The organism is Flavobacterium sp. LK-23, from assembly GCF_058135255.1.
In genome coordinates this window covers 1-57671 of the sequence record NZ_JBYUVT010000015.1, presented here as the reverse complement: position 1 = coordinate 57671, position 57671 = coordinate 1, and the positions used below count along the sequence as shown (strand labels likewise).

Below are 57671 nucleotides of genomic sequence, written 5' to 3'. Positions count from 1 at the left end.
TAGAGTAGAAAAATTTGAAATCTTTGCTGGCGAAGAAGGATCATATACCACTTACGACACCAATGGACAACCTATTACTGATCCTACCACCCAAAGCGCGCCAATTGATCCTATTTCGGGAAATCCTAGACCTGGAAGCTCGCAAGGTTTTCCTGGCTACAGTCCTGCGAATGAAGTAAATGAAAGCCGTACCAACTTCTCTTTATATGCTGATGGCGAATTGGATATCACTAAAGATTTAATGGTAAATGCAGCCGTTCGTTTTGAGAATTACAGTGATTTTGGAAGTACTGTAAACGGAAAATTGGCCTCTAGATTAAAACTCGGCGAACACTTTAATTTAAGAGGTTCTGCAAGTACCGGTTTCCGTGCACCATCATTAGCACAGATTTATTATAATTTACGTTTCACCAACTTTAATGCAAGCGGTGCAACCGAAGTTTTATTAGCGCCAAATGACAGCGAAATTACAAGAGCTTTTGGAATTGGTAAATTAAATGAAGAAAAAGCAGTAAATGCATCTTTAGGTTTTACAGCATCTTTTGGCGATTTCACTGCAACAATTGACGGTTACTATATTCAGGTAAAAGATCGTATTGTACTTACTGGATATTTTGATGCAAGCGCTTTAAACCTTGGTGTTTCTGAAGCACAGTTTTTTGCCAATGGTGTAGACACGAGCACACATGGTCTTGATGTAGTTTTCTCTTGGAAAAAAGGATACGATTTTGGTCAGCTTAGCGCCACTTTGGTTGGAAACATCAACGATATGAAAATTGACAAAGTCAAAAACGGCACTCTTGATGAAGCAACTTTCTTCGGAAAACGCGAAAAAGCCTTTTTATTAGCTTCTGCTCCTGACAACAAATTCAGTTTAAACCTAAATTATGCTAAAAACAAATTTGACGCCGGACTAGCTTTTACTCGTTTCAGCAAAGTTGTTTTGGTTGATTATGCAGACGAAGATGATGTTTACAACCCGAGAGTGGTAACCGATTTAACAGTTGGATATCAGTTCACTAAAAGTTTAAAACTAACTATCGGAAGCAACAACTTATTTAACGTATATCCGTCCAAACAAGATGAGCAAGGAAACACAGAAGCTGGAGGATATTGGGATGCTGTACAAATGGGATTCAGTGGTGCTTATTACTATGCAAGACTTGGATTTACTTTTTAATAATTAACAAGTGGCTTCGACTCCGCTCAGCCTGACAATTGAATGAGTTCTTTTTTTGTCTTCCTGAGCGAAGTCGAAGGACACGCAAGAAACTCTACAAAGTACATCTCAAGTTATATTGGGCTTCGACTTCGCTCAGCCTGACAAACTTTATAAAACAAAAAATCCTGAGCATAACGCTCAGGATTTTTCTTTTCTATTTATTTAATTACAATTTAAACTCTAATGATGCAATAATAGCTTTTTCTTGCTCTGTTGCTGTAAATCCCGAAATATCCCAATAATTGGTCAGGATTTTGTTTTTCTTGTTAAAAAGCGATTTTTCTTTAAAAACATCACTTTCATTATACGTGAAATTTTGTTTGTTGAAACCTGTTGTCACAAAACTATTTCTTACTTGAACATTTTTTGTTTTATCTTTTACAACAACATTATATCCAATTTCTTCATTTGAACTCAATAAATAATAATCCGTGCCGTCCCATCTGTAATTTACTTTGACAAACGATTTTGTAATATTCTTTTCGCCTTCTTTTGTCTTTTCTTCCACTTTATCCAGTGTTGCTGGCGTAACTGAAATTGTAAATTCTACTATAATTTTTTTCTCAGGATCGTAAATAATTTCAAAATTATCAATTGCCTCTTTTGCTTTATCCAGCGGAACAACTGACATTATATAATAATCTTTATTTTTTGAATGTCCTTTTGTTGTAAAATCATATTCCTTTTTCGCTTTGGGATCCAACAGCGGATCCAAATACTTAAAGTTAGAGTAATTTTCCATGATATCATTCAAGTCATATCCTTTCAAATCAGCACTAACATCTGTGTCTATCAACCCATAAGAACGATTTTGTTCTACTAATAACGTAGTTGTATTGTTTTTATTGAATTGAAAGTTAACTAATCCATCATTATAATAAGAATATTGATTGTCAAGCATGAAAAATTCACGAACATATACTTTTAATCGATGTGCAACGCTTATTTTTTGTTTCGAATTTGAAACTACTTTCTGAAGCATTTTTTGAGGATTTTCTTTTGAGACTACAACTTCGTCTAAGTTTTCTTTTTTATTTTTAAGATAAACTACAAATCCACTTTCTTTTAAAGCGGCCCAACGAACAGTCAGATTTTCATAATTCATTTCTGAAACCTGTATGTTTGATCCTCCGCTCAAAACAAAAGTTATTTTACCATCTGCATTAGTCATTAAAACCTGTTTCGTTTTTAAGACCATTACAGTAGCATTCTCAATAGGCTGTAGGGTTTCAATGTCTTTTACATAAATAGAATATTCATCATTTTGTGCAAAAACATTCAACTGAAATAATACGACAAATAAAAGTAGCAGTTGCTTCATAGGCGTTGTTATATTTTCAACTAAATTATTGTTTTTTTAACAATAAAGCAACCCCAGAAAAAATAAAACATTAATTACCAACAAACTAACTTTTAAAAATACCTGATATCAGGGGGCAAAAAAAATCCTGAGTTTTGCAACTCAGGATCCTATTTTATTTAGATATTCAGAAATAATTATTCGTTATGCAAAAACGCTTGTCTTTCTAATAAAGTTTCTTCGTCTTCAACATGATTATCATCTGGTACACAACAGTCAACAGGACAAACAGCAGCACACTGCGGCTCATCATGGAAACCTTTACATTCTGTACATTTTCCTGGTACTATATAGTAAATTTCGTCAGAAATTGGAGTTTGAGCGTCATCAGCGTCAACTTCAGTTCCGTCAGGTAATACAATTTTTCCAGAAAGACTTGTTCCGTCTTTATATCTCCAATCATCTGCTCCTTCATATATTGCTGTATTAGGGCACTCTGGTTCGCAAGCCCCACAATTGATGCATTCGTCAGTTATAATAATTGCCATCGTTTATTAGTCTTAAGGTTAAAAGTCTTAAAGTTCTAAAGTCAAAATAAAGACAAGCATAGCTTTTGACTTTATGACTTTTGACTTTCGACTTAATTATGCTTATTTTTGTGCAAAATTACAATCAAAACAATTCATAAACAAACATTATGACATTAGAAACAAAAAAAAGTGTTTTTGTTGAATTAGGAAAATTTTTAAGTCAGTTTTCTGAAGGTGCTACTGCGCAAAAATCCGATGTCTTATATAATGATATCTTTTTTGATGATTTCAACAACCTGATTCATTTATCGCAATCTCATAATGGATGGTATACTCCTGAACAGGTTTATTTTTCTATACAATCGTGGGCTGAAGCTTTAACAACTGAAAATATTGACAAATGGCTTTCGGCTTACAAAATAGATCAGAAAGGCGATGCAAAAACTGTTGCTTTGATTTTAGCTGGAAATATTCCGTTAGTAGGTTTTCATGATTTTTTATCTGTTTTAATTACAGGCAACAAAGCTTTAATTAAAACTTCGTCAAACGATCAGCATTTATTGCCGTTTTTAGCTAAATATTTAATTGCTGTTGATGAAAATCTGAAAGACAGCATCACTTTCGTGGAAGGAAAACTTGAAAACTTTGATGCGGTAATTGCCACAGGAAGCAATAATACTGCTCGTTATTTTGAATATTATTTTAAAGACAAACCATCGATTATTCGTAAAAACAGAAATTCGGCCGCTATTTTAACCGGAAAAGAAACCACTGAAGAATTGGAAGCGCTTGGAGAAGATATTTTTAGATATTTTGGTTTAGGATGCCGAAATGTTTCAAAGCTTTTTATTCCGAAAGACTATTCTTTTGACACTTTTTTCCAAGCAATGTTCAAATACCAAGACGTTATTCATTACGAAAAATACGCTAATAATTATGACTATAATAAAGCGGTATTTTTAATGAGTAATTTCAAATTATTAGACAACGGATTTTTGACTTTAAAAGAAGACTCAAGTTATGCCTCTCCTATTTCGAGTGTATTTTATGAATATTATGAAAGCTTAGAAGAACTTAAAAAACGCCTTCAGGACGACACAGACCAAATTCAATGCATTGTTAGCCACAATGTAACTGCAGATAGTGTAGCATTTGGAGAAACCCAAAAACCGCAATTGTGGGATTACGCAGATAATGTCGATACTATAACGTTTTTGTTAACAACAAAGTAATAAATTGTTTAATTATTTCGAATATTTTAACGCTTTTTCGGCTCTTATTACCGAAATTTGCGTCTTTAAAATTTTCGACTATTAACAACAACCATGAAAAAACACAACTACAGCGCAGGACCAAGTATTTTACCTCAGGAAGTTTTTGAGAAGGCATCAAAAGCAATTTTAAATTTTAATGATTCAGGGTTATCGATCCTTGAAATCTCGCACCGAAGCAAAGATTTCGTTGCAGTTATGGAGGAAGCTCGTTCCCTTGCTTTAGAATTATTAGGACTTCAAGGAAAAGGTTATCAGGCTTTATTTTTACAAGGTGGTGCAAGTACAGCATTCTTAATGGCACCCTATAACTTAATGAAAGAAAACGGAAAAGCTGCTTATTTAGATTCTGGAACGTGGGCAACCGCAGCGATCAAAGAAGCTAAACTTTTCGGTGAGACTGTTGTCGTAGCTTCTTCAAAAGAAGACAATTATACTTATGTTCCTAAAGGTTACGAAATTCCAGCTGATGCTGATTATTTCCACTGCACAAGTAACAATACCATCTTTGGAACTCAAATGAAAGAATTCCCAGCAACAAATGTTCCTGTTGTTTGCGATATGAGTTCTGATATTTTTTCACGTGAATTAGATTTCTCTAAATTTGATTTAATCTACGCTGGTGCTCAAAAAAATATGGGTCCTGCAGGAACTACTTTAGTAGTGATTAAAGAAGAAATCTTAGGCAAAAACGGAAAAACTATTCCAAGTATGCTAGATTATGCTAAACACATTAAAGGAGAAAGTATGTACAATACTCCACCTGTATTTGCTGTTTACGTTTCTCTTTTAACATTACAATGGATCAAAGAAAAAGGCGGAATTGCTGCTGTTGAAAAATTAAACAACGCAAAGGCAGAATTACTTTATGCTGAAATCGACAGAAACCCATTGTTTAAAGGTGCTGCTGCAGTAGAAGATCGTTCTAACATGAACGTAACTTTCTTATTGAACAATCCTGAACACACTGAAACTTTTGATGCTTTATGGAAAGCGGCAAATATTTCTGGATTGCCAGGACACCGTTCTGTTGGTGGTTACAGAGCTTCTATTTACAACGCTATGCCAATCGAAAGCGTTCAGGTTTTAGTGGATGTAATGAAAGCATTGGAATCTAAAGTTTAGTTTTCAGTCACAGTCACAGTTTACAAAAAAGAAAAATCAAATAGCTGGTTTATCGATTAAACAATTAAACGATTAACCAAATAAACAATAAATACAATGAAAGTATTAGCAAATGACGGAATTTCTAAAAGCGGAATTCTAGCCTTAGAAAAAGGTGGTTTTGAAGTTATCACAACAAAAGTAGCTCAAGAACAAGTAGCTAACTATATAAATGACAATAACATTGACGTAATTTTAGTTCGTAGTGCAACTAAAGTTCGTAAAGATATTATCGATGCTTGCCCTGGTATCAAAATCATCGGACGTGGTGGTGTTGGTATGGACAATATCGATGTGGATTATGCAAAAAGCAAAGGAATCCATGTAATTAATACTCCTGCTTCATCTTCAGAATCTGTTGCTGAATTAGTATTTGGACACTTATTTTCTGGTGTACGTTTTTTACATGATTCTAACAGAAATATGCCTCTTGAAGGAGATTCAAACTTTGATGGTTTGAAAAAAGCTTACGCTAACGGAACTGAATTAAGAGGAAAAACTTTAGGTATTGTTGGTATTGGTCGTATCGGACAAGCTACAGCAAAAATGGCTCTTGGTTTAGGAATGAAAGTTATCGCTGCCGACAGTTTTATCCCAGAAGTAGATGTAAAAGTTGAGTTTTTTGACGGACAGTCTATCACAACTAAAATTGTTTCTCAATCTTTAGAATCTTTATTTAAAGAAGCAGATTTCATTACACTACACGTTCCTGCACAAGATGGATACATCATTGGAGAGAAAGAATTTGAAATCTTGAAAGATGGTGTTGGAATTGTAAACTGTGCTCGTGGTGGTGTTATTGATGAAGTAGCGCTAGTAAAAGCTTTAGATTCAGGAAAAGTTGCTTTTGCTGGTTTAGACGTTTTTGAAAGCGAGCCAAAACCAGAAATGGCAATCTTAATGCACTCTAAAATCTCTTTGACTCCACACATCGGAGCTGCTACTGGAGAAGCGCAAGATAGAATTGGTACTGAATTGGCATCACAAATTATTACTTTGTTGACCTAGTAAAAATAGATTAAGTTCGATTAAAGGGATTTACTACTTATCTGTAGTAAATCCCTTTCTTTTTTATACTTTCGCGGACACTTAAAGCATAACTATGAATATACATAAAAAAAGCTCTAAACGTAAATGGATCATTCGACTGATTCTAATGGCAATTGCAATTGCTTTGTTCTGCACTTCTATCTTTGGCAATATATTTTCGCTTGTTATTGAAAAAGAATATTTTATACCTGAGCAATCTTCCATTTTTACTTTTAATGAAACTATCGGCAATGAAGGCTCAAGCGATGTGTGGAGATATGGAGAAGATTACAGCAACTATTACTTCAATCTGAGCACATTTGATAATGATGTGTTATTTTTTTCTAAAAAGAACATTAATAGCTGTCCTGGATTTAATCCTAAAGATGTTACAACCTGGTGCAAAGTAAAAGATACAAATACTAAGTTTTAACAATGGCTTTAATTTAAGTCAATATAAATAAGGTTTTAGCGAATTTCTTGAATTTGCCGAACCAAGTAATTAAAAAATAAAGTATCTTTAAATGGATTATTACTACATTTGTAGTAAATATCTTTCTTTTTTTATTAATTTTGGCGTGTAATTTTAAACCTTAAATATCATGTTTGAACAATTAACCCAATTAGTACAGCAATACGGAGGCGACGCTGTGGTAAACAATAACGCTGTCCCAAACGAACATAATGAAGCCGTAATAAACGAAACAAGCAGTTCTATTTTTGAAGGATTAAAAAAGATTGTTTCTGAAGGAAATACAGATCAGATTGCCGGATTATTTAACGGAAATACACCCATTGACAGCTCAAACCCTGTTGTACAGCAAATTCAACAGCAATTAAGCGGAAGTCTTGGTCAAAAATTCGGATTAAGCAGTGCCGATTCAAGCGGAGTTGCTTCCAATTTGATTCCACAGATTTTAGGCTCTTTAGTAAATAAAGCAAAAGATCCAAACGATAGCAGTTTTCAAATTTCTGATATTATAAATTCTATTTCAGGAAACAGCGGACAAGCATCTGGAATAATGGATACTATTTCTAAATACGGAATGCAATTTGGCCTTGACCAAAACAATGACGGAAAAGTTGATGTTGCAGATGTATTAGTAGTTACCAAAAGCAAAGGAGGAATCGCAGGATTTATTGGAAAGTTGTTTGGAAGCAAGTAGATCTTTAGGCATAAAGCCAAATAGGTTCAGAGCAACAAAGGCTTTTTAGAAATACTCTAAAAAAGGATTACAAAATTGTAATCCTTTTTTATTTTTATTAGCAAGAAGTTAAACCTTTGTTACTTTGATACTTTACCCCTCTGAACCTAAAAAAATATTCGTAAATTTAGGCTATGAAAAAATGCATTTCCATATTAATTGTTCTACTTACCATTGTTGCATGTTCTACAACTTCGCAGAATATTGCCAGCACTGATACTGTATCTGCATCAAATAAAAAAGTAAACGATACCATTAGAATTGCAAACGATTCATTAGAATACGAAGTCATTATAATCGATAACGGATTCTCAACCTGGCTTGCCTCTAGAGCCTATCCACGAAACTATTACTCCTTACAATACCTTGAAAACAAAAACTATTTGTATGTAACAGAATGGAATAATCGTGTTCTACAGCCGCAACGTTATAGCCCAAGCTTATACGAAATGTCTATTGATTATCGCCCAGATATTCATTATGGCTACGAAGTAAATTACTTAATTTACAATTACATGATTTATTTTCAAAATACTTACAAACAAAAGCTTTGGGGCTATGTTCCGTCAAGATAATATACTATATTTGTAATCATTACAAATAGCAATGAACAGATTAAAAAAACGCTGGGGAATTACCTCAAATTTACAAGCCATAATTATATTTATCGTTTTTGCCATCACAGGATCGGCATCTGCGTGGCTTTCTAAACCTTTCTGCGTTTGGCTGGGTATTACTAAAGAAGATTTTGGAGGTTGGTTTACACTCATTCGTCTTATTATTATCTTCCCTATCTATCAAGTTTTACTAGTTGCTATTGGAACTATTTTTGGACAGTTTAAATTCTTTTGGAACTTCGAAAAGAAAATGCTTAAAAATATGGGGCTAGGATTTTTATTCAAAGAATAACTCCGTTTTTACTAATTTAATAAAAAACCGTTCTGGTTAAGATCGTCTCTTAAGCTAAAATTTTATTTAAAATCATTTTTCAGATCGTTTACTATTTTTGAAACTGCAGTTTAATCAATCCCTGCATTTATCAAACATTACATATTTAAAAATTTGGCATAAAAAAAATATATAACATTTTTTTTATGCCAATTTTTTATTTAATCACTATACAGAACAGGATGGTGCAGGATAGTTATATTTTAAGTAATAACAAACTTTACAATAGTTAGAAGCATTAATTAAACTTGATAATCAAACAATTAATATTTCTAACAAAAATTATTACTTACTAACCAAACCACAATTTGACATGCTGAAAAATTACTTTAAATTCTCCGTTATCGTGGCGATGATTTGTCTCATTGCGCCCGTAAACAAGATTTTTGCTCAAAATCCGATTGTAAAAATCGACTTTGATCAATCAGGAAGACCGAAAGCCGAAGTAAACGATCCCGATTACACCGCTTGGGTAATCGCTTCTGGAAACACTAGTTCTTATACCGAAAACGGAGTTACTTTTACAATTAGTCGCACCGGAACTAATGGAGACAACTTAGGAACCAATTGGTACAAAGCAGGAATTCAAGCCCCTTATTACGCAAGATTGGTCTGTGACGGACTTACAGTAAAAGGTACAACAGCAAATCTTGGCGCTCAAATCGAACTCAAAATAAGCGGTTTAACCACAGGAGAACATACGTTATTAGCTTTCTTCAACAACGTGGACAGCCCAACCACAAATACATTTAGTCCAATTGATATTTCTGTCGATGGAAATGTAGTGGTCAATAATTTAATTCCAACTGTAAGAGCAACTAAAACAGCTGATGCAGCGTCTTCTTATTTAAGATTTCAAGCTACAGCAGGAACCGATGTCGTAATTTTAATTGCTGCAGAAACTTCGGGAACAGAAAATATTAAAAACTTCATTTTTAATGGTTTTGAATTAAATACACCCAATATTTCTCATCAAGCTATAAACCCAGATCCAAAACAAAACAACGAACATGTAGAATTAACATCTGGCGGAAAATTGCTGCAATGGACTGCTGGGTCAGGAGCTGTTTCGCACAATGTCTATTTTGGAACAGATCCACTAGCGGTTGACAACGCAACGACAGCTTCACCAGAATATAAAGGAAATCAAGCTTTAGCCAACAATTCTTATCAAGCAAACGGATTGTATACGGGAGCAACTTATTACTGGCGTATTGATGAAGTTTTATCAAATGGAATTGAAAAAGGAAACGTTTGGCGTTTTCGCCCCGCACAGCTTGCTTTTCCTGACGCTGAAGGATACGGCCGTTTTGCACGTGGAGGACGTGGCGGAAAAGTTGTTGCCGTTACTAATCTAAACGACAGCGGACCAGGAAGTTTTCGTGAAGCCGTTACAAACGATATTGGCCCGAGAACAATTATTTTTAATACTTCCGGTGTAATTCAATTGCAATCGCGTCTGGTTTTAAGCCAGCCTTACGTAACAGTTGCTGGACAAACCGCTCCAGGAAAAGGAATCTGCATTCGTTCTGCTCCTTTTGGCGTAACAGGAAATGATGCTGTTGTACAAAATCTGCGTGTTAGAGTTGGTGCAGGACCTACTTTTGACGGAATGGGATTAACAGGTGCAGATAATAGCATTATTGACCACTGTTCAATCAGCTGGACTATAGATGAATCTTTTAGTTCTAGATCTGGAAAAAACATCACCCTTCAGAGAACACTTATTTCTGAGGCTTTAAATGCAGCAAATCACCAAAATTATCCAACAGGAACAGAACATGGATATGCTGCTACAATTGGCGGAGATATCGGGAGTTTCCATCACAATCTATTAGCCCATTGTTATGGCAGAAATTGGAGTCTTGGCGGCGGATTGGACGGAAACGGTGCTTATGCAGGAAAAATGGATATTACGAACAATGTCGTTTATAACTGGGGAGGAAGAACTACAGACGGAGGAACCAAAGAAGTTAATTTTGTAAACAACTATTACAAACCTGGCGCTGGTTCAAAAATATTTGTTGCTTTTAATCAGCAAAATGAAGGTGTTGGAACTGGAATGCAGCAATGTTATTTTAACGGAAATGTAATGCCTGGCTATTTCGACGAAACCAACCAAACTGCTGGAAGAAAAGCATCAGGAAATACTGTACCGTATAACAACTTTGTAAATACCCCTTTTTTCCCTTCTTATGTAACGACGCAATCAGCTAAAAATGCTTATAAAATTGTTCTTTCTGATGTTGGATGTACCCAGCCAGAATTTGACGAACATGACCAAAGAATCATTTCAGAGACATTAAACGGAACGTATTCTGCAGTTGGAAGTGTAACAGGCAAACCTGGATTTCCAGATAATGAAGCAGATGTTGGTGGTTTCGAAAACTATCCGACTGTAGTAAGAGATGCCAATTGGGATAGCGATCAAGATGGATTGCCAAACTGGTGGGAAAACATCATAGGAACCAATGTAAACTCTGCAATTGGGGATTTTTCAGATGCAAATGCCGATCCTAATTTAGATGGTTACACTCATTTAGACGAATATTTACAATGGATGTCACTGCCACATTACGAATCTCCAGAAGGAACAAAAATTGACATTAATATTCAAAAATTATCAAGAGGATTTACAAGTGGCGTTTCTTATGCCATTTCGAATGTAGTAAACGGAAATGCAACTCTCAATTCAGATGTGGTTGCATTTACACCAACTTCAAATGGATTATGCTCTTTTGAATTTACCGTAACAGATTCTGAACAAGGTACAATGAAAAGAAAAGTGAATGTCATAAGCGGGCAAAGCTTGACATTAGGAACAGACGATAGTATTAAAGAAATTAAAAACAATGCTTTTAATGTTTGGCCAATTCCAAGCAACGGATCTTTCTCTGTTTTTATTGATAATGAAGAAGCAGAAATTTTAGATCTTAAAATCTACGATATTTCCGGAAAAGAATTAGTAAAACAAAAAATTAAAGGAGGCACACAAGAAACAATACAATTGCATTCAAAAGGCATTTTCTTGATTAAAGTCGTAAATCCGCAGACTAAGAAAACACAATATGTAAAAAAAATAATCATTCAATAGTTAAAACTAAAGCAATTAAAAAAGACGGCCTAAAACCGTCTTTTTTTTATTTTTTCTGAAAGAAATAAGTATAAATCCAAGTCAAGGTAAAAGACGGAATCACATCTGTAAAAGGCAATATTTCTTCAAGAAAAGTCAAAACACCAGCAACCTTCCCTACTCTTCCTTTATACATTCTTGCCATAATTATGGCAGCGATGGGAGCCCAAACCACATCTGAAAACTCACCCAGAAACGGAATCGAAAAAGAAATCATACCAATTCCATCCAAAACCAGCCCTATAAGTAGTTTTGACATTCTGCTATCTTCTGCAACTTCTAAATCTTGCATAACACATTCATTTTTAAGTTAATCGAAATTAAATATAATTCATGAAATTCTATTATCTCTTTTCTCAATTTAATTTCCATTATTCCCATATCAATTTACGTACCGATTTTAGATTTTAAATTTTAGATTTTCTAAAAGTCGCTTCGCTCCTTTTGGAATTTGGAATTTCACATATTGAAATTTGATTTTGATCATATTCTTCGTTTCTTTGTAAAAACAGTTTCACTACATGATACACGCAAAAAACATACATAAATTTTACGACAAACTTGAAGTTTTAAAAGGAGTTGATTTACATATTAAAAAAGGCGAAATTGTTTCTATCGTTGGTGCTTCGGGCGCTGGTAAAACTACATTACTGCAAATTTTAGGAACACTAGACAAACCAGATCATAATCCCGATTCATCTTTAACCATTAATGGAAAAAATGTACTCGAGTTACAAAACATTAAAAACAATAACTCAAATCAAGAAAAGGCATTCAAAATCATCACTTGGTTAGGTTCTTTTTATATTATTCTGCTTGCGGTATTTTTAGTGCTTTTTAGAAATAAAATAGAGAATGATATTTTGGGTTATATCAATTGGGGAATATTACTTATGCCCATTATTTTACTATTAGGGTATTACAATCGTTATTTCAAAAAGAAAAGCAGACAAGACAAAATTTTATCCGATTTTAGAAACTTAAATCTTGGTTTCATTTTTCAATTTCATCAGCTTTTACCCGAGTTTACAGCGCTAGAAAACGTATGTATTCCAGCTCATATTGCAGGCAAAAAGACCGCTGAAACCGAAGAAGAAGCAAAAAAATTGTTGAACTATCTTGGTCTTTCGCACAGAATTAACCACAAACCTAACGAGCTTTCGGGCGGAGAACAACAGCGTGTAGCAGTTGCAAGAGCCTTAATCAATAAACCAGATGTCATTTTTGCCGATGAACCTTCTGGAAATCTGGACACCCATTCTGCCGAAAACCTGCACCAATTATTTTTTCAGCTTCGAGACGAGTTCGGACAGACTTTTGTCATTGTAACCCACAACGAAGAATTGGCCAATATGGCTGATAGAAAATTAGTAATGGTCGACGGACAAATTAGCAATTAAGTTAATTAGGAGCTATTTCCTGCTGTCCTTCCAATCTTTTATGCCGAACCCCGGCATAAAAGGATTTTCCCTCCCATCAGGGCTAGGGCACTCGAACACAAAAGAATATTTCATTTAAAATGAACCAAAAAGAACTCAAAGAATTTCTAGACGAAAAAGTCATTCAATATAACAATCAGGATTTTATAGAAAGTGATCCTGTACAGATTCCGCATCTCTTTACTCAAAAAGAAGATATCGAAATTGCGGGTTTTCTTAGCGCTTCTATTGCTTGGGGAAACCGTAAAATGATTATCAAGAATTCGCATAAAATGATGGAATTAATGGGCAACACGCCTTACGATTTCGTTATGTCACATTCTGACGAAGACTTGGCAAGACTAGAAACTTTTGTGCACAGAACTTTCAACGGACATGATTTTGCTGGCTTCATAAAAGGTTTAAATAACATCTACAAAAACCACAACGGACTTGAAGCTGTTTTTGCCAAAAATCAGGAAAAAGATAGTTTACAGAAAAGTATCAGTGAATTCAAAAAGATATTTTTCGAAACAGATCATTTAGCGCGAACTCAAAAACACATCTCAGATCCGTTAAATAATTCGGCAGCGAAGAGAATCAACATGTACTTGCGCTGGATGGTGCGCCAAGACGCAAAAGGAGTCGATTTAGGAATCTGGAAAAGCATTTCTCCAGCCGTTTTATCTTGTCCGCTTGATGTCCATTCTGGAAACGTTGCCCGAAAACTTGGTCTTTTAGAACGAAAACAAAACGATGCAAAAGCATTGGCAGAATTAGACAAAAAACTTCGCGAAATGGATGCTCAAGATCCTGTAAAATATGATTTTGCTTTGTTTGGATTGGGAGTTTTTGAAGGGTTTTAAATTGTTTAAAATCTAAAAATATACAATTGTCAGGCTGAGCGAAGTCGAAGCCCAAGTTTCCAATTGGCACGTCCCTTCGACTTCGCTCAGGGTGACAAAAGACATCAAAAATTACAAATTCAACAAAAAACCATGAATTTAACGTACATTTGCACAAAATTTAAAGCAAATGAGCACTTTCGAAAAATTCAATCTTCCAAAATCATTACAAAAAGCAGTTGACGAATTGGGATTTGTTACGCCTACTCCTATTCAAGAAAAATCTTTTTCTGTAATCATGTCTGGACGTGATATGATGGGAATTGCACAAACTGGAACCGGTAAAACATTTGCTTATTTACTGCCTCTTTTAAAGCTTTATAAATTCACTCATACCAATACGCCAAAGATTGTAATTCTAGTTCCAACTCGTGAATTAGTTGTTCAGGTGGTTGAAGAAGTAGAAAAACTGACTACATATATGTCGGTTAAAACTTTAGGTATTTACGGAGGTGTAAACATCAATACACAGAAAAAAGCCGTTTATGAAGGTGTTGACATTTTAGTTGGTACGCCTGGACGTACAATGGATTTAGCGCTTGACGCAGTTGTTCGTTTTGATGAAACTCAAAAACTAGTTATTGACGAGTTTGACGAAATGCTGAATTTAGGTTTTAGACCACAGCTGACTTCGCTTTTTGCAATGATGAAAACCAAACGTCAAAACATTCTTTTCTCGGCAACGATGACAGATGAAGTTGATGATTTATTAAATGATTATTTCGATTTTCCTGAAGAAGTTACATTGGCGCCATCAGGAACTCCGCTTGAAAAAATTACACAGCTTACTTATAATGTTCCGAATTTTAATACCAAAGTAAATCTTTTAAAACATTTACTGGAAAACGATGAATGCATGAGTCGTATTTTGGTTTTCGTAAATAATAAAAAGATTTCGGATATGCTTTTCAATCGTATTGATGAGCTTTTTGAAGGACAATTTGGAGTAATTCACTCGAACAAATCTCAAAACTACCGTTTGAGCACAATGGCAGAATTCCAAGAAGGAAATCTTCGCGGCTTAATTACAACCGACGTTATGGCAAGAGGTTTGGATATTTCTAATATCACGCACGTAATTAACTTTGAACTTCCAGAAGAGCCAGAATTGTACATGCACAGAATTGGTCGTACGGGTCGTGCAGACGCAACGGGAACTGCAATTAGTTTTGTTACTCCAAGAGAAGAAGAATTCAAAATTGAAACGGAACTTTTAATGGATCAGGAGCTTAAAATCGCTGATTTCCCTGAAGAAGTCGAAATTTCAGCAAAACTGATTGAAGCTGAAAAAGACAAATTGCCAAGAAAGTTTTTAATGAAAAAACCAAAACTAGAAGGTGATGGCGCTTTCCATGAAAAATCTAAAAAGAACCAAAAAGTAAATCTTGGTGGTCCTTCAAAAACCAAAAAGAAAACTCACGGTTCTGTTAACAGAAATATGTTGAAGACAAGAAACGAGAAGAAGAAGAAAAAATAAGTTTTTTTTAGATGCTAAGGTACTAAGTTGCTAAGGTTCTAAGTTTTTTTTTCTATTACTACATAAAAAAGGGTAAGGATTCTTTGAATCTTTACCCTTTTTTTAAACTTAGAAGCTTAGTATCTTAGCAACTTAGAACCTTTTTTCTAAATTTTCGTGAATAGAAGTCCTACTGGCGAACATAATTGGATTCTTCTTCCAGTATCTGTCAGTTTTCCTGTTGCGATATCTCTTTTAAAAATAACGATATCATTAGTATATTGATGTCCTATTAAAAGGTAATTTCCTGTTGGATCAATCGCAAAATCTCTTGGTCCTTTTCCTAAAGTGCTTTGCTGTTCAACCAATTCTAAAGCTCCTGTTTTAAGAATTTTGTAAACTGAAATAGCATTAGCATCAACACGATCAGAAACATATAAAAAGTTTCCGTCTGGCGAAAGTTTAATTGCCGCTGCTCCTGTTCCTCCTTTAAAGTCTTTTGGAAGAATGCTTGTTTCTGCAACTACTTTCAAACTTCCAGTTTTATCCCAGCTTAATGTTGTCAAAGTTCCATCCAATTCCTGAACTAAATACACAAATTTTCCATCTTTACTGAAAGTCAAATGTCTAGGGCCGCTTCCTGGCTTTACATCAACACTTCCTTTTAATGTCAAGATTTCGTTTTTAGCTGCTGGATTATATTTATAAATAAATACTTTATCTAAACCCAAATCATTCGAAAGCACAAACTTTTTATCTGGAGAAAAAACAACCATATGGACATGCGCTTTTTCTTGACGCGCTGCGTTCGGCCCTTTTCCTTCATGCTGGATTAACTGCTGTACTTCAGTAATACTTCCGTCTGTATTTTTCTTAAAAACCGCAATACTACCACCAGAATAATTAGCCGCAATTACATGCTTATCGTCATTTATCAAATGACACGGATCTGCTCCTAAAGCATCATTTTTATTCAACAGATTGGTCTTTCCAGATGCTGGATTATATGAAAATGAACTTACTGTACTTTGTGTTCCATTTTCGTTCACTGCGTAGATAAACTTATTATCTGCAGAGACAGACAAATAACTTGGGCTTACCACATTCTCAGAAGAACTTTTTAATTTATATTCACCAGTAGAAGCATCAAATTCATAAACATAAATACCATTGCTTTGGCAGGTATTGGTGTAAGTTCCAACTAATAAATTGAACTTATTTTGAGCTTTAACAGCTGTTATGGATAAAGCGGAAAACAAGATTAAATATATTTTTTTCATAATTTGTTTTTTTGAATTAGCTAAAATAAACAATATATCTATTTGAAACAGTCTCTTTATTACAAGAAATTACAAAAGTTACATTTTTTTCACGTACATAAGAAATATAAGCTTTAGACTTTACCAATAATCTCTTAAATGAACTTATATGGTTTAATAATTTTTAATTCGTATTTTTGACCAGCATCTTCGCGAAAAACAAAACGTAGTGAAGTAAATCGAAGCCAGAATGCATTTTAAACATCCCGAAATTCTATACTTTCTGTTTTTATTGATTGTTCCAATTTTGGTTCATTTATTTCAATTAAGACGATTTAAAACTTCTTTTTTCACCAATGTTCGATTTTTAAAAGAACTTGCCATTCAGACTCGAAAGAGTTCTAAAATCAAAAAACGTCTTTTATTAACAACACGTTTATTATTGCTTGCTTGCGCAATTATTGCGTTTGCACAGCCTTTTTTTGAAGCTGCCGACAGCAAAAATGCTTCAAACGAAATGTATATCGTTTTAGATAATTCGTTTAGTATGCAGGCTAAAGGCAAAAAGGGCGAATTATTAAAAAGAGCCGTTCAAGAATTACTCGAAAACACTCCAGAAAACACTCAATTTTCGCTTTTAACAAACACCGAAAACTTTTGGAATACGGATATAAAATCATCTAAAAGCGCTTTACAAAATCTAAAATACAGCGCAACTTCTTTTGATCTTTCAGCCATTACAGCTAAAATTAAAGCACATAAATCGGCGCATAAAAAAGATATTGTCATTATTACCGATGCCGTTGGTTTAAAAGAAAAAGATATTGCAACTATAGATTTTGAAGAAAAACCTTATTTCATAGTTCCAGAAGCAGAACAGAAAAACAATGTCTCTATTGACAGCGTTTACATTAATCAGACTTTAGAAAATTTCTACGAAATTGGCATTAATTTGTCTGCTTATGGCGAAGATTTTAAACCGGTTTCTACAGCCTTATACAATCAAAATAAACTGATCGCCAAAACGATTATCAATTTTGACACCAAGAAAAAGAAAATCAATTTCACCATTCCAAAAGAAGCTTTTCATGGATATGTTGCAATTGAAGATAACGGTTTAACGTATGACAACAAATTGTTTTTCAGCATTTCTAAAAACAAAAAAACAAACGTTATCAGCATTGGTGAACCTGAAAAAAGCAACTTCTTATCGAGAATTTATACCTCGGCAGAATTCAATTACAACAATTACCCAATTGGCTCTTTAGATTATAATAGTTTAGAAAAACAAAATACGATTATTCTAAACGAATTAATTGATATTCCGCAGGCATTGCAGACGACTTTAAAAGCTTTTGTTTCTAAAGGTGGAAATTTGGTTGTAATTCCGTCTGAGAAAACTTCTCTTTCGAGCTTAAATGCATTATTGGGGAATTTTGGAAAAATTCAATTCGGAAATTTAGAAACTAACAGCAAATTAATCACTAAAATTAATTTCGACCATCCTTTATTTTCGGGCGTTTTCGAAAACAAAATAACCAATTTTCAATATCCAAAAGTAAATAGTTCGTTTGCTGTTTCGAGTTCTTATCCAGCTGTACTTTCATTTGAAGACCAAACTGCTTTTGTAACTGCTGTTCAAAATCAAGTTTCTGGAATAACGGTTTTTACCGCGCCAATAAATAGTACAAATTCCAATTTTCAGCAATCGCCTTTAATTGTTCCGTTATTTTATAAAATCGCTCAGAACAATCAGAAAACGGGTGTAAATGCTTTGACAATCGGTAACAATCAGCCTTATTTTGTTGATGTTTTATTGACTAAAGATGCGATTTTGGAAGTTAAAGGAACAGACGATTCTTTTATTCCGATTCAGCAGATTTTAAATAATAAAGTCAAATTAACATTCAATGATTTTCCGGAAACCGCTGGAAATTATAGTGTTTTTGACAAAAAAGAATGGATTGAAAATATCAGTTTTAATTACAAAAGAACGGAAAGCGATTTGAGTCAAGTAAACACGAATGTAGTTTCTGATTTCAAAACTGCCGATACCATTTCAACCATTTTTAATACACTACAAACAGAACGAACAGACAGCCAAATTTGGAAATGGTTTGTTATCTTTGCACTGTTATTTTTAGCATTAGAAATGGCAATTATAAAATTTGTGAAATGATTTTTTTACCATTAAGACATTAAGATTATTAAGTTTTTACTTTATGAACTTACTTTTTTAATGTTTAGAAAATTAAGTTCTTCTCTTTATTAACTTAATTTCTTAATGGTAGTAAATAAAAAAACATTTAATGTTTTAATAAAAATAAATATTCAAAATATGAAACTAATCATCAAAAGCGCCAAAATTATCGACTCAAAAAGTCCGTTTCACAATCAGACCGTTGATCTTTTAATTGCAGATGGTGTAATAGAAAAAATAGGCGTTTCTCTTCCAAATGACGATGCAGAAGTAGTACGATTTGATGATCTTCATGTTTCTCAAGGCTGGTTTGACAGCAGTGTCTCGCTGGGCGAGCCAGGCTACGAAGACAGAGAAACGATAGCAAACGGATTGAATGTTGCTGCCAAAAGCGGATTCACAGCAATTGCATTACAACCCAACTCTTTACCAATTATTGACAATCAATCTCAGGTAAATTTTGTAAAAAATAAAGCAAATGGTTTTGCTACAGAAATTTTCCCAATCGGCGCTTTAACTAAAGCCAGCGAAGGAAAAGATATGGCAGAACTTTTTGATATGAAAAATTCTGGAGCAGTTGCTTTTGGAGATTACAATAAAAGTATCGACAATGCTAATATCCTGAAAATCGCTTTACAATATGTTCAAGATTTCGACGGATTGGTAATCGCTTATTCGCAAGATCCAAACATTAAAGGAAATGGTGTAGCAAACGAAGGAATTGTTTCGACAAGATTAGGTTTAAAAGGAATTCCGAATCTGGCAGAAGAACTGCAAATTTCAAGAAATTTATTTTTGTTGGAATATACGGGCGGAAAACTTCACATTCCAACTATTTCTACAGCAAAATCGGTTGAATTAATTAGAGAAGCTAAAGCTAAAGGCCTGCAAGTAACTTGCAGCGCATCTGTGCATCATTTGGTTTTAACGGATGAAAAACTGGACGGGTTCGATACTCGATTTAAAGTAACGCCACCACTAAGAACAGAAGTTGACAGACAAGCTTTGCTTAACGGAGTTGCTGACGGAACTATCGACTTGATTACTTCAGACCATAATCCGATTGATATTGAATTCAAAAAAATGGAATTTGATACCGCTAAAAACGGAACTATAGGTTTAGAAAGCGCTTTTGGAGCTTTATTAACGGTTTTACCGGTAGAAACAATTGTAGCAAAATTAACTGCTGCGAGAAATGTTTTTGGTTTAGAAAACAATGTTATCGAAGAAGGTGCAAAAGCTAATATTACCTTGTTTGCAACAGAAGGAAAATCAACTTTTACAAAAGAAAGCATTCTTTCAAAATCTAAAAATTCTGCTTTTTTAGGGACTGAACTTAAAGGTTCTGTGTACGGAATTTTAAATCAAAATCAACTAGTTACAAAATAATACAAATGAATAATTCAGTCGAAGAAGGAAAACCAATTGCTATAACGAGTTACATTCTAATCATTGGTGTTTTGATCGCCATGAGCATGAATTCTGAAAACAAAAACAGTTTTGCTTCTTTTCACATCCGTCAAGCTTTAGGTTTGTCTTTAACTTTTATTTCTTTAGGAGCAATTATCAGCAATTTCGATAGTTTTTTTATCACTTTCCCAATGTGGATCTGTATTTCAATTCTATGGACTTTTGGAATTTTTAATGCCATTCAAGGACAAACGAGACCTATTCCGCTAGTTGGGGAATTATTTCAGAAATGGTTTAAGAAAATCGGTTAATTTTTAAAATCTCAAGTTTTAAAAATCCAAATTCCAAAACTGGAATCTGAAATTTGGAACCTTAAAAAACTTTGTCAAAGTTTGAAACTTTGACAAAGATCAAGCTGAACACTGAATACTAAAACCTGAACACTAAAAAAAAATGAATCTATCTTTAGAATATAAAATAAGAGAACCAAAAGTAATTTTAGATAAAAATCCGTTATTGCTTTTATTGCACGGATACGGCAGCAATGAAGCCGACTTATTTTCTTTTGCTTCTGAACTTCCAGACAACTATTACATTATTTCTGCTAGAGCACCTTACGATTTGCAGTATGGCGCTTACGCTTGGTACGCAATTAATTTCGATGCTGATCAAAATAAATTTTCTGATAACGAACAAGCAAAAAATTCTCGTGATGTAATTGCTAATTTCATTGACGAATTGGTTGCCAATTACCCAATTGATGCTAATAATGTAACTTTAATCGGATTCAGCCAAGGATCTATTTTAAGTTATGCTACAGCACTTTCTTATCCAGAAAAAATTCAAAGAGTGGTAGCAATGAGTGGTTATTTTAATGAAGAAATTATCAAAGAAGGTTTTGAAGATAATGATTTCAAAAACTTAAAATTCTTCGCTTCACACGGAACTGTAGATCAAGTTATTCCGATTGAGTGGGCAAGAAAAACTCCGGCAATTTTAGAGAAATTAAATATTCCTGTTGTTTACAAAGAATATCCAGTTGGACACGGAGTTGCACCTCAGAATTTCTTTGATTTTAAGAATTGGCTGGCTTTATAACTAAAAAAGAAAGAAAAAACTTATTTTTTTTCACAACCTTTCAAATTATATATTGTACTTTAGCCTTAATAAACCGAACATGGTTTATTAAAAGAGAGTAAAGTAATTAAATACCAAAAAGTTTCTCCAAAAGGAAACTTTTTGGTATTTTTGTATAGCAAGAAAATGGAAAAAAATTTTGATGTAATCTTTCTAGAAGAAGTTTTTGATTTTCTAAAAAATTTAAAACCCAAACATTCAGAAAAAATAATTTATAATATTCGAAAATCGCAAACAAAAAATGATCCTGAGCTTTTTAAAAAGTTAAATGATGAAATTTGGGAGTTTCGGACTTTATATCAAGGAAATCACTATCGGCTATTAGCTTTTTGGGATAAAACCAATGCACAAAACACTCTTGTAATTTCTACACATGGATTTATAAAGAAACAAGGTAAAGTACCTGATAAAGAAATATCAAGAGCACAAAAATTGAGGTTAGAATATTTTAAAGATAAAGATTAAATTCAATTTTAAAAACATGAAAACATATACTTTAAATCAAGTAACCGATGAAATCATTGGTAAAACTGGAACTCCTGCAAGAGATCGATTTGAACATGATTTACAAATGGATTTGATTGGAAATGCGATTAAGCAAACTCGTAAAGAACGCAATTTAACTCAAGAAGAGTTAGGCAAACTTATTGGAGTTCAAAAAGCACAAATATCCAAACTTGAAAAAAATGCGGGAAATGTAACACTAGAAACTGTAATTAAAGTTTTTACAGCACTAAAAGCTACAGTCAAATTTCAAATAGAATTAAAAGACTTAACGATCAGTTTAGATAAATAAACTTTTTTCATCATTACAATACTATATAAATGAACACTACAAAACTTAATAACGCCGCATTGATTTTAATTGATATTCAAAAAGGTTTTAACGATGTTTTCTATTGGGGCGGAGACCGAAATAATGTCGACGCAGAAGAAAAAGCGGGTGAACTTTTGGAAATTTGGAGAGCTAAAAAACTGCCTATTTTTCACGTTCAGCATTGTTCTTCAAATCCAAATTCGATTTTAAACGAAACAAATCCTGGAAATGAATTTCAGGATATTGTGAAACCTCTTGAGGGAGAAACAATAATCAAAAAGAATGTCAATAGTGCTTTTATAGGAACGAACCTAAAAGAACTAATTGACAATGCTAATATCACGAATCTTGTTATTGTTGGTTTAACTACAGATCACTGTGTTTCTACAACAACTAGAATGGCTGGTAATTTTGGTTATACAGTATATTTAGTTTCGGATGCAACCGCAACTTTCAATAAAAAAGGTCTAAACGGAGAAGAATTTTCTGCCGAATTAATACATCAGACTGCTTTAGCAAGTTTAAATGAAGAATTTGCTCACGTAGTAAGCTCTGAGTTTATTAAAGAGGTTATTTAGTGTTCAGTCGCAATCGCAGTTTTCAGTCTTGAATGATGAAAAAAAACTTTGTCAAAGTTTCAAACTTTGACAAAGTTTTAGTCTGTAAACTGGGACTCGATACTGCGACTGAATACTATTGCCCTGTATAAAGAATCTTCTCTCCTTTTTTCAGAACATAACCTTTCCAAGGAATTAACTGCCAATCGCCGTTAACCCAAGAATCACCTTCCGATTTTCTTTCTAGAATGATCGATTCTTTCTGAGTATCTAAGAAAAGCTCTGCTTTATTTCCGTCAAAAATTACATAGGAAACTGTAGAATATGTTTTTCCATCTTCAGCATGATTCAACCTTGTGCTATTTTCAAAAATTCGAATACACTCTTTTTTAAGTGTTGACCACGTATAGCCTGCTGAAGCTTTACAGCCATGCGAATCGGAATCTCCTCCAACCACAGCTTCTTTTTGTGGCTCTTTTGGAGTTGTGCTGGTATTTTCTTGAGAAACTTTCTTTCCGCAAGAAATTGCACTTGACATAATCAAAAACAAAAATATCTTTTTCATAATCCTAAATTTATTTAAAGGTCAAAAAAAATAGGATTATAAAATCCTATTTTTGATATAACCAAGTTTGATTTACTTCAAAGGTAATATTATCGTCGTTATCTACAAAGTATTTTAACAAGACTTCTCCCCATAATTCTCCATTACTATAATCTGCAATGATCCAACGGTGGTTTAAAATTTTTACTTTATTGATGATAAATTTGTTTGGACCAATCTGATCTTGTCCCGTGTAAGGATTCCCTTTTGGATTTGCATTGAAATCTAACAGCTTTTCAGTTACAACCGGAATTAGTTTCTCATACAAAATCACTTTTCCGCCAGAAGCACTATTATCAAAGTAATTTTGTGCATTCTCGTTGTGTTCTAAAGAAAAATAATCAGCCTCTGCCAATTGAGTTTTTACTAGACTAATACTATCTCTTAGTTTCTTAGTTGTTTTATCATATCTATTCTGCGCAAATTTTACTTCACCGCTGTAGAACGCATAAGTAAAGACATTCATTAAAATAGCAAGAATAAAAAGATAAAGCATTAAGGATTTTTTCATTGTGTGGTATAATTAAATTGTAATTTCTAAATTATCGTAAGCCAAGAAAACATTTTCAGGAAGGCTTTGCTGCACTTCTTCATGAAATCCTAAAACATGGCTAATATGCGTTAAATACGCTTTTTCGGGCTTAACAAGATTAATAAAATCAAGTGCTTCTTGCAGATTGAAATGAGTATTGTGAGGTTCGACGCGCAAAGCATTTACAACCAAAACTTTCAATCCTTTTAGTTTTTCAATTTCAGCTTGTTCGATGGTTTTTACATCTGTCAGATAAGCAAAATCATCTATTCTATATCCAAAAACCTGCAAATCACCGTGCATAGCATTTATCGGAATTGCCATTTTATCGCCAACTGCAAAAGGCGCATTGTTATGCACTTCGATTGTTTTTACACTCGGAGCTCCAGGATATTTATTTACAGTCTCAAAAACATAATCAAAACGGCGTTGTAAGTTGTCTAAAACCCGCTTGTGTCCATAAATTGGAATTTCTCCTTGTCTAAAATTAAACGGACGTATATCGTCTAATCCAGCAGTATGATCTGCATGTTCGTGCGTAAAAAGAATTGCATCTAATTTTCTACATCCGCAAGAAAGCATTTGCTGTCTAAAATCGGGACCGCAATCGATTACAAATGAATACTCCTCCCACGTAATCCAAATGGATACGCGGAGCCTTTTATCCTTAGCATCAGTGCTTTTACAAACGGGATGATCGATTCCGATGATCGGAATGCCTTGAGAAGTACCAGTACCTAAAAAATAGACCTTCAATTGAACTTAATTTTTTTACAAAAATAGGATTATTTCTCTTTCATTAGAACCCTAATTTACTAACTTTGTAACAAATCTATTTAAAATAAAATGGGTACAGAAATAAAACTCAAAGGTGACAAGGTCATCGAACAGATTCCTTCTATAAAAGACAAAGCATTACGCATTAATTTAAACGAGAATATTTACGGAACGTTTGCTGAAATTGGCGCTGGACAAGAGACTGTTAGGCATTTTTTCAGATCCGGAGGTTCTTCTGGAACTATTGCAAAAGCGATGTCTGCTTACGATAAAGATTTTAGTGATGCCGTTTATGGCGCTGAAACTGACGGAAGATATGTTACCGAAGAGCGTTTAAAAAAGATGCTTACCCATGAAAGCCAGATCATTGAAGAGCGTTTAAGCAGAGAAAAACACCCAACAAAACTTTTCTTTAGTTATGCTAACACTGTTGCGACGATAGATTTTGCTAAACAATTTAAAGGTCACGGATGGGTTGGAATTCGATACCAAATTGAACCAGACGAGGCTTATAACGAAATTATTCTTCACATTCGTTTCAAAGAAACTGACGCAAGACTACAACAAGAAACACTTGGTATTTTAGGAGTTAACTTAATTTACGGTGCTTTTTACAAATACAATGATCCAAAACGATTGCTTCGTTATTTATACGATCACTTAGATAAAGACCAATTAGAAATCGATACCATCAACTTTTCTGGACCTCGTTTTGCCGATGTCGACAACCGTTTGATGAGTTTGCAATTGGTTAAAAACGGAATGACAGATGCCGTAATGTTTAACCCAGAAGGAAAAAACATTTTGCCAGCTGCTATTTTATACAAAAAGAACCTTTTGGCTTTAAGAGGAAGTTTCCGTCCTGTTACTAAAGTAAATATGGACATGTACGAGAAATCTTTGGAAATGTTTCTCAAAGAAAATAAGGTTGAAAAAAATAATACTCTTGTAATTTTTGAAATTACGCTTTCTAATTTAAGATCAGATGGAGAAATTGACGAAAGAGACTTTATGGACAGAGCTGAATTGCTTTGTTCTCTTGGTCAAACGGTTATGATTTCGAATTTCCAAGAATACTATAAAGTAGTAGAGTATTTTGCTAATTATACCAAAGCTCGTATGGGACTAGCAATGGGTGTAAATAACCTTGTTGATATTTTTGATGAGAAATACTACCGTCATTTAAGTGGTGGAATTCTAGAAGCTTTCGGTAAATTATTCTATCGTGATATGAAAGTATTCTTATATCCTATGTTAGATGAAGATGGCTCATTAATGAATTCGAACAACCTGAAGGTTCATCCTAGAATGAAAGAATTATATAAATTCTTTAAATTCAACGGAAAAGTGGTTGATATAGAAGACTATGATCCGAATATCTTGGATGTTTTCTCTAGAGAAATCCTAAAAATGATCAATCAAGGTAAACCTGGATGGGAACCAATGCTTCCTCCTGGAATTCCTGAAATTATAAAAGAACATCACCTTTTTGGATATCATCCACAGAAAGAATTAGAACAAAATACATAATAAAAAAAGTCCCTTTATTGGGACTTTTTTTATGTTTCAGGTTTCAGGTTATTGTTGGAGCGGGTATTTTTTTTACCGCAAAGTTCGCAAAGTTTTTCCGCAAAGCTCGCAGAGAAATTATATAAAGCTTTGTAAAAGCTTTTTAAGCTCTTAAAGTAATATAATCTATACTTCTAAGCTTTGAGGACTTAAAAAAACTTTAATTCAAACTGTAAACCTTTGCGAGCTTTGCGAAAAAACTTTGCGAACTTTGCGTTAAAATTAAGTCCCAGCAGACAACTTGAAACTTGAAACCTGAAACTTGAAACAAAAAATCTCTATTTCAAAATCTGCGAAGCGTGTTCTTTTGTTTTTACTTTTTCGATTACTTCTTCTATAATTCCTTTTTCATCGATCACGAAAGTGGTTCTATGAATTCCGTCGTATTCTTTTCCCATGAATTTCTTCGGTCCCCAAACCCCAAATGCATTAATAACCGATTTGTCTTCATCTGCAAGTAAAGGAAATGGCAATTCGTATTTTTCTTTGAATTTTATCTGTGCTTTCTCACTGTCTGCACTAACACCAAGAAGTTCATAATTATTTGCTTGAAAACGGTGAAAATTATCTCTTAAATCACAAGCTTCTGCCGTACAGCCAGGCGTACTTGCTTTTGGATAAAAGAAAACAACTAATTTTTTTCCAGCATAATCTGCCAGCTTATGTGTTTTTCCGTCTTGATCTATTCCTGAAAAATTTGGCGCTTTATCTCCTGCTTTTAATGTTGTCATACCTTTTTTTATTTTAGATTGTTGATTTTAGATTATTCACAAATATAACTCACAACTCTTAACTCATAACTTATAATTCATAACTTTTTTATGCCCCAGATTGAAGTGGAAACCCCGGAATTATGATAGTCTATATTTTTTGTATTTAAAAAGCGACCGAAGGAAGCTCTTTTAAATACTTAAAAATGTGACTAGCATAATGAGGAGTTGAAACGGAAAGCTGGATTAGGCACATCATTAAAATTATACTATTTTTACAACATTAAAAATACGGAAATGAATAAAGAAGCTCGCGTACAATTTGTTATTGATAAATTAAAAGAACTCTACCCTACTATACCTGTTCCGCTTGATCATAAAGATCCTTATACGCTTTTGATTGCTGTTTTATTATCTGCACAATGTACCGATGTTCGTGTAAACCAAATTACACCTTTATTATTTTCAAAAGCCGATAATCCGTATGATATGGTTAAAATGTCGGTAGAAGAAATCAAAGAAATTATTCGTCCGTGCGGTTTATCTCCTATGAAATCTAAAGGCATTTATGGTTTATCTGAAATTTTAATTGAAAAGTATAATGGAGAAGTTCCACAGAGTTTTGAGGCACTTGAAGCTTTACCTGCTGTTGGACACAAAACGGCAAGTGTAGTAATGTCACAAGCTTTTGGCGTGCCTGCATTTCCTGTAGATACGCATATTCACCGCTTGATGCACAGATGGAATTTATCTAACGGCAAAAATGTAGCGCAGACTGAAAAAGATGCCAAAAGATTATTTCCTAGAGATTTATGGAACGATTTACACTTGCAAATTATATGGTATGGCCGAGAATATTCACCCGCTAGAGGTTGGAATCTTGAAAAAGATATTATAACGAAAACTGTAGGTAAAAAATCTCTAATTGAAGAGATGGAAAAAACAGTGTCAAAAAAATAAAGGCGCAAAGATTAAAAACCTCTGCACCTTTGTTACTTTGCAACTTTGTATCTTTTTAAGAAAACTACATTCCTGCTTTTAAAGCATTATATTCTGCATTCATATCAAGCGATCTGTAAACACCTAACAATATTTTTGTAGCATCTGGGTTTTTCGGTTCTAGAACCAATACTTTTTTCAAATACGGAATTGCACTTCGAACAATATCATCTTTCTGAGCATTCAGCTTATCATATTTCTTCATTTCGGCTGGAGTAGTTCCTAATGATGCTATTTCATCAGCCAAATCTTTTTTCATTTGCAACTTCAAATAAGCCAAATTAATATAAGCATCGACATAATTCGGGTCTAATTCCAGAACATAATTATAAATAGATTCTGCTCTTGCATAGTCCTTTTTTTCAAGATAAGCATAAGCTAGATTATTGTTTACTTCTGTTCTTTTTGAAGGCACAGACTCGGTTCTTGGTTTTTCGTAAAGACCTTGCTGTATTGCCGATTCTCTAGCTTTTGGCGAAATAAAAAGGTCTTCTTCTTTTGTTTTCTTATTTGTGGCAAAGTACAAAACTCCTTTTCCTGAATAATTAATTTTTTTGAGAAGTTCGTAGTAAGTCACAGCTGCATTAAAATCTTTAGCATTTAGAGATGAAGATGCTGCATTGTATAAGTTTATGGTATCTTTTTTATCAAACAAATATACCTTGTAACTTTTTTCAGCGCTTTCTTTATATTTTTCGGCTTTAAAATCTGCCATTGCGCCATTAACAAGACTAGCTTTCATGTCTTTTAAAGCCATATTAGCTTTAATTGTCCACTTAAATTTTCCTGATTCGTTCTCGTATAAAAAAACGTCTTGATACGATTGGGATGCCAATGTAAAATTGTTTGCTGCGTCTATGTTTTTTACAGCCAAATCTTTTAAGACATTACCTTTTAAGAAATAGTAATCAGATTTGTCTTCATCAGAAGCATTAAGAATAAGGTATTCTGTTTTAGTTAAAATAGCCAAAGCATCTTGACTATTTCCTTTATCAAATAAAGACTGCGCTTCCTTAATTTTGTCTTTTTGGGCAAATGCGCCAATGCTCATCAATAATAAGCACGACAACACTTTAATGTTCTCTTTCATTTTTACGGTTAAGTTTTGGTGATTAAATGATTTTTCTTAGTTCTTTTGAGGCATAGTAAAAAGATAATTAAATTGATTTAAAATTATCTTTATTACCATTTGTGAGCAAACATTTTCTGGTCCAAATATTTTCTCAAAAATCAAATGAGCATCAAACTTAACAAAATAAAGCAGGGTAGTTTTTCTTCATAAACGATCTGTTTTGGGGGTTAAATATTTAATTTTTAATGTTTATTTTCTAATTCTTATCTTAAACAACTTTTCAATACGAATAACACTTCACAAAAGCATTTTATTCGAATAAAAAGTTAGTTTTTTAACTAAAATAGAATTAAAAACCAAATAAACATATAAATTCTCATCAAATTTTTAAATTTTAACAAAAAGAGGAGAAAAATGATGTAAAAACCTTATGTTTTTATATCAAAAAATAGTAGAAATAAAAAAACTCACTACCTGTATATTAAATATACAAACAGTGAGCTCTTAAACCAAAACGACCATTTGGTTTATTTTGATAAACATCCGACAGAACCAGTGGGCTGTTTAGTTAGCTATAATCTCAAAATTTTTATCCTCAATCTTAACTACAGTCAAGGCTCTTGAATAATTCAATAAAAAAGAAACAACTTCTTTTTTAGGTTTAAGATTTTTAGAAGCTAATGCTTTTTTTGAGTAAATTTTCCCCATACTATCAGACTATTTTATACTAATATAACGGGCTTATTATCAAAATAGTATTAGTTGGTTAAAATAATTTGATGTTTATCTATTATTTTTCTCAAATTCATTAGCGCATAACGCATTCTTCCTAATGCTGTATTGATGCTAACGCCTGTTACTTCAGAGATTTCTTTGAAGCTCATATCTTGATACATACGCATTACAAGCACTTCCTTTTGGTCTTCTGGAAGCTCTTCTATTAGCTTTTTCAAATCAAGTTCTACTTGATCTACAATCATTTTGCCTTCAATTGTCAAGGTATCATCTGACATAATAGAAAAAATAGAAAACTCTTCTGTCTCTCTGTACATCGGCATTTTCTTTGTTTTGCGAAAATGATCTACAATTAAATTATGAGAAATACGCATAACCCAAGGTAAAAATTTACCCTCCTCGTTGTACGAATTACTTTTTAAAGTTTTAATTACTTTAATAAATGTATCTTGAAAAATATCATTTGAAATATCTCTATCAGCTATCTTAGAATATATAAATCCATATATCTTAGACTCGTGCCTTTTTATTAATGTTGCAAGTGCAGCTTCACTACCGTCAACATAATTTTTTACTAATAGAGCGTCTGGAGTATGCAGATCAGCCATAATAACTACTTTTTTTAGTTTTAATTTTAAAATTTGGAGTATTTTCTAAAAAGTAGTTTTCTTATATAGGCGTTTCTTTTTTATAGGTTATGTTAATATTGTGACCAAATTTAACAAATTTTAGTTTTAAAAAGCAAATAAAATTATTAATAATTATTAGTAAAACTTTTATTAATGTACAATAAACATAAAATTTACGTGCAAACAGCTAAAAATTCATAAAACGAAAGAGGCTTAAAACCGTTAAAAAACACACCTAAACACCTCAATATTAACGAGATAATATTTACTTATTTATTCAAATCAAAATTCAAATTACAATTTTTTCCCGAAATAAACAGACAATCGCTTAATATTTTTTTTGCAGAACAATTATTTTCATTCAAAAAGCACCTTTTTTAAGTTAAAAATAGGTTCAAAAAAGAATATTAAAAGATTAAAATAGTTAAGATTTGGAACTAAATCCTTAACTAAATCCAATTCAAAATTGATTACTTTTGTAAAAATTGACTTTTTTATGCAAATTGACCTTTCTAAAATAGATCCAAAATCAAATATTATAATTAAAGGAGCACAGGTACATAATTTAAAAAATGTAGATGTTGTTATTCCGAGAAATAAACTGGTTGTCATTACAGGTCTTTCAGGATCAGGAAAATCAAGTTTAGCTTTTGACACTTTATATGCCGAAGGACAAAGACGTTACGTAGAAAGTTTATCCTCTTATGCGCGTCAGTTTTTAGGCCGTTTAGACAAACCAAAGGTAGAATATATTAAAGGTATTGCGCCTGCAATTGCTATTGAGCAAAAAGTAAATACAACCAACGCCCGTTCGACTGTCGGAACTTCTACAGAAATTTACGACTACATCAAACTTTTGTTTGCGAGAATCGGACGCACGTACTCTCCTATTTCTGGGCAGGAAGTCAAAAAAAACACGGTTACAGATGTTATTTCCGAGGTTAAAAATCTTCCACTCGATAGCAGATGGTTACTTCTTGCTCCTATTCATCTTGAAGAAGGCAGACAATTAGAAGATAAACTAAAAGTTCTTTTACAGCAAGGTTTTGCCCGTATCTTGGTTGATAATGAAATGGTTCGTTTGGACGAGTTTTCTTCTTCAGATTTACATCAATTAGACAATAAAGATATTTTATTGATCATTGACCGTATTGTTGTAAAAGAGGAAGAGGAATTTTATAACCGTCTGGCTGATGCTGTACAAACTGCTTTTTTTGAAGGAAAAGGAATTTGTTACTTGCAGGAATTAAATGCCGAAAAGAGATTTTCTTATTCTAATAATTTTGAGCTTGACGGAATGACTTTTCTGGAGCCAAATGTGCATTTATTCAGTTTCAACAATCCGTATGGAGCTTGCCCTGTTTGTGAAGGGTATGGAAATATAATTGGCATTGATGGTGATCTGGTTGTTCCGAACACTTCATTATCCATTTATGAAAGCGCTATTTATCCATGGCGAGGCGAAAGCATGAGCTGGTACAAAGATGAATTGGTCAAACATGCTTATAAATTTGATTTCCCAATTCACAAACCCTATTTTCAATTAACAGACGAACAGAAAGATTTAATTTGGACAGGAAATCAGTATTTTCAAGGACTTAATGATTTCTTTAGAGAATTAGAAGAAAAAAATTACAAGATTCAAAATCGTGTAATGCTATCTCGTTACCGAGGAAAAACAAAATGTCATGTTTGCAAAGGCAAACGTCTGCGCGAAGAAGCTTCTTACGTAAAAATAAACGGGAAAACGGTTTCTGACTTAGTAGATTTACCAATTAAACATTTGGTTACTTTCTTCAAAAACATTGAATTAAATCAGTACGAACAGCAGATTGCTAAACGTTTGATGGTTGAAATTAATAATCGTTTATCTTTTTTAACCGAAGTTGGATTGGATTATCTTACTTTAAATAGAAATTCTGCTACACTTTCTGGAGGAGAATCGCAGCGTATTAATCTAGCGACTTCGCTTGGAAGTAGTTTGGTTGGATCGATGTATATTTTGGATGAGCCAAGTATAGGTCTGCATCCCAAAGATTCTGAAAGACTGATCAAAGTACTGCTTTCTCTTCGTGATCTTGGCAACACTGTAATTGTGGTTGAACATGACGAAGATATTATGAAAGCTGCCGATATGATTATCGATATTGGTCCCGAAGCTGGAACTTTTGGAGGTAAATTGGTTGCGCAAGGAACTTATGATGAAATTTTGAAATCTGATTCTTTGACAGCAAAATATTTAAATGGCGATTTAGAAATTTCTGTTCCAAAGAAAAGAAGAAAATTCAAAAATCATATTGACATCATTGGCGCACGCGAAAATAACTTAAAGAATATTAATGTCACTTTTCCTTTAGACGTTTTAACTGTTGTTACAGGAGTTTCTGGAAGTGGAAAAAGTACTTTGATTAAGAAAATTTTATTTCCAGCTGTTCAGAAAAAACTAGAAAGTGCCTCTGAAAAAGCAGGACAATTTACTGAAATCGCAGGATCATTTTCGCAGATTAAACATATTGAGTATGTGGATCAAAATCCGATTGGAAGAAGTTCAAGATCTAATCCGGTTACCTATATCAAAGCATATGATGATATTCGTGATTTGTATGCTAAAGAAAAATTATCAAAAATAAGAGGTTATCAAGCCAAACATTTCTCTTTTAATGTTGACGGAGGACGATGCGAAACTTGTAAAGGAGAAGGCTCTATAAATGTCGAAATGGTCTTTATGGCCGATGTTTCGCTACCTTGTGAAACTTGTGGTGGAAAACGATTTAAAAAAGAAATTCTAGAGGTTACTTTTGACAATCAAAACATCAATGACATTCTTACCATGACAATTGACGATGCGATTGCCTTTTTCGAAAAAAACAAACAGGCTAAAATCACTCAAAAATTGCAGCCTCTTCAAGATGTAGGTTTAGGATATGTTCAGTTAGGGCAATCTTCTTCTACACTTTCTGGTGGAGAAGCACAGCGTATTAAATTGGCTTCCTTTTTAGTGAAAGGAGCAACAAAAGACAAAGCATTATTTGTTTTTGATGAGCCAACAACTGGACTTCATTTTCATGATATTAAAAAGCTTTTAGCTTCGTTTGATGCCTTAATAGATAAAGGACATTCGATCATTGTAATCGAACACAACCTTGATTTGATCAAATGCGCCGATTGGATACTTGATTTAGGTCCAGAAGGCGGAGAAAACGGAGGTCATTTATTGGCATCTGGAACTCCAGAAGATATTGTAAAAGTAAAAGAATCGGTAACGGGAATTTACTTAAAAGACAAACTATAAATCTTACCCGTTTTTAAATAACAAAGCCATAAGTGCAATTGATTAATTTGCATTTATGGCTCTATTTATTTCTCGTTTTTTAGCTTTCTTATGCTACCAAACATCTTTCCTCAAAAGGAAGACCATCTTCGTCAATAGCTACTAAAATCTTTTTTTGTTTTGAAGCTTCAAAGGTTAAGTACAGCCATGCAAATGACCATAAACCTAGAGTTAAACAAAAAATCAAAAAATTCAAACTGTGATTAACCACTTTACCACCTTTAGATAAAACCGCGAAAAGCAATTCATCATTTCTTTCTTCTAAAGTAAATCCATTATGAACTTTGGTTGATATCATATTAGAAAATACTTGCATGCTTTGTTCATGGCTGAGATGATTGTACTTCATAATTTCTAATCTACAATTAATTCTGGTTACACTTTATTCGTAATTTCCTTCAAAACTATTTAATTCCTAACAATATATAAACAACTAGATTTAGTCGTTTTATTAGAAAAAAAACTGAGTTTTGAGCAAAGTACTGACAAACATTCATGATAAAGTTAATTTTTATTCGATTAATTACAAAGTATTCATGTGTTAAAGTTTTAAAATTTAATTACTCGTTATCAATTATTTAACCTTTGCTTTTAATATTAAAAACAGGAGATTCATAATCTTCTTTTAAATAATTAGGCGGAATTGTTGTTGTGTTTCCATCTCGTAAAGCACTGTAATGAGGCGACATAATCTCTATACCTGCAGCATTAAAAGAATCTTGAATATTTTGATGAAGTGAAGAATAAATCCTAGGTTGTTTGGTTGGTTCTTTGGTATAAACATTTATTTGATACGAAACATAAAAATCATCTAAACTGGTTTGAAGCACAAATGGTTTAGGTTCTTTTTCTGTCATTTCCGTTTTTAAAGCGGCATCAATCAAGGCGGCATAAATGTCTTTCCAAGGAACATCATATCCAATTGTCACTGTGGTATGTATTAGCAATCCGTTTGTGGACTGATTTGTATTTGCTGAAAAATTGGTAGAAGTGCTCGATAAAACGGTAGCGTTCGGAATTGTTATATCTTCAAATTTTGGTGTTCTGATTCTGGTGACCAAGGCCGTTTTTTCAATTACTTCACCGCTTACATCTCCAATTTTTATAAAGTCCCCAATTTTAAACGGACGCATATAGGTAATAACCAAACCTGCAACCATATTGGCGATAGCATTAGAAGAACCGAGCGAGAATAATACTCCGACAAATACAGAAACACCCTTAAAAATAGGTGAATCTGAACCTGGCAAATACGGAAAAATAATCACCAGCATAAAAGCGTACATTAAAAGTCTGATCACGTTGAATGTCGGTAATGCCCAATCACTATAAAAGCCATCAATTTTAATTTTTTCTGATTTTATTTCATAAAAGAAAAACTTAATAACTTTAAGTGAATATTTAAAAATAATGATGATTACAATTATGGTAAACAAGCTTGGCAAAAAGCTGATAAATCCCATAAAAGCCAATTTAGCTGGCGTTAAAATCCATTTGAGCAATGTTGTTGTATAGTCTTTTGTAGCAGGAAATATGCTGAACAAAACAGGAAGCGAAAGATATACGATTAAAATAAGCGTAATTATTTTTATAATGCCAAAAAATCGAAGGAACAAAAATAACTGTTTGTCTGGAGATAATATATTAATTGAATTGTAACTGACTCCTTTAAAATACCTAGCTCTATTTTTTACAATATATCTTTTTATGAAATTGAAAACTTTCGATATCAAAAATAAGACTAATCCAATTATAATGGTTAATAATACCGTATAACCAATTCGTTTAGGAAGCTGCGAATAATTTTCATTCTGATAAATTATTGCACTTTTAATTTTAGCCAAATTACGATTAGCAATCGCACTTACCGTACTGTTTTCCGCTTTCGCATCGGCTTCCAAAACAGACATTATCACCAAATCGCTCTGGTAAACAATATCCATAGAAACATCGGAAGGAATGATTTTTATAGAGTCTTTTTCGAAGAATGACTCATTATAAAGCCTTTTAATCTTATTGGTAATATATTGCGCTCTTTCTTTTGCAGAAAAAGAACCGACATTATGATATACTAGAAAAAGTGTATCGTTAAAAGGCTTTACAGGATAACCTTTTAATTTTACCGTTACTTCTTCTTTTTCAGAATTTTTCAGATTTTTGGTCTGGGCCATTACTGAAATAGAAAACAAAACAAAAAAGAAAGCTAATAACCTAAGTACTGTTATTTTCATATTCTATTAGAAATAAATTAGTTATCCTTTCTAACAAATATAAAAACAAAAAAGCTACGATTTTTAAATTACTTTCTTTTTTACAGAAAAATCAGATCAAATTTTAAAACCTAATTTTTTAAAAATTGAATCTATAACATTATTGATATCTGGTGAAATCTTAAACTTATAATTCAAGTACAGATATAAAATAGTTACTAATATCGATTTTAAAGCAATACTGATTAATTGAAAAAATGGAAATTCCCAAAAATAAAACAATAAAAACAATGCAAAGGTTAAGAGCATCGAATGAATAGTCTGTTTTGTAAAAGGGTATAAATGAAGTTTTTTCACCACAAAAAGCAGTTTTGCCAAACTATACAAAGTAATAGACAAAAGTGTTGCAAAGGCAGAACCAAAAATCCCGAAAATCGGAATAAATATCATGTTTAGAATTACAGTCAGAACAACAAGCATTAATCCTAAATACAATACCATACGGTAATATTTGGTATTGAAAATAATAGCGTTATTATTTCCTAAAATCAAGTCAAAATACTTAGAAAGACCAATCATAAATACAACTGAAATACCTCCGCTGTATTCTTTTGGAACCAATTCATACAATTGATGAATGTTCACAAAAATACACAGCATTACAAATCCACCGACAATCTGTAAGTTAATTGACGTCTTTTTGTACAGCAGATTTAATTCGTCATGTTTGTTTTCATGCATTAATTTGGCCGTAATCGGGTACACAATCTGATGCATGGCACGGCTCGGCACTGAAATAACCAAAGCGATATAAGTAGCAACTGAATAATAAGCAATATTTTCAATCTTCATGTATTGATTGAGCATCAGCTTATCTCCATCCAGAAGCAAATTGGCAACGCTTCCTGACAAGATAATATAAAAAGTATACTCCATTACACTTTTTACATTTTCTGGTATTGTAATCTGGAAATTCGGCTTTTTAATGTAAAATGCATAAAACATTGTGACAATAAAAGCCAGAAAATAAATACCTGCCGTTACGTAAACAAATTCAACCAAACTAATCCAATTGAAATACAATCCGATCAAAGCAAATGTAGAAAGCAGTCTTAAACCGACTTCTTTAATAAAGTTTCCAAAAACAGAATGCATATGCACTCTTGCCCAAGCGTAAAATATCTCAAAATAGGCCATGCAGATTCCAATAAACGGAATAAGAAGCATGAACTCACGAACAACTGGGTTCTCTTTAGAAACAAAATCGGTTATATCGTCGTAGAAGAAGATTCCGATAAGCCCTAACGGAATACACATTAAAATGGGAAACAGTGCTGTAAAAGACAAAAACTGCTCTCTTTCTTCTTCTGTTTCATACTGCGAATAAAACTTTACAAGCGTATTCTGCATTCCAATTGCAAACAAAGGCATAATTACGTTTGCTGCAGAAGTAACATAATTGGTTAATGCGTAATAAGTTGCTCCAAGAAAAACAGGATAAAGGTATAATGTATTAATGGCTCCGATACCAAAACCAATGTATGTAATTATAGTGTTTTTAAAAGACTGATTTAAGACAATACCCATTTCTTGAGTTTAGATTGTATTTTATTTTTAAATGATTATCCTCTAATCAGCTGTGCTAATTGTTTGGTTAGGTTTTTTCTTGAATATTGCTGTAAACCAATTCCATGCGATTGTAATTTCCCTTCCAAAAACTGATTAAAAAAGTCCAAAATTACACTTTTTAACTTCGCTTTTTCAGAATAATCAAAAAATACTCCAGTATTGGTCTCCGTAACGATATCGGCAAAGTCTGAACCTTGAGGCCCGATAGCGATTATCGGACGGTTTGAGACCATATATTCAAACAATTTTCCTGGAATAATACTTTTAGTATCTTCAGAATTAATTTCTATTAAAAGTAAAACCTGAGATTTTCTTTGATGCTCAACGGCTTCTTTGTGAGAAACGTAACCCACTAAATTCAAATAATCATTTAAATGATGCTCTTGAATAGCATCTAGAACTTCTTGACTTACTGCTCCAATTAATTTTATTTCTAAATGTGCCTTAAATTCTGAAACTTCTTGCAACAACTCCACTAAAACCTCCCATAAAAATGGCGGATTTCTATCAGACAAAAATGAACCAATATGGGCTAAGGTAAATTTAGTGTCTAGCGTCTGTTTTTCGACAGTTTCAACATCGTAACCGTTTGTGATTACCGTAATTGGCTTATTGGTAATAGCCTCAAATTCAGCTTTTGTAGTTTTACTTGTTACAATGATTTCGTCTGCAGAATTAAGCACTTTGTGTTCTAAGTTCTTATGTTTTTTTTCGGCATAAGAAGATAAACGAAGCGCTTTATGATACCCAATTGTTGTCCAAGGATCGCGAAAATCAGCGAACCATTTCACTTTTAATTTTTGCTGTAATTCTAAACCAATTAAGTGCAAACTGTGTGGCGGCCCAGAAGTTACAATCGTATCAATATTATTTTCCTTAATGTATTTTTCTAAATAAGAAACTGATGGTTTTACCCAAAACACACGTGCATCTGGAATAAAAAGATTTCCACGAACCCAAAGAAACGTTTTATCCAAAAAAGTCTGTTTTTTCTTTTGCGGAAAAATCCCTGAACTGATTTTCTTGGTTTTATTTTTAGAAAAAATAGAAGCCAATTGATAAGGCTCCCATATTTTATTCTTTAGAACGATTACTTTATCTGATATTTCACTTACCAAACCTTCATCAACAATTGGATAAGTTGGGTTTTCTGGAACATAAACTATTGGTTGTACATCAAATTCAGGCAGATATTTTACAAATTTCAGCCAACGCTGTACACCAGGCCCTCCCGCAGGTGGAAAATAATAGGTAATTATTAAAAGTTTTTTTTGTTCCATATTTAAATTACACAGAGATTCACAAAGTCAACACTGAGTATCGCAAAGATTTTTTTTTAATTATTTTGAGTATCTCTGTGACTTTTTTGCGAATCTTTGCGGTAGAATTTCTCAAAATAAATCCCTCCAGCTAAAAGCAACAACATTCCGATTGAGCTTATTAACGTAATGGTTCCTCCAGTTTGAATAATCTGAGGCTCGAATTTAAATTCAATAGTATGTTTTCCTGCAGGAATTTCCATTGCTCTCAAAACATAATCAACAGGGAAATGATCTGTTAGTTTACCATCAATATAAGCGTTCCATCCATTTTTATAATACATTTCAGAGAAAACAGCTAAACCATCTCCGCTATTTTCAGATTTGTATTTGATATAATTTGGTTTGTATTCTACTACTTTTATCGTTCCAGTTGTATCCCAAGGCTTTTTTAGACGAGCGTTCGGGAATTTACCTTCATGTTCGTGAACATTGAAAACTGCCACTTTTTTAGTGTCTAAAGTGTTTAGCGCTTTCATTACATCGTCTGGTTTATTTACCAGTTTTACTGCACCCACAAACCAAGCATTTCCGTTAGCGTCTGGATTAACAGCAGGAATTTGGTTTCCATCCTTATCTACTTGAATTACATACTTAACATTTAACATATTTAGTATTTCAAGGTTATTTTTAGCAATTTGATAATCGTACAATTGCTGCATCCTTCTAGGTCTTACAGCACTATAACCTCCAATTGTTTTATGGAAATAAGAAGATCTACCTTGCAATTGTCCCTGAAGGTCAAACACACGATAAACCGAAGTGTCTTTTAATATCTGAGAATCTGCCTGCGTTTCTTGAAAAGGAGCTGCAATCTGAACAGGGCTGACAAAATCTTTGGCAGAAACGTATTTTTTATCTACAAAGAATAAATCAAAAATCATTACCAACCCAACTACAACTAAAGTAGTTGTCTGAGAGAATTTATTCTTTACAAACATCCAAAGCACTACAAATGTCACTATAATTAAGAATCCAGATCTTAGTAAATCTGCATAATACATCGTCATTCTGTCTTCTTTTAAAGCATCAACGAAACCTGGCCCGTAACTTTCTAAGAAATATTGATCACTAGTTCCTGTAAAATGGAAGAAACTTTTAGCAATTAGCAAAATAACAAGTATTCCTAAACCAAAAACGCCTGTTTGCACTAATGCTTTCTGCTGCAATTTTGGCTCATCTTTAGCTTTAAAGAATGATTGTAATCCCATAACGGCTAAAACAGGGAAACATAATTCTAAAATAACCTGAATTGAAGATACAGCTCTAAATTTATCGTAAAGAGGAACATATTCTATAAAAAAGTCTGTCAATAAAGAGAAGTTTTTCCCCCAAGAAAGCACCAAAGTAAAAAGTGCTCCGGTAAGAAAAACATATTTAATCTTTCTTTCATCTATAAATAAAGCTAAAACTGCTAAAAAGAAAACTACAGCTCCAATATAAGCTGGTGCAGAAACGATTGGCTGATCTCCCCAATACGTTGGCATTCCAGAAACAAAATCCTGAGCTTGAGATGCAGGAACTCCCTGCTCAAGCATAAATGCATACATGCGGCTATCTGTACCCACGTTTTCGTGACTTGAACCTCCAAAAATTCTTGGTGCAATTAAATTTAAACTTTCTGCAATACCATAACTATATTCTGTAATATAATCTGTAGTCATAGAAGCAGTCGTTTCATTTTTAGATCCGTCTGGATTAAAAGTCAACTCGCTTTTATCTCTGATACTGTATTTAGCATATTCGTTGGTTGCCATTAAATTACCTGCATTGGCACCTAAGGCAAAAATCCCTGCAACTAATAAAACTCCACAAGAAATTAGAAGTCCTTTAAAATCTTTTTCTTTAATAAAATTGTAAGCATAATAACCTGAAAGTATCAATAAGAAAATCAATAAATAATAGGTCATTTGGAAGTGATTGGCACTAATTTCTAGTGCTACGGCAAACATGGTGAGCAGACCTCCCTTAATATACTTCTTCTGAAAGACGAGTATAAACCCAGCAATCACCAAAGGCATATAGGCAATAGCATGCGCTTTAGCATTATGCCCAACTCCTAAAATAATGATCATATAGGTTGAAAAACCAAACGCAATTGAACCTATAAAGGCTTTTAAAGGATCTGTTTTTAAAACCAATAATAAGCCATAAAAACCAAGGAAATATAAAAATAAGTAATCTGCAGGACGCGGAAGAAAACGCAGTACGTCATCAACTTTACCAATAAAATCGTTTGGATAATTTGCTCCAAGCTGATAGGTTGGCATACCTCCAAAAGCAGAGTTTGTCCAATAAGGTTCAGCATTTTCCGTTGCTCTAAAATCGTTTTGCTCTTTTGCCATTCCGGTGTATTGAGCAATATCAGACTGGAAGATTTGCTTTCCTTGCAGAACTGGATAAAAATAAATTAACGAAACAAAAATAAAGCCCAAGATAACAAGGGCATGCGGATAGAACTTATTTACTATTTTCAATTTTGGCTAGTTTGGGTTAAAATGAATCCTAAATTTTCAGGACACAAATCTAATCTATTTCTTCGTAATCGACATACTCTCCCACTTTTTTGGTTTCGCGCGGGTTTTTAGCATTAGCGGTATTAATGATTATTTCATCATTATTATTTGTATATTGTTTGTTCTGATACGTATTGCTTTGATTATACTGCTGTTGCTGTCTTTGAAAATTTTCACTAGCATTTTCTACCGCCTTTTTTACCAATACTGGCAAAAAGATTCTAGCTAAAAATTTAAAAATGTAATAAAAAGCTATAACCCACATGATGGTTTTAAACAAACCTGAAAATGATGCTTCTTGCATAACTATATATTTTTTTCCAAAATTAATAAATCCATTCCTTAAAAATAAAATATGAATCTTAAATAAATAATAAAATATGTACATTTGAAATGCGTTATTATTTTTTAATCCAAAAAAAATTATATGTCCAAAATTAAAAACTTACTTGCCCCGGTACTTTTTTTTATTCCACAACTGTTTTTTGCACAATACACTGATGTTATTAATTCCAACCGCCCAGGAGAAACCATGTCAGCATATGCTGTCGGAAAATCTGTAATTCAGGCCGAACTTGGTGTTTATGGCATTAAAGAAAAGCACGATTTATTAGATTACGACGCCAGCGGATTTGGTACAGATTTAACCCTAAGATATGGCGCTTTTTTAGAACAGCTAGAGTTTGTTGTAGATTTACAATATCAAACAGAAAACTTTGATACTCCGTATACTAGTTACAAAAAGAATAATTTCAGACAAACGGTTTTAGGAGCTAAATATCTTATTTATGATCCATACAAAAACTATAAGAGAGAAGTAAACATTTACAGCTATAGAGCCAATCGTAATTTTCAATGGCGCGAATTAATTCCAGCGGTTTCGGTTTTTGCTGGAGCTAATTTTGTTGGCGCAAATAATCCGTACTATTTTTCTCCAGATGGAGCTATTTCACCTAAAGTTTCATTGATCACGCAAAACTTGCTAGGAGGCGGATCTTGGGTGTTTGTAACTAATATTTTTGCAGATTATATCAGTACAGACTATCCAAGTTACGGATATATCTTAACTTTGACGCACGGATTCAATGATAGATGGTCTGGTTTTATTGAAAACCAAGGACATAAAAGTGATTTTTATAGCGATTCAATCCTTCGTGCTGGAGCTGCTTTTTTGCTATCTTCGAATATGCAGGTTGATGCTTCTATAAGTACTAATTTCAAAAACACACCATCTATTGTATATGGAGGCGTTGGTGTATCATGGCGTTATGACGGATGGTACAAAGAAAAACAAATTGAAAACAAAGCGGCAGATAGAGCTAAAAAGAATCCTGACAACGAGAAAAAAGTTGATTATCAGGAAAAAGAAAGAAAACGTAAAGCAAAATACGAATAAAGCATAAATAACTAGATCCTTTTTTAAGGACTTTCAATACCACCTAATGATTACAATTAAAGAAGCCAAAAGCAAGAAAGAATTAACCGAATACATTAAATTTCCTTTCTCATTATATAAGGACAATCCGTATTGGGTACCACCTATCATTTCAGACGAGTTGGAATCTTTTGACAAAACCAAAAATCCTGCATTTGATAATGCTGAAGCTTATTTTTATCTAGCATACAGAGACAATAAAATTGTTGGCCGTATTACTGCCATTATCAATTGGTCTGAAGTTAATAATCAGCATAAAAGAAAAGTTCGTTTTGGATGGTTTGATGTAATTGATGATATTGAAGTTACAAAAGCACTTCTAGAAAAAGTTTATGAATTAGGAAGAAAACACAACTTAGAGCATGCTGAAGGCCCAATGGGATTCTCAAATCTAGACAAAGTTGGTGTTCTTACCGAAGGTTATGATCAGGTTGGAACCATGATTACTTGGTATAATCATCCTTATTATGTAACTCATTTTGAACAATTAGGATTTCAGGTTGAAAAACAATATATCGAAAGTATCTTCCCTTTTTCAAATGTAAAACCAGAGTTCTTTCAGAAAGCTGTGGCTTTAATCAAAAAACGTTACGAAGTAAGATCTCTAACTTTTACCAAAACAAAAGACATTATGCCTCACGTAGACAAAATGTTTGATTTGTTTAATGAATCTTACGAGAAACTGGCTTCGTTTGTAGCGATTTCTGATATACAGAAAGAATATTTCAAAAAGAAATACATCAGTTTCATCAATCCAGAATATATTAAGTTTGTTGTTGATAAAGATGATAATTTAGTCGCTTTTAGCATTGTAATGCCAAGTTTTACAGAAGCACTGCAAAAAATAAAAGGAAAATTATTTCCGTTTGGTTTTCTACAATTATTAAAGGCTAAAAAACACAGTAAAGATGTTGTTTTTTATTTAATTGGTGTCCATCCAGATTACCAGAACAAAGGTGTAACGGCATTAATTTTTGATGAATATTACAAAACTTTTTCAGAAAAAGGAATTAGAAATTGCATTAGAACTCCAGAATTATTAGAAAATAATGCAATCCATTTGCTTTGGAAAAACTTTGATCCAGTTATTCACTGTCAGAGAAAGACTTATTTGAAGAATCTTTAATTTTAGTTTTTAGTCACGGTCACAGTTTTCAGTTTTAGAAAATTAACTATAAAAAAAATCCATTCGCCCCCAAACGAATGGATTTTTCACTTTTATAAAACACATCATTACTCTACTTTGCAATCCACTTTTACCAAAGTATTTTTTGGATCAAATTTCAGTTTTGATTTATCTTTAAAAGAAACCTTATCATTAGCGGTTACCACGTCGCCGTATCCTTCAATAAAAGTTCCATCTTTTTGTAGAAAAGCAACTTCTCTTACAGATGAAACTCCTTCCGAATTAAAGGTATAATCAGCAATTAAAGTATCGCCTTTCATGTTCCCGATTAAGGTTCCCTCGTTTTTATCTTTTCCAACCAAATTATAGCTTAATTTTCCGTTTACTTCCTGATGGGAATTAACATTAAAACTCATTTCTATAATACTTCCGTTCAATCGCCAAGCATAACATTGATCTCCCGCAGGCTCTACAAGTTCAGCTTCTTTTGGCGGACTAGGTGTAATTTGTACTGGCTCTATTGTCGTTGTTTCTTTTTTACAAGAAGCAAAAACCGACAAGGAAAGTACAGCTATTAGTGTTAGTACTTTTTTCATAATTCTTTATTTTTATTTTGTGATTATGACATAAAGTTACCTCAAATAAAAAAAAATCCATTCGTAGAACGAATGGATTTTTTTACATAATTCCCACTTAAGGAAATCTATTTTTACAAGAATTTACGAAACGTCAACAGTTGTGCGTTCAGCAATTTCTTTATAAGTTCCGTTAACTAATTTCTCACGGATCGCTTCAAATGCTGTTAAAGTCTCTTCAATATCGGCTAAAGTGTGAGAAGCAGTTGGAATCATTCTTAACAAAATAATTCCTTTTGGAATAACTGGATAAACCACAATAGAAAGGAAAATTCCGTAATTTTCTCTTAAATCGTTTACCATTACCATAGCTTCCGGAATACTTCCTTCTAAGTAAACTGGCGTAATACAAGTATTGGTATCTCCAATGTTAAATCCTTTTTCTTTAAGACCGCTTTGCAATGCATTTACGTTTTCCCAAAGTTTATCTTTAATTGCAGAAGATTTACGCAATAACTCTAAACGTTTTAAAGAACCAATTGTTTGAATCATTGGTAAAGCTTTAGCAAACATTTGAGAACGTAAGTTGTATTTCAAGTAATCGATAACTGTTTTATCAGCCGCTACAAAAGCACCGATGTTAGCCATAGATTTTGCAAAAGTAGAGAAGTAAACATCAATTTGATCTTGAACTCCTTGCTCCTCACCTGCTCCGGCACCAGTTTTACCTAAAGTACCAAAACCGTGAGCATCATCTACTAATAATCTGAAATTGTATTTTTTCTTTAATTCAGCAATTTCTTTTAATTTTCCTTGCTGTCCGCGCATTCCAAAAACACCTTCAGTAATGAATAAAATACCTCCGCCTGTTTCTTCTGCCATTTTAGTAGCACGCTGCAGGTTTTTCTCCATACTTTCCAAATCATTGTGTTTGTATGTGAAACGTTTACCCATATGCAAACGAACACCATCAATGATACAAGCATGTGAATCTACATCATAAACAATAATGTCATTTTTAGTAACCAAAGCATCAATAATAGACACCATTCCTTGGTAACCAAAATTTAATAAATAAGCAGATTCTTTCATTACGAACTCTGCCAATTCATTCTCTAATTGTTCGTGGTACGTAGTGTGTCCAGACATCATACGAGCTCCCATCGGATACGCTGCACCAAATTGAATTGCTGCATCAGTATCTGCCTGACGAACTTCTGGATGATTGGCTAAACCTAAATAATCATTTAAACTCCAGTTTAAAATATTTTTTCCGTGAAATTGCATTCTAGGACCCAACTCTCCTTCTAACTTTGGGAAAACATAATAACCTTCTGCTTGAGAAGCCCATTTTCCTAAAGGTCCTTTATTGTCCTGAATTCTTTCGAATAAATCTTTTACCATAATATATGTAGTAATTTTTTTTACTTAATCAGCGAGCAAAAATAATCATTATTAATTTAAAATGAAGAGCCTCAATTATTTTTATTAAAAAATATTCTGTCACAAAAGAAATATAAGATTTTACATCTATTTATTTAATCCATAAAAAGCCCCTTAGCTCTGTAATTGTGTAAAAACATGATTAATATCATAATAAAGGACAAATAAGTCTTTTATTTTTGTTTAGAAATTTAACGCAAAACTAAATCTAAATATATCATGAAAAGAACTATCAAAATCTGGATTAAAACGAGCTTTCTTATCTGCACGTTATTTATGTTGCTCATTTTAGGAAGCTGCAAAAAAAATGAAGACAAGTCGTATGCAAATATTATGACTGAAGGAGAAATGGATGCCGAACTTACATCTCCTCCTCATGTTCCTAAACCAGTCGGAAGCAGAACAGCGATGAAACTGAAACTAAACATGGAAATTAAAGAACAAGAAGGAACAATGACTGATGGAGTAAAATATACCTATTGGACATTTGGAGGTTCTGTTCCAGGAAGCTTTATTAGAACTCGTGTTGGCGATGAAGTTGAATTTCACTTAAAAAACCATCCTGATAACAAATTGCCTCACAATATCGATTTACATGCCGTAACTGGTCCAGGTGGTGGAGCAACCTCATCTCTTGTAGCTCCAGGACACGAAAAAGTATTCAGCTTTAAAGTTATAAATCCTGGATTGTATGTTTATCACTGTGCTACTGCTCCCGTGGGAATGCACATTGCAAATGGTATGTACGGATTAATTTTGGTTGAGCCAGAAGGCGGACTTCCTCCTGTTGATAAAGAATACTATGTAATGCAGGGTGATTTTTATACTCAAGGCGAATATGGTGCAAAAGGTCTTCAGCCGTTTGACATGAATAAAGCGGTGAAAGAAACTCCTGATTATGTAGTGTTTAACGGAAAAGTGGGATCATTAACAAATGGAAATGAATTGACTGCTAAAGTTGGCGAAACTGTTCGTTTGTTTGTTGGAAATGGCGGGCCTAATTTAGTTTCTTCTTTCCACGTTATTGGAGAAATATTTGACAATGTGCATGTTGAAGGTGGAAGTACAGTAAATAAAAATGTTCAGACTACTTTAATTCCTGCAGGTGGTGCGGCAATTGTAGATTTTAAAGTAGAAACTCCAGGAACTTTCATTTTAGTTGATCACTCTATTTTTAGAGCATTTAATAAAGGGGCTTTAGGAATGCTTAAAGTTGAAGGAAAAGAAAATAAAAACATTTACTCAGGAACCATTCAAGAGGGTATTTACTTGCCTGAAGGCGGAACAATACAAAAAATGCCAGGAACCTCAACTGCAAAAGTTGCAGTTCCGAAACGTACTGTTGAAGAGAAAGTTAAAATTGGTAAAGAAATCTTTGGAACCACATGTTTCGCTTGCCACCAATCTGAAGGACAAGGAATTCCAAGTACTTTTCCTCCTCTAGCAAAATCAGATTATTTAAATGCCGATTCTAAACGTGCAATTAAAACAATTCTTCATGGTTTAACTGGAGAAGTAACCGTTAACGGTAAAAAATACAACAACGTAATGCCTGCTCAAAATTTATCTGATGATGAAATCGCAAATGTATTGACTTACATTTATAATAGCTGGGGCAACAATAAAACAGAAGTCACACCAGAAATGGTTAAAGCTTTACGATAACAGCAAAACTCCTAGAATGAAAAAATACATTTTCATACTTACAATTTTCTTTTTCTCTGCGGTTAGTGTCATGAAGGCTCAGGAAAAAGGGATGGCATTCATAAAAGAGGGATCTTATGTCCCTCTTTATGGAGCTGTTTCTCAAAAACCTGTTATAGTAAAACCTTTTTTCATAGACATTTACCCTGTAACCAATAGCGAGTTTTTAGAATTTGTCAAAAAAAATCCTTCTTATCAAAAATCTAAGATTAAAGGAATTTTTGCTGATAAAAGCTATTTGTCTTATTGGACAACTGATTTTGATTTTGGAAATGCCAATTCTAAATCGCCAGTAACAAGTGTATCTTGGTTTGCAGCAAAAAAGTACTGTGAATGTCAAGGAAAACGATTAGCGACAATGGATGAATGGGAATATGTAGCAATGGCCGACACCAGAAAAATCGATGCGCGGACCAAAAAAGAATTCAACGAATATATTTTGTCTTGGTATGAGAAATCGAGAACGTATGAAAATGAAATTGGAAAAACTTTTAAAAATTATTGGGGCGTTTACGATATGCACGGTTTAGTTTGGGAATGGACTTCTGATTTTAATAGTATCTTTTTATCAGGAGAGTCGAGAAAAGATAAAAGCACCGATAAAAATCTCTTCTGCGGAAGCGCTTCTGTAAATGCATCCGATTTAATGGATTATGCCGCATTTATGCGCTATGCATTCAGAGGAAGCTTGAAAGCACAGTATTCTACACGAAATCTTGGATTTAGATGTGCCAGCGCGACAAAACCGAAAATCTAATTTAAAATTATTTTATAATGAAAAAAATAGCAGTTGCTTTTCTTCTCTTATTCTCGCTTTACAGTTGCAAAGAGTCTGATAAAAAAGAAGTAAAAGCAGAAACAAAAAAGGAAATCAGCGATTTATCAATTTACAACCTGCCTTCTAAATGGACAACACAAGATGGAAAAGATATTGAATTAAAATCACTTAGAGGAAATGTTTTGGTAATGGTGATGATTTATACCAGTTGCAAATCGGCTTGCCCTAGATTAGTTGCCGATATGCGGGATATAGAGTCAAAACTGGAGAAAAAAACCAAACAGCATGTCAAATTGATTTTGGTCAGTATTGATCCTAATACAGATACACCCGAAAGATTAAAATCGTTTGCAATTGAAAATAAAATGAATCAAGATCCTTGGATTTTCCTTCGTTCAACTGAAGAAAACACCCGTGAATTTGCAGCTGTTTTAGCTGTAAATTATAAGAAAATTTCTCCAATAGATTTTTCGCATTCAAACATCATAAGTGTTTTTAATCCAGAAGGAGAATTAGTATTTCAACAGGAAGGTTTAGGCGTAAATAATGAAAAAACAATTGAAGCAATAAATCTAGAAGCTGGAAAAATATAGATATTTAAATAGGTTAATTAGTAGAAACAAGAGTACAATTTCTAAGCAGAAATTGACTCTTGTTTTTTATTTAAAAAGCTAAGTCAAGCTTCGGAGAAGCGAAATATTTATAGAAAACATTTGACGAAGATAAAAAGCTCCAGCGGAGCGAAATATTTATCAGGTTAACAAATTATATTCTTAATATCATTCTATAAATATGTCGCTCCGCTGGAGCTCTCTATGTAGTTGATCTAGATTTTTCTAGAAATATTTCGCTTCTCCGAAGCTTTACAATATGTCATCTCTCTGCTATAAATATGCCTTCTCGCGGAGACTTAGATACTATGGAAATATGATTTTCGTTTAATTATTGAAGTCATTATTAAAACCAATCCCAAAACCAAAAGAATACTAAAAATCAAAATACTTTGAAAATATCCTGGAATACTTCCTTCTCCAAAAAAGAAGAACCAACCTTGAAGAAACAACAAAACTTCTGTCAAAATATATCCCAAAATAAAAACCTTCACTCCTATTTTTAATAGGACAGAATTGGCAGAAAGCATTTTATTTTGAAGAAGAATTCCAAACAAAAATCCAGTTATGATTCCCAAAGTCGTTAAATGAATAAATCCAATAACAAAACTTCTAATTTGATGTGAAACTTCAGCTAAGTTTGGGAAAATAATCAGCATTTGAATTCCAACTTTCAAAAACAAAGAACATAAAGCCAAACTATAAACCATTTTAGTCGTTTTGTCTAAAGTATTTTTGAAATGATTTATTTGTGGTTGCAACATTTTATAGAAATAAATAAAAGCGCACAATTGAATTATAACTCCACAAACATTCATATAACTTAAAATATCATTTCCTATGAACCAGCGAACTGGAAAACAAACTGTCAATATCGTAGATATAACCATTAGAATGTAAAACTTCTTAAATTTTACCTCATCAATCTTTTCTTGAAATTGTTTTAAAAACAAAGCCAAAATTGCCAAAATAAACCAGCCGTTAAATTGAAAATGAAGAAAAAACTGAATCGCAATTTGATAAAAAGCGCTTTGTTTTCCTAAGGTACTTACAGCTGGTCCGAGGCACCAAACTCCACAAGTTGACAAAATCATAAATAGAATCGAAACCGACAAAAGTCTTTGCGATGGAGATTTATCTCTTAGACTATCTTTCCAAACCAAACGGCAAAAAACATAACTGAGTAAAATATGCATTGTCGAAAAAATAATGGAAAACAAAGCATAGCCCTGAATTGGAAAAGCGATCATCATTCCAATAACAGAAAATTCAGTCAGCCAAAATAAGCGGTTGTAAATAGGTTTCTGACTTTTTTCTTCCGGAATAAAAAAATGAACAATCAAAACATAAACGATCAAATAAACCCAGCCTAACATGGCAACATGCGAATGTGCGTGAAGCAGAAAACTGTAGTTTAAAAAATCCAAGGGAAAGAGATACATAAGGCGCATTAATAATCCGAAAACGCAAGCCATCAGAAAATTAAAAAAACAGCAAAGTATCCACGCTTTTTGAGAATTCATATTATAACTTTTAAACACATTAAACAGTTAAACCATATAAGTAATATAAGAAATTATAAGGTTTGCTAAAATGAACTTATATTCCTTATATGGTTTAAAAACAAAACACCGATAATTATCATTTTAGAAGATTATTACCGATGTTTTCAAACTATTAAAATTAACCTTTATTCTACTTCAACAAAGTCTTTTTCTAAAACAACTGCTTTTGGGAATAAGATATTATTTTCCAAATGAATGTGTTTATGCAAATCTGCTTCAAACTCTTTTAGCATTGCAAAAGTTACTCTGTAAGTTGTGCAAGCATCTGCTGGCGGAGTGTAATTATCGGTCAACGCAGCTATTTCTCTAAATCGCTCGCCTTCATTATCGTGTTCGTGCATCATCATCGCAATCGGATTTGAAACTGTTCCGAAAGATGGCTGAGATAAAATTCCATCAGATTCTTTTGTTTTCACCATTCTTTTTACAAAAGGAAACAATACCAATTCTTCTTTTTTCATGTGCTGAGATAACTCTCCGGCACAGCCAATAAACAGTTCGTTTATTTTAAATAATTCTGGATGATTTACGCCGTGCACTTTGCATAATTTATCTAAAAACGGAAGCAAAACGTTTGTTTTTTCTTCTACATAACGGTGATGCGTTTTCTCAATATAATCTGCCAATAAATCTAAGGGCCATGAATTAAAATCAATTGTTCCGCTGTTTTCTGATTGTACAACTTGTAATACATTTTCTAATAAAGTATCGGCATCAATATTTTGTTTTTCGCATACTTCAGTAACTGTTCGGTTTCCTTTGCAGCAAAAATCTATTCTGTATTTTGAAAATACTGCAGCCGTTCTAAAATCTTCAGCTACAAAAGATCCTATTGTTTTGTTTTTTAAATTTTCCATGATAATCTGTATTATATTTTGTGTGTTTTATTTTTTGTTTTTTAATGTCAGTTCAAATACAAACCAAGCCATTGTAATAAATCCGATTCCGAAAATAGAATCTCCAATAGCGCGAAGCCATTTTAAAGTAATCATTGTTGGCTGCTGCATTAATTCTGATGAACGAGCGTACCACATTCCGTGATTGATGCTTTCAATTGCCTGCCAAACTCCAATTGGTAATAAGCTTAGAATTGCCATTAGGAATAAACCAATATTTAGAGACCAGAAAGTAATTTTTAACAGCTTATTATTCCAGCTTACATTTCGGTATAAACTTCTGAGTACAAATAGTACCAGACCAATTCCTAGCATTCCGTAAACTCCAAACAATGCGGTATGTCCGTGTAAAGGCGTTGTATTTAAACCTTGAACATAGTACAATGCAATTGGCGGATTAATAATGAATCCGAAGATTCCGGCTCCAAGGAAATTCCAAAAGGCCACAGAAATCATGAAATAAATGGGCCATTTATAATCGGCAATCCATTGCGTTGATTTTGAGATTTTATAGTTTTGATATGCTTCGAATCCGATTAAAGTCAGCGGAACCACTTCTAAAGCACTGAATGTTGCCCCCAAAGCCATAATTGCTGTTGGTGTTCCAGAGAAATATAAGTGATGGAATGTTCCTAAAATACCTCCAGACATGAAAATAATGGTTGCAAAAAGAACATTTAGTGTTGCCGTTTTCGTTTTTAATAATCCCAAACGAACAAACAAGAATGCAATTACAACGGTAGCAAACACTTCAAAGAATCCTTCAACCCAAAGGTGAACTACCCACCATCTCCAATATTCTGCAATCGCTAAATTGGTCTGTCTTCCCCACATTAATCCAGCTCCATAAAACATGGCAATTGCAGTACAAGAAACTAAGAACAATATGATTAGGTTTTTCTCTGCTGTTTTTTTCTTTAAAACTGGAAGTAACGGACGAATCATTAAAGCCAGCCATAAAAACAATCCAACCAAAAGAAAAATCTGCCAGAAACGGCCTAAGTCAACGTATTCGTAACCTTGATGTCCGAACCAGAAATTCTGAACCAAATTCAGTTTTTGCATCACTCCAAACCATTGTCCAACCATTGAGCCTAAAACAATAATCAAAAGCGCAATAAACAGAAAGTTGATACCAAAACACTGAAATTTAGGATCTTTACCCGAAACTGCTGGAGCAATATATAGTCCTGTTGCCAGCCAAGCCGTTGCAATCCAGAAAATGGCCAATTGTGTGTGCCATGTTCGTGTTACAGCGTAAGGCAGAATTTTGTCAATTGGGATTCCGTATAAACCATTTCCTTCCACTCCGTAATGAGCAGTAATAATTCCGAAAACCATTTGCAGAACCATCAACAAACTCACAATCCAGAAATATTTGGTTACCAATCCCATAGATTTTGTCTTGCCCTGCTTGATAAGCGGATCTTCTTTTGGCAGCGGAAATTCTTCCTCTTCACCAGATTTTGCATGATAGAAAACTAAGATTCCAACACTTAAAATCAATAAAATAATACTTACTCCAGACCAAGCTAAAAGCTCTGTAGTGGCAGTATTTCCAACCAATTCATCTGACGGCCAGTTGTGTGTATACGAAATATCTCCATCAGGACGATTGGTAACTGTTGCCCAAGTTGCCCAGAAGAAAAAAGCATTCATTTTATGCATTCTTTCAACATCTTTAATAGAGTTTTTCGGAATCGCATATTCTTCTCTTAACTTATCAAATTGAGGATCATTTGTAAAAAGACCTTTATAATACTCGCTTAAATACTCAATCGCAGCCAAACGGTTTTCAGAAATGGTAAGCACTCCTGTTTCAGCATCATATCTATTGGTTCTTAAATCTTTCTGAAGACGAACCTTTAGAGCCGATTTTTTTTCGGCATCTAATTCATCATACTTCTGGTTAAAATCTTTCTTTGCGTAGATATCCAATATAAAAACAGCCTCTCTATGCAACCAATCTGCGGTCCAGTCTGGGGCCACATAGGCGCCGTGTCCCCAGATAGATCCCACTTCCTGGCCACCTATACTTTGCCAGATATTTTGTCCGTCTTTAATTTCGCTTTCGCTAAAGACAACTTTACCAGAATCGGTTACTATTTCTTTTGGAACTGGCGGTGCCTGCTGATAAATCTCGTAACCGTAATAACCAAGCACGGCAAATGATATACTCATTACCAATGCAAAAACTATCCATAATTTTTTTTCTCTTTTCATTTCTCTTGGGGGGAAATTAATTAATAAAAGACAAAATTATCTTTTATTTGTTTTTAAAAAAACTCCAAACCTATTTACAGCATTTGGAGTTTATGTTATTTACTCAACAATTAATACACCTTTCATCATGGCTACGTGACCAGGGAAAGAGCAAATAAATGGGTACGATCCTTTTTTATCAATTGTAAACTCGATTGTGTCTTCTTCTCCACCACCAATTAACTTAGTGTGTGCAATAATTGAAGCTTTTTCAGATTCCGGAATATAATCCGTTGCTTTGGCATCATTAGCTTTTAAAGCAAAAGCAGCTTGATCTGTTCCTTCTTGTAAAATCACTAAATTGTGTCCCATTGCTTCTTTCGGGATTTTACCAACGTGTTTCAAAGTCAATTTGATTGGTTTTCCGGCAACAGCTTTCAATTCATTTACATTAAATTGCATTTGGTCATTTCCTTCAATAACTAAAACATTTTCCTCTGTTGCTGCTGCTACAGGAGCTTGTTCTCCTTCTGTAGACGGCTCAGTTGTTTCTGTTTGATCAGCTGGAGCTGTTTCTTTTTTACCGCAAGAAATAACGGCTAAAAATCCCATTAGGATTAGTACTGAAATTTTGGTTTTTGTATTCATTTTTAAAATATTTAATAATATTAGTTGTTCGCATTTGTCGCTTTAAGAAAGAAATCTCCCGATTTTACATCAGAAGCTAGCTGTTCCAGAGTTGTGTTTTTAAGCATTTCTAACAGCAGTCCTCTTATTTTCTTAAACTCGTGATGAACGGGACAAGGATGTTCTTCCGAGCATTCTTTCAATCCTATTCCACAACCGCTGTATATTTTATTTCCGTCAATAGCATCTACAATCTGAATTAACTTTATTTTTTTCGATGTTTCTGGCGAAACTTCAAATCCGCCCCCAACTCCTTTTGTTGAATGAATTATGCCGCTTTTGGTTAAAATCTGCATAATCTTGGCTGTAAATGGTTCTGGCGAATCAATTTCTTTCGCAACATCTTTTATTCCAACCCTAATCCCTTTAGAAGATTTGGTTGCAATAAATATTGAAGCTCTTATTCCGTACTCACACGCTTTTGAAAACATACATTCCTAATTAATTCCACACAAAGATATACAGGTTTTAAATAAAAGACAAATTTATCTTTAATTATTTTTATAAAGATCAAATCTTATTTATAATGAAACTAATTAGTGCCAATAATTACACATATTCATCATTCAATTCTGATAAAAACCAATTTTAATTTTAACTTTGAGAGTATTAAATTTTAAATATTTAACAAATGCCTTTAAGCAATTCAAAAGATTTAAAACTGGCAGTCCTTATTGATGCAGACAACGTGCCATATAGCAATGTAAAAGGCATGATGGAAGAAATTGCCAAACTAGGAACGCCAACTACGAAAAGGATTTATGCCGACTGGACAAAACCAAATGCAAATGGATGGAAAGGCGTTTTACTGGAACATGCCATTACCCCTATTCAACAATATAGCTACACGGTTGGAAAAAATTCATCAGATTCTGCTCTAATTATTGATGCAATGGATTTGCTATACTCTGGTAAATTGGATGGATTCTGCATTGTTTCCAGCGACAGCGATTTTACAAGACTTGCCGTGAGACTTCGTGAATCGGGTATGAAAGTAATTGGTATTGGAGAAAAGAAAACACCAAACTCGTTTATTGTGGCCTGCGACCGATTTATTTATATTGAGGTTTTGGATGGAGCTATTCAAAAGAAAAAACCTAAAACAGCTGCTACTGATACCAAAAAGCCAATTGAAAAACCTGCCGAGAAAGCACTTCATAAAATTGACAAACAAACTATTGAACTGATTGAAGCTACTATCGAAGATATTGAAGATGACGATGGTTGGGCATTTCTTGGTGACGTCGGAAATCTGATCGTCAAGAAAAAACCCGAATTTGACCCTCGAAACTATGGTTTCTCTAAATTGACACCAATGCTTAAATCATTAACCGATATTCTGGAAATCGACGAAAGAGAGTCAGACAAAAAAGGAATCAAACACGTTTATGTACGTTTAAGATTCAACTAATTATCACATTTATTACCTATTTAATTTTTTAAAAACATGAGAAAAAAATTTTTTATTTACGGATTCTTATTGTTTCTAATTGTTGCTGCAATTTATTACTATACTGGACGAGGTTATTTACTCGTATTTATTATCCCAATCTTACTGATTGTAGGAGTCTATAATGCATCTCAAGAAAAACACGCTATTTTAAGAAACTTCCCTGTTCTAGGTTATTTCAGATATTTATTTGAAATGATTGCACCTGAGATTCAGCAATATTTTATTGAAAGATCTACAGACGGAAAACCTTTTTCTAGAAACCAGCGCTCCTTAGTTTATCAAAGAGCTAAAAACATTGATTCTAGTACACCGTTCGGAACACAATTAAACTTAAATACAGAAAACTACGAAGGAATCAAGCATTCTATTTTCCCTGCAAAAGTAAACGAAGAATTACCTCGTGTATTAGTTGGAGGAAAAGATTGCAAACAGCCTTATTCTGCTTCTTTATTTAACGTTTCGGCAATGAGTTTTGGTTCGTTGAGCGAACATGCGGTTCGCGCCATTAATATTGGAGCAAAAAAGGGGAATTTCTATCAAAACACAGGAGAAGGTGGACTAACTGAATTTCACCTTGCAGGAGGCGGTGATATTACCTGGCAGATTGGTACAGGATATTTTGGCTGTCGTGATGCAGAAGGAAATTTTAGTCCAGAAAATTTTTCTGAAAAAGCAAATCTTCCAAATGTAAAGATGATCGAGATTAAAATTTCTCAAGGTGCAAAACCAGGTCATGGAGGTGTATTGCCTGCTGCTAAAAACACAGAACAAATTGCTAAAATTAGAGGTGTTGTGCCACATACTATGATTCTTTCTCCTCCAGGCCATCATGCTTTTTCTGATGCCAATGGATTAATTCAATTTATTAAGCAATTACGCGAGTTATCAAACGGAAAACCAATCGGATTTAAACTATGTATTGGTAATACTGAGGAGTTTGAAGCAATCTGCCAAGAGATGATTAATGAAGACACCTATCCCGATTTTATCACTGTCGATGGTGCAGAAGGTGGAACTGGAGCTGCTCCGCTTGAATTCGCAGACGGAGTAGGAATGCCTTTTGAGCCTGCTTTGATTTTTGTGAATAAAACTTTGATACGTTTAGGTATTCGCGATAAAATGCGCATTATTGGAAGCGGAAAAATCATTTCTGGTTATTCTATTTTACATGCCATTGCGTTGGGTGCAGATATGTGTAACAGCGCAAGAGGCTTTATGTTCTCTTTAGGCTGTATTCAAGCCTTACGCTGTCATAATAATGAATGTCCAACAGGAGTAGCAACTCAAAACAAAATGTTGATGAAAGGTTTGGTTGTTACTGATAAATCTGAAAGAGTGTATCATTTTCATAAAAACACACTTCATGCGGCAAACGAACTTTTGGCTGCAGCCGGAAAAACCTCATTTGCAGATGTTGACATCAACATATTTATGCGTGGAGATGAGTTTACCAATTTATCGGAACTCTATTTCCCAGACAATTTGAAAAACGTTACGCAATTCTCATAAACAGAAAAGCCTCTTCAAATAGACTGCACCCAAAAGTTTAGACAAATTTATAATTAAGTTTGATAATAATGAGCTCGATATTGTATCGGGCTCA

At 33.4% G+C, this 57671-nt stretch carries 52 protein-coding genes and 2 pseudogenes (1 of these 54 running past the window's edge); 30 read left to right on the top strand and 24 right to left on the bottom strand.

The window, feature by feature from the left end; genetic code table 11:
- Nucleotides 1–1180: the 3' portion of a TonB-dependent receptor gene (locus tag AC3Y25_RS18755; protein WP_489903789.1), read on the top strand. The gene continues 1454 nt to the left of window position 1, outside the view; 1180 of the gene's 2634 nt are visible here — the last part of the coding sequence; its start codon lies off the left edge, out of view; it ends in the stop codon at nt 1178–1180.
- Between the two features lie 208 nt (nt 1181–1388).
- Here the strand turns inward: AC3Y25_RS18755 and AC3Y25_RS18750 are convergent, their stop codons facing one another.
- Nucleotides 1389–2543, bottom strand: a complete 1155-nt coding sequence (locus AC3Y25_RS18750; protein WP_489903788.1) for a peptidase associated/transthyretin-like domain-containing protein — start codon at nt 2541–2543, stop codon at nt 1389–1391.
- A gap of 176 nt (nt 2544–2719) precedes the next feature.
- Entirely contained in the window at nt 2720–3070 is a 351-nt protein-coding gene (locus tag AC3Y25_RS18745; RefSeq protein WP_111366760.1) for a 4Fe-4S dicluster domain-containing protein, read from the bottom strand.
- A gap of 149 nt (nt 3071–3219) precedes the next feature.
- On the opposite strand from AC3Y25_RS18745, the gene AC3Y25_RS18740 reads away from it, so the two are divergent.
- The 8 genes from AC3Y25_RS18740 (at nt 3220) to AC3Y25_RS18705 (ending at nt 11763) form a co-directional block, all read left to right on the top strand.
- Nucleotides 3220–4284, top strand: a complete 1065-nt coding sequence (locus AC3Y25_RS18740; RefSeq protein WP_489903787.1) for an acyl-CoA reductase — start codon at nt 3220–3222, stop codon at nt 4282–4284.
- A gap of 93 nt (nt 4285–4377) precedes the next feature.
- A complete protein-coding gene (gene serC, locus AC3Y25_RS18735) occupies nt 4378–5448 on the top strand; it encodes a 3-phosphoserine/phosphohydroxythreonine transaminase (protein ID WP_489903786.1) in 1071 nt (356 codons plus the stop codon).
- Nucleotides 5449–5544: 96 nt separating this feature from the next.
- On the top strand, nt 5545–6495 hold the full coding sequence (locus AC3Y25_RS18730) for a D-2-hydroxyacid dehydrogenase (protein ID WP_489903785.1): 951 nt from the start codon (nt 5545–5547) through the stop codon (nt 6493–6495).
- A 94-nt stretch (nt 6496–6589) separates the two neighbouring features.
- A complete protein-coding gene (locus AC3Y25_RS18725) occupies nt 6590–6949 on the top strand; it encodes a hypothetical protein (RefSeq protein ID WP_489903784.1) in 360 nt (119 codons plus the stop codon).
- A gap of 169 nt (nt 6950–7118) precedes the next feature.
- Nucleotides 7119–7682 (top strand): DUF937 domain-containing protein, encoded by a 564-nt coding sequence (locus AC3Y25_RS18720; protein WP_095931739.1) that lies wholly within the window; start codon nt 7119–7121, stop codon nt 7680–7682.
- Nucleotides 7683–7855: 173 nt separating this feature from the next.
- The gene (locus AC3Y25_RS18715; RefSeq protein ID WP_489903783.1) at nt 7856–8296 is read left to right on the top strand and encodes a DUF6146 family protein; all 441 of its coding nucleotides are present in this window, start codon (nt 7856–7858) and stop codon (nt 8294–8296) included.
- Between the two features lie 31 nt (nt 8297–8327).
- A complete protein-coding gene (locus AC3Y25_RS18710; protein ID WP_248726158.1) occupies nt 8328–8630 on the top strand; it encodes a DUF6787 family protein in 303 nt (100 codons plus the stop codon).
- A 352-nt stretch (nt 8631–8982) separates the two neighbouring features.
- The gene (locus AC3Y25_RS18705; protein ID WP_489903782.1) at nt 8983–11763 is read left to right on the top strand and encodes a T9SS type A sorting domain-containing protein; all 2781 of its coding nucleotides are present in this window, start codon (nt 8983–8985) and stop codon (nt 11761–11763) included.
- Nucleotides 11764–11809: 46 nt separating this feature from the next.
- Here AC3Y25_RS18705 and AC3Y25_RS18700 read toward each other — a convergent pair whose 3' ends face one another.
- Nucleotides 11810–12094 carry a hypothetical protein gene (locus AC3Y25_RS18700; protein ID WP_095931743.1) on the bottom strand — a complete coding sequence of 95 codons (285 nt, stop codon included), beginning with the start codon at nt 12092–12094 and terminating at the stop codon, nt 11810–11812.
- 229 nt (nt 12095–12323) lie between these two features.
- Here AC3Y25_RS18700 and AC3Y25_RS18695 point away from each other — a divergent pair.
- The 4 genes and pseudogenes from AC3Y25_RS18695 to AC3Y25_RS18680 all read left to right on the top strand — a co-directional run.
- A pseudogene (locus tag AC3Y25_RS18695) lies at nt 12324–12536 on the top strand (ATP-binding cassette domain-containing protein); the annotation flags it as partial.
- A gap of 216 nt (nt 12537–12752) precedes the next feature.
- Nucleotides 12753–13202, top strand: a pseudogene (locus AC3Y25_RS18690) (ABC transporter ATP-binding protein); the annotation flags it as partial.
- A gap of 119 nt (nt 13203–13321) precedes the next feature.
- Nucleotides 13322–14086, top strand: coding sequence for a TIGR02757 family protein (locus AC3Y25_RS18685; RefSeq protein ID WP_489903781.1), 765 nt, complete (start codon nt 13322–13324; stop codon nt 14084–14086).
- Nucleotides 14087–14255: 169 nt separating this feature from the next.
- Nucleotides 14256–15602 (top strand): DEAD/DEAH box helicase, encoded by a 1347-nt coding sequence (locus AC3Y25_RS18680; protein WP_489903780.1) that lies wholly within the window; start codon nt 14256–14258, stop codon nt 15600–15602.
- Nucleotides 15603–15748: 146 nt separating this feature from the next.
- On the opposite strand, the gene AC3Y25_RS18675 is transcribed toward AC3Y25_RS18680, so the two are convergent.
- Nucleotides 15749–16861, bottom strand: coding sequence for a lactonase family protein (locus AC3Y25_RS18675; RefSeq protein WP_489903779.1), 1113 nt, complete (start codon nt 16859–16861; stop codon nt 15749–15751).
- 229 nt (nt 16862–17090) lie between these two features.
- On the opposite strand from AC3Y25_RS18675, the gene AC3Y25_RS18670 reads away from it, so the two are divergent.
- The 7 genes from AC3Y25_RS18670 (at nt 17091) to AC3Y25_RS18640 (ending at nt 22982) form a co-directional block, all read left to right on the top strand.
- Nucleotides 17091–19019 (top strand): BatA domain-containing protein, encoded by a 1929-nt coding sequence (locus AC3Y25_RS18670; protein ID WP_489903778.1) that lies wholly within the window; start codon nt 17091–17093, stop codon nt 19017–19019.
- Nucleotides 19020–19178: 159 nt separating this feature from the next.
- Nucleotides 19179–20429 (top strand): dihydroorotase, encoded by a 1251-nt coding sequence (locus tag AC3Y25_RS18665; RefSeq protein ID WP_489903777.1) that lies wholly within the window; start codon nt 19179–19181, stop codon nt 20427–20429.
- A gap of 5 nt (nt 20430–20434) precedes the next feature.
- Nucleotides 20435–20761 (top strand): hypothetical protein, encoded by a 327-nt coding sequence (locus tag AC3Y25_RS18660; RefSeq protein ID WP_250835428.1) that lies wholly within the window; start codon nt 20435–20437, stop codon nt 20759–20761.
- A 142-nt stretch (nt 20762–20903) separates the two neighbouring features.
- The gene (locus AC3Y25_RS18655; protein ID WP_489903776.1) at nt 20904–21548 is read left to right on the top strand and encodes an alpha/beta hydrolase; all 645 of its coding nucleotides are present in this window, start codon (nt 20904–20906) and stop codon (nt 21546–21548) included.
- Nucleotides 21549–21713: 165 nt separating this feature from the next.
- Nucleotides 21714–22052, top strand: coding sequence for a type II toxin-antitoxin system RelE/ParE family toxin (locus AC3Y25_RS18650; RefSeq protein WP_379797874.1), 339 nt, complete (start codon nt 21714–21716; stop codon nt 22050–22052).
- 16 nt (nt 22053–22068) lie between these two features.
- Nucleotides 22069–22383 (top strand): helix-turn-helix transcriptional regulator, encoded by a 315-nt coding sequence (locus AC3Y25_RS18645; RefSeq protein ID WP_379797876.1) that lies wholly within the window; start codon nt 22069–22071, stop codon nt 22381–22383.
- A 29-nt stretch (nt 22384–22412) separates the two neighbouring features.
- Nucleotides 22413–22982, top strand: a complete 570-nt coding sequence (locus tag AC3Y25_RS18640) for a cysteine hydrolase family protein (RefSeq protein ID WP_489903775.1) — start codon at nt 22413–22415, stop codon at nt 22980–22982.
- Between the two features lie 115 nt (nt 22983–23097).
- On the opposite strand, the gene AC3Y25_RS18635 is transcribed toward AC3Y25_RS18640, so the two are convergent.
- From AC3Y25_RS18635 to AC3Y25_RS18625, 3 genes are read right to left on the bottom strand one after another with little or no spacing between them, the layout of a single operon-like run.
- The gene (locus AC3Y25_RS18635) at nt 23098–23526 is read right to left on the bottom strand and encodes a hypothetical protein (RefSeq protein WP_489903774.1); all 429 of its coding nucleotides are present in this window, start codon (nt 23524–23526) and stop codon (nt 23098–23100) included.
- Between the two features lie 46 nt (nt 23527–23572).
- Entirely contained in the window at nt 23573–24076 is a 504-nt protein-coding gene (locus tag AC3Y25_RS18630; protein ID WP_095929976.1) for a hypothetical protein, read from the bottom strand.
- Between the two features lie 12 nt (nt 24077–24088).
- Nucleotides 24089–24853 (bottom strand): MBL fold metallo-hydrolase, encoded by a 765-nt coding sequence (locus AC3Y25_RS18625; protein WP_489903773.1) that lies wholly within the window; start codon nt 24851–24853, stop codon nt 24089–24091.
- Between the two features lie 90 nt (nt 24854–24943).
- Here AC3Y25_RS18625 and AC3Y25_RS18620 point away from each other — a divergent pair, with 90 nt between their 5' ends.
- Nucleotides 24944–26404, top strand: a complete 1461-nt coding sequence (locus AC3Y25_RS18620; RefSeq protein ID WP_489903772.1) for a TonB-dependent receptor — start codon at nt 24944–24946, stop codon at nt 26402–26404.
- A gap of 317 nt (nt 26405–26721) precedes the next feature.
- Here AC3Y25_RS18620 and bcp read toward each other — a convergent pair whose 3' ends face one another.
- On the bottom strand, nt 26722–27174 hold the full coding sequence (gene bcp, locus AC3Y25_RS18615; RefSeq protein ID WP_489903771.1) for a thioredoxin-dependent thiol peroxidase: 453 nt from the start codon (nt 27172–27174) through the stop codon (nt 26722–26724).
- A gap of 276 nt (nt 27175–27450) precedes the next feature.
- Between bcp and nth the strand changes: the two genes are divergently transcribed.
- Nucleotides 27451–28113 carry an endonuclease III gene (gene nth, locus AC3Y25_RS18610; RefSeq protein WP_489903770.1) on the top strand — a complete coding sequence of 221 codons (663 nt, stop codon included), beginning with the start codon at nt 27451–27453 and terminating at the stop codon, nt 28111–28113.
- Nucleotides 28114–28177: 64 nt separating this feature from the next.
- Here nth and AC3Y25_RS18605 read toward each other — a convergent pair whose 3' ends face one another.
- The 3 genes from AC3Y25_RS18605 to AC3Y25_RS18595 form a co-directional block, all read right to left on the bottom strand.
- Entirely contained in the window at nt 28178–29242 is a 1065-nt protein-coding gene (locus AC3Y25_RS18605) for a tetratricopeptide repeat protein (protein ID WP_489903769.1), read from the bottom strand.
- A 546-nt stretch (nt 29243–29788) separates the two neighbouring features.
- Nucleotides 29789–29932: a hypothetical protein gene (locus AC3Y25_RS18600; protein ID WP_248726141.1), complete on the bottom strand. Its 144-nt coding sequence runs from the start codon at nt 29930–29932 to the stop codon at nt 29789–29791.
- Between the two features lie 50 nt (nt 29933–29982).
- Nucleotides 29983–30567: an RNA polymerase sigma factor gene (locus tag AC3Y25_RS18595; RefSeq protein ID WP_250835419.1), complete on the bottom strand. Its 585-nt coding sequence runs from the start codon at nt 30565–30567 to the stop codon at nt 29983–29985.
- Between the two features lie 517 nt (nt 30568–31084).
- Here AC3Y25_RS18595 and uvrA point away from each other — a divergent pair.
- Nucleotides 31085–33880 (top strand): excinuclease ABC subunit UvrA, encoded by a 2796-nt coding sequence (gene uvrA / locus AC3Y25_RS18590; RefSeq protein WP_489903768.1) that lies wholly within the window; start codon nt 31085–31087, stop codon nt 33878–33880.
- An 88-nt stretch (nt 33881–33968) separates the two neighbouring features.
- On the opposite strand, the gene AC3Y25_RS18585 is transcribed toward uvrA, so the two are convergent.
- The 6 genes from AC3Y25_RS18585 to AC3Y25_RS18560 all read right to left on the bottom strand — a co-directional run bounded on the left by AC3Y25_RS18585 (nt 33969) and on the right by AC3Y25_RS18560 (nt 41897).
- The gene (locus AC3Y25_RS18585) at nt 33969–34268 is read right to left on the bottom strand and encodes a DUF8108 domain-containing protein (RefSeq protein ID WP_172426902.1); all 300 of its coding nucleotides are present in this window, start codon (nt 34266–34268) and stop codon (nt 33969–33971) included.
- A gap of 229 nt (nt 34269–34497) precedes the next feature.
- On the bottom strand, nt 34498–36150 hold the full coding sequence (locus AC3Y25_RS18580; protein ID WP_489903767.1) for a mechanosensitive ion channel family protein: 1653 nt from the start codon (nt 36148–36150) through the stop codon (nt 34498–34500).
- Nucleotides 36151–36246: 96 nt separating this feature from the next.
- Nucleotides 36247–37716: an oligosaccharide flippase family protein gene (locus AC3Y25_RS18575; protein WP_250835415.1), complete on the bottom strand. Its 1470-nt coding sequence runs from the start codon at nt 37714–37716 to the stop codon at nt 36247–36249.
- 35 nt (nt 37717–37751) lie between these two features.
- Entirely contained in the window at nt 37752–39038 is a 1287-nt protein-coding gene (locus AC3Y25_RS18570) for a glycosyltransferase family 4 protein (RefSeq protein ID WP_489903766.1), read from the bottom strand.
- A 56-nt stretch (nt 39039–39094) separates the two neighbouring features.
- A complete protein-coding gene (locus tag AC3Y25_RS18565; protein WP_489903765.1) occupies nt 39095–41554 on the bottom strand; it encodes a YfhO family protein in 2460 nt (819 codons plus the stop codon).
- Between the two features lie 49 nt (nt 41555–41603).
- Nucleotides 41604–41897, bottom strand: coding sequence for a DUF4834 family protein (locus AC3Y25_RS18560; protein WP_177210233.1), 294 nt, complete (start codon nt 41895–41897; stop codon nt 41604–41606).
- 123 nt (nt 41898–42020) lie between these two features.
- Here AC3Y25_RS18560 and AC3Y25_RS18555 point away from each other — a divergent pair, with 123 nt between their 5' ends.
- Complete coding sequence (locus AC3Y25_RS18555) at nt 42021–42989, top strand: transporter (protein WP_489903764.1); 969 nt, start codon at nt 42021–42023, stop codon at nt 42987–42989.
- Between the two features lie 46 nt (nt 42990–43035).
- The gene (locus AC3Y25_RS18550; RefSeq protein WP_489903763.1) at nt 43036–44154 is read left to right on the top strand and encodes a GTP cyclohydrolase; all 1119 of its coding nucleotides are present in this window, start codon (nt 43036–43038) and stop codon (nt 44152–44154) included.
- A gap of 107 nt (nt 44155–44261) precedes the next feature.
- Here the strand turns inward: AC3Y25_RS18550 and AC3Y25_RS18545 are convergent, their stop codons facing one another.
- Together AC3Y25_RS18545 and capB are read right to left on the bottom strand one after the other, a co-directional pair.
- Nucleotides 44262–44750 carry a hypothetical protein gene (locus tag AC3Y25_RS18545; RefSeq protein ID WP_379797907.1) on the bottom strand — a complete coding sequence of 163 codons (489 nt, stop codon included), beginning with the start codon at nt 44748–44750 and terminating at the stop codon, nt 44262–44264.
- Between the two features lie 123 nt (nt 44751–44873).
- Complete coding sequence (gene capB, locus AC3Y25_RS18540) at nt 44874–46133, bottom strand: cysteate-C-fatty acyltransferase (protein ID WP_095929960.1); 1260 nt, start codon at nt 46131–46133, stop codon at nt 44874–44876.
- A gap of 258 nt (nt 46134–46391) precedes the next feature.
- Here capB and nirK point away from each other — a divergent pair, with 258 nt between their 5' ends.
- The 3 genes from nirK to AC3Y25_RS18525 are packed head-to-tail and all read left to right on the top strand — an operon-like array spanning nt 46392 to nt 49247.
- Nucleotides 46392–47837 carry a copper-containing nitrite reductase gene (gene nirK / locus AC3Y25_RS18535; RefSeq protein ID WP_489903762.1) on the top strand — a complete coding sequence of 482 codons (1446 nt, stop codon included), beginning with the start codon at nt 46392–46394 and terminating at the stop codon, nt 47835–47837.
- Nucleotides 47838–47853: 16 nt separating this feature from the next.
- Entirely contained in the window at nt 47854–48633 is a 780-nt protein-coding gene (locus AC3Y25_RS18530; protein WP_489903761.1) for a formylglycine-generating enzyme family protein, read from the top strand.
- Nucleotides 48634–48650: 17 nt separating this feature from the next.
- The gene (locus tag AC3Y25_RS18525) at nt 48651–49247 is read left to right on the top strand and encodes an SCO family protein (protein WP_489903760.1); all 597 of its coding nucleotides are present in this window, start codon (nt 48651–48653) and stop codon (nt 49245–49247) included.
- 317 nt (nt 49248–49564) lie between these two features.
- Here AC3Y25_RS18525 and AC3Y25_RS18520 read toward each other — a convergent pair whose 3' ends face one another.
- The 5 genes from AC3Y25_RS18520 to AC3Y25_RS18500 form a co-directional block, all read right to left on the bottom strand.
- A complete protein-coding gene (locus AC3Y25_RS18520; protein ID WP_489903759.1) occupies nt 49565–50788 on the bottom strand; it encodes a hypothetical protein in 1224 nt (407 codons plus the stop codon).
- 167 nt (nt 50789–50955) lie between these two features.
- Nucleotides 50956–51687: an iron-sulfur cluster repair di-iron protein gene (gene ric, locus AC3Y25_RS18515; protein WP_489903758.1), complete on the bottom strand. Its 732-nt coding sequence runs from the start codon at nt 51685–51687 to the stop codon at nt 50956–50958.
- 27 nt (nt 51688–51714) lie between these two features.
- Nucleotides 51715–53949: a nitric-oxide reductase large subunit gene (locus tag AC3Y25_RS18510; protein ID WP_489903757.1), complete on the bottom strand. Its 2235-nt coding sequence runs from the start codon at nt 53947–53949 to the stop codon at nt 51715–51717.
- 99 nt (nt 53950–54048) lie between these two features.
- Nucleotides 54049–54576: an azurin gene (gene azu / locus AC3Y25_RS18505; RefSeq protein WP_489903756.1), complete on the bottom strand. Its 528-nt coding sequence runs from the start codon at nt 54574–54576 to the stop codon at nt 54049–54051.
- Nucleotides 54577–54596: 20 nt separating this feature from the next.
- Nucleotides 54597–55046 (bottom strand): RrF2 family transcriptional regulator, encoded by a 450-nt coding sequence (locus AC3Y25_RS18500; RefSeq protein ID WP_489903755.1) that lies wholly within the window; start codon nt 55044–55046, stop codon nt 54597–54599.
- Nucleotides 55047–55246: 200 nt separating this feature from the next.
- Between AC3Y25_RS18500 and AC3Y25_RS18495 the strand changes: the two genes are divergently transcribed.
- On the top strand, nt 55247–56026 hold the full coding sequence (locus AC3Y25_RS18495) for an NYN domain-containing protein (RefSeq protein ID WP_489903754.1): 780 nt from the start codon (nt 55247–55249) through the stop codon (nt 56024–56026).
- A 36-nt stretch (nt 56027–56062) separates the two neighbouring features.
- Nucleotides 56063–57577, top strand: coding sequence for an FMN-binding glutamate synthase family protein (locus AC3Y25_RS18490; RefSeq protein WP_489903753.1), 1515 nt, complete (start codon nt 56063–56065; stop codon nt 57575–57577).
- Nucleotides 57578–57671: the final 94 nt, after the last annotated feature.

Bases quoted from the DNA above. Each gene is read 5' to 3' on its own strand.
- AC3Y25_RS18560 (WP_177210233.1), bottom strand. From the start codon at position 41,897: ATGCAAGAAGCATCATTTTCAGGTTTGTTTAAAACCATCATGTGGGTT.
- AC3Y25_RS18675 (WP_489903779.1), bottom strand. From the start codon at position 16,861: ATGAAAAAAATATATTTAATCTTGTTTTCCGCTTTATCCATAACAGCT.
- AC3Y25_RS18595 (WP_250835419.1), bottom strand. From the start codon at position 30,567: ATGGCTGATCTGCATACTCCAGACGCTCTATTAGTAAAAAATTATGTT.
- AC3Y25_RS18665 (WP_489903777.1), top strand. From the start codon at position 19,179: ATGAAACTAATCATCAAAAGCGCCAAAATTATCGACTCAAAAAGTCCG.
- AC3Y25_RS18730 (WP_489903785.1), top strand. From the start codon at position 5,545: ATGAAAGTATTAGCAAATGACGGAATTTCTAAAAGCGGAATTCTAGCC.
- AC3Y25_RS18700 (WP_095931743.1), bottom strand. From the start codon at position 12,094: ATGCAAGATTTAGAAGTTGCAGAAGATAGCAGAATGTCAAAACTACTT.
- AC3Y25_RS18510 (WP_489903757.1), bottom strand. From the start codon at position 53,949: ATGAAAAGAGAAAAAAAATTATGGATAGTTTTTGCATTGGTAATGAGT.
- AC3Y25_RS18495 (WP_489903754.1), top strand. From the start codon at position 55,247: ATGCCTTTAAGCAATTCAAAAGATTTAAAACTGGCAGTCCTTATTGAT.
- ric (WP_489903758.1), bottom strand. From the start codon at position 51,687: ATGGAAAATTTAAAAAACAAAACAATAGGATCTTTTGTAGCTGAAGAT.
- bcp (WP_489903771.1), bottom strand. From the start codon at position 27,174: ATGACAACATTAAAAGCAGGAGATAAAGCGCCAAATTTTTCAGGAATA.
- nth (WP_489903770.1), top strand. From the start codon at position 27,451: ATGAATAAAGAAGCTCGCGTACAATTTGTTATTGATAAATTAAAAGAA.
- AC3Y25_RS18550 (WP_489903763.1), top strand. From the start codon at position 43,036: ATGATTACAATTAAAGAAGCCAAAAGCAAGAAAGAATTAACCGAATAC.
- AC3Y25_RS18530 (WP_489903761.1), top strand. From the start codon at position 47,854: ATGAAAAAATACATTTTCATACTTACAATTTTCTTTTTCTCTGCGGTT.
- AC3Y25_RS18725 (WP_489903784.1), top strand. From the start codon at position 6,590: ATGAATATACATAAAAAAAGCTCTAAACGTAAATGGATCATTCGACTG.
- AC3Y25_RS18710 (WP_248726158.1), top strand. From the start codon at position 8,328: ATGAACAGATTAAAAAAACGCTGGGGAATTACCTCAAATTTACAAGCC.
- AC3Y25_RS18715 (WP_489903783.1), top strand. From the start codon at position 7,856: ATGAAAAAATGCATTTCCATATTAATTGTTCTACTTACCATTGTTGCA.
- AC3Y25_RS18605 (WP_489903769.1), bottom strand. From the start codon at position 29,242: ATGAAAGAGAACATTAAAGTGTTGTCGTGCTTATTATTGATGAGCATT.
- AC3Y25_RS18600 (WP_248726141.1), bottom strand. From the start codon at position 29,932: ATGGGGAAAATTTACTCAAAAAAAGCATTAGCTTCTAAAAATCTTAAA.
- AC3Y25_RS18580 (WP_489903767.1), bottom strand. From the start codon at position 36,150: ATGAAAATAACAGTACTTAGGTTATTAGCTTTCTTTTTTGTTTTGTTT.
- uvrA (WP_489903768.1), top strand. From the start codon at position 31,085: ATGCAAATTGACCTTTCTAAAATAGATCCAAAATCAAATATTATAATT.
- AC3Y25_RS18620 (WP_489903772.1), top strand. From the start codon at position 24,944: ATGGGTACAGAAATAAAACTCAAAGGTGACAAGGTCATCGAACAGATT.
- AC3Y25_RS18585 (WP_172426902.1), bottom strand. From the start codon at position 34,268: ATGAAGTACAATCATCTCAGCCATGAACAAAGCATGCAAGTATTTTCT.
- AC3Y25_RS18520 (WP_489903759.1), bottom strand. From the start codon at position 50,788: ATGAATTCTCAAAAAGCGTGGATACTTTGCTGTTTTTTTAATTTTCTG.
- AC3Y25_RS18555 (WP_489903764.1), top strand. From the start codon at position 42,021: ATGTCCAAAATTAAAAACTTACTTGCCCCGGTACTTTTTTTTATTCCA.
- AC3Y25_RS18650 (WP_379797874.1), top strand. From the start codon at position 21,714: ATGGAAAAAAATTTTGATGTAATCTTTCTAGAAGAAGTTTTTGATTTT.
- AC3Y25_RS18630 (WP_095929976.1), bottom strand. From the start codon at position 24,076: ATGAAAAAATCCTTAATGCTTTATCTTTTTATTCTTGCTATTTTAATG.
- AC3Y25_RS18740 (WP_489903787.1), top strand. From the start codon at position 3,220: ATGACATTAGAAACAAAAAAAAGTGTTTTTGTTGAATTAGGAAAATTT.
- AC3Y25_RS18670 (WP_489903778.1), top strand. From the start codon at position 17,091: ATGCATTTTAAACATCCCGAAATTCTATACTTTCTGTTTTTATTGATT.
- AC3Y25_RS18490 (WP_489903753.1), top strand. From the start codon at position 56,063: ATGAGAAAAAAATTTTTTATTTACGGATTCTTATTGTTTCTAATTGTT.
- AC3Y25_RS18525 (WP_489903760.1), top strand. From the start codon at position 48,651: ATGAAAAAAATAGCAGTTGCTTTTCTTCTCTTATTCTCGCTTTACAGT.
- AC3Y25_RS18685 (WP_489903781.1), top strand. From the start codon at position 13,322: ATGAACCAAAAAGAACTCAAAGAATTTCTAGACGAAAAAGTCATTCAA.
- azu (WP_489903756.1), bottom strand. From the start codon at position 54,576: ATGAATACAAAAACCAAAATTTCAGTACTAATCCTAATGGGATTTTTA.
- AC3Y25_RS18655 (WP_489903776.1), top strand. From the start codon at position 20,904: ATGAATCTATCTTTAGAATATAAAATAAGAGAACCAAAAGTAATTTTA.
- AC3Y25_RS18660 (WP_250835428.1), top strand. From the start codon at position 20,435: ATGAATAATTCAGTCGAAGAAGGAAAACCAATTGCTATAACGAGTTAC.
- AC3Y25_RS18645 (WP_379797876.1), top strand. From the start codon at position 22,069: ATGAAAACATATACTTTAAATCAAGTAACCGATGAAATCATTGGTAAA.
- AC3Y25_RS18635 (WP_489903774.1), bottom strand. From the start codon at position 23,526: ATGAAAAAGATATTTTTGTTTTTGATTATGTCAAGTGCAATTTCTTGC.
- nirK (WP_489903762.1), top strand. From the start codon at position 46,392: ATGAAAAGAACTATCAAAATCTGGATTAAAACGAGCTTTCTTATCTGC.
- serC (WP_489903786.1), top strand. From the start codon at position 4,378: ATGAAAAAACACAACTACAGCGCAGGACCAAGTATTTTACCTCAGGAA.
- AC3Y25_RS18745 (WP_111366760.1), bottom strand. From the start codon at position 3,070: ATGGCAATTATTATAACTGACGAATGCATCAATTGTGGGGCTTGCGAA.
- AC3Y25_RS18640 (WP_489903775.1), top strand. From the start codon at position 22,413: ATGAACACTACAAAACTTAATAACGCCGCATTGATTTTAATTGATATT.
- AC3Y25_RS18750 (WP_489903788.1), bottom strand. From the start codon at position 2,543: ATGAAGCAACTGCTACTTTTATTTGTCGTATTATTTCAGTTGAATGTT.
- AC3Y25_RS18720 (WP_095931739.1), top strand. From the start codon at position 7,119: ATGTTTGAACAATTAACCCAATTAGTACAGCAATACGGAGGCGACGCT.
- AC3Y25_RS18545 (WP_379797907.1), bottom strand. From the start codon at position 44,750: ATGAAAAAAGTACTAACACTAATAGCTGTACTTTCCTTGTCGGTTTTT.
- AC3Y25_RS18705 (WP_489903782.1), top strand. From the start codon at position 8,983: ATGCTGAAAAATTACTTTAAATTCTCCGTTATCGTGGCGATGATTTGT.
- AC3Y25_RS18500 (WP_489903755.1), bottom strand. From the start codon at position 55,046: ATGTTTTCAAAAGCGTGTGAGTACGGAATAAGAGCTTCAATATTTATT.
- AC3Y25_RS18570 (WP_489903766.1), bottom strand. From the start codon at position 39,038: ATGGAACAAAAAAAACTTTTAATAATTACCTATTATTTTCCACCTGCG.
- AC3Y25_RS18575 (WP_250835415.1), bottom strand. From the start codon at position 37,716: ATGGGTATTGTCTTAAATCAGTCTTTTAAAAACACTATAATTACATAC.
- AC3Y25_RS18680 (WP_489903780.1), top strand. From the start codon at position 14,256: ATGAGCACTTTCGAAAAATTCAATCTTCCAAAATCATTACAAAAAGCA.
- capB (WP_095929960.1), bottom strand. From the start codon at position 46,133: ATGGTAAAAGATTTATTCGAAAGAATTCAGGACAATAAAGGACCTTTA.